At 45.2% G+C, this 57,671-nt stretch carries 55 protein-coding genes and 1 tRNA gene (2 of these 56 cut by a window edge); 42 read left to right on the top strand and 14 right to left on the bottom strand.

The genetic code is table 11. The annotated features are described in order from the left end of the window. The 3 genes from VX941_05130 to acs all read left to right on the top strand — a co-directional run. On the top strand, positions 1-606 hold the 3' portion of the coding sequence (locus VX941_05130; GenBank protein MEE2932791.1) for a YciI family protein. Its footprint begins 9 nt before the window's first position; only the last 606 of its 615 coding nucleotides appear in the window; its start codon lies beyond the left edge, outside the window; the stop codon is at positions 604-606. 350 nt (positions 607-956) lie between these two features. After that, entirely contained in the window at positions 957-1,301 is a 345-nt protein-coding gene (locus VX941_05125) for a Rieske 2Fe-2S domain-containing protein (protein ID MEE2932790.1), read from the top strand. A 70-nt stretch (positions 1,302-1,371) separates the two neighbouring features. Beyond that, positions 1,372-3,309 carry an acetate--CoA ligase gene (acs, locus tag VX941_05120; protein ID MEE2932789.1) on the top strand — a complete coding sequence of 646 codons (1,938 nt, stop codon included), beginning with the start codon at positions 1,372-1,374 and terminating at the stop codon, positions 3,307-3,309. Between the two features lie 55 nt (positions 3,310-3,364). On the opposite strand, the gene VX941_05115 is transcribed toward acs, so the two are convergent. Next, entirely contained in the window at positions 3,365-3,643 is a 279-nt protein-coding gene (locus VX941_05115; GenBank protein MEE2932788.1) for a DUF1674 domain-containing protein, read from the bottom strand. 99 nt (positions 3,644-3,742) lie between these two features. On the opposite strand from VX941_05115, the gene VX941_05110 reads away from it, so the two are divergent. From VX941_05110 to VX941_05075, 8 genes are all read left to right on the top strand, one after another. Continuing rightward, positions 3,743-5,065 carry an RsmB/NOP family class I SAM-dependent RNA methyltransferase gene (locus tag VX941_05110; protein MEE2932787.1) on the top strand — a complete coding sequence of 441 codons (1,323 nt, stop codon included), beginning with the start codon at positions 3,743-3,745 and terminating at the stop codon, positions 5,063-5,065. An 18-nt stretch (positions 5,066-5,083) separates the two neighbouring features. Next, complete coding sequence (locus VX941_05105) at positions 5,084-5,515, top strand: SxtJ family membrane protein (protein MEE2932786.1); 432 nt, start codon at positions 5,084-5,086, stop codon at positions 5,513-5,515. 10 nt (positions 5,516-5,525) lie between these two features. Beyond that, positions 5,526-5,675 carry a DUF5989 family protein gene (locus VX941_05100; protein ID MEE2932785.1) on the top strand — a complete coding sequence of 50 codons (150 nt, stop codon included), beginning with the start codon at positions 5,526-5,528 and terminating at the stop codon, positions 5,673-5,675. 7 nt (positions 5,676-5,682) lie between these two features. Then, positions 5,683-7,518, top strand: coding sequence for a carbamoyltransferase (locus tag VX941_05095; GenBank protein ID MEE2932784.1), 1,836 nt, complete (start codon positions 5,683-5,685; stop codon positions 7,516-7,518). Positions 7,519-7,562: 44 nt separating this feature from the next. Beyond that, positions 7,563-8,219, top strand: a complete 657-nt coding sequence (gene rpe / locus VX941_05090) for a ribulose-phosphate 3-epimerase (GenBank protein MEE2932783.1) — start codon at positions 7,563-7,565, stop codon at positions 8,217-8,219. A 145-nt stretch (positions 8,220-8,364) separates the two neighbouring features. After that, entirely contained in the window at positions 8,365-9,864 is a 1,500-nt protein-coding gene (locus VX941_05085) for a DASS family sodium-coupled anion symporter (GenBank protein MEE2932782.1), read from the top strand. Between the two features lie 21 nt (positions 9,865-9,885). Continuing rightward, positions 9,886-10,860 (top strand): universal stress protein, encoded by a 975-nt coding sequence (locus VX941_05080; GenBank protein MEE2932781.1) that lies wholly within the window; start codon positions 9,886-9,888, stop codon positions 10,858-10,860. 124 nt (positions 10,861-10,984) lie between these two features. Continuing rightward, positions 10,985-12,574, top strand: a complete 1,590-nt coding sequence (locus VX941_05075) for a heparinase II/III family protein (protein MEE2932780.1) — start codon at positions 10,985-10,987, stop codon at positions 12,572-12,574. A 3-nt stretch (positions 12,575-12,577) separates the two neighbouring features. Here VX941_05075 and VX941_05070 read toward each other — a convergent pair whose 3' ends face one another. Then, the gene (locus VX941_05070) at positions 12,578-13,852 is read right to left on the bottom strand and encodes a nucleotide sugar dehydrogenase (GenBank protein MEE2932779.1); all 1,275 of its coding nucleotides are present in this window, start codon (positions 13,850-13,852) and stop codon (positions 12,578-12,580) included. 197 nt (positions 13,853-14,049) lie between these two features. Here VX941_05070 and VX941_05065 point away from each other — a divergent pair, with 197 nt between their 5' ends. From VX941_05065 to purH, 6 genes are all read left to right on the top strand, one after another. Then, positions 14,050-14,715 carry a winged helix-turn-helix transcriptional regulator gene (locus VX941_05065; GenBank protein ID MEE2932778.1) on the top strand — a complete coding sequence of 222 codons (666 nt, stop codon included), beginning with the start codon at positions 14,050-14,052 and terminating at the stop codon, positions 14,713-14,715. After that, positions 14,712-15,215: a transcriptional activator RfaH gene (locus VX941_05060; GenBank protein ID MEE2932777.1), complete on the top strand. Its 504-nt coding sequence runs from the start codon at positions 14,712-14,714 to the stop codon at positions 15,213-15,215. Before VX941_05065 ends, VX941_05060 begins: the two co-directional genes overlap by 4 nt. Positions 15,216-15,267: 52 nt before the next feature. Beyond that, positions 15,268-16,233, top strand: a complete 966-nt coding sequence (locus tag VX941_05055) for a glycosyltransferase family 4 protein (GenBank protein ID MEE2932776.1) — start codon at positions 15,268-15,270, stop codon at positions 16,231-16,233. After that, positions 16,233-17,141 carry an NAD-dependent epimerase/dehydratase family protein gene (locus VX941_05050; protein MEE2932775.1) on the top strand — a complete coding sequence of 303 codons (909 nt, stop codon included), beginning with the start codon at positions 16,233-16,235 and terminating at the stop codon, positions 17,139-17,141. The genes VX941_05055 and VX941_05050 overlap by 1 nt, the downstream gene beginning before the upstream one ends. Positions 17,142-17,237: 96 nt before the next feature. Beyond that, positions 17,238-19,073: a nucleoside-diphosphate sugar epimerase/dehydratase gene (locus VX941_05045; protein ID MEE2932774.1), complete on the top strand. Its 1,836-nt coding sequence runs from the start codon at positions 17,238-17,240 to the stop codon at positions 19,071-19,073. Between the two features lie 21 nt (positions 19,074-19,094). Continuing rightward, positions 19,095-20,672 (top strand): bifunctional phosphoribosylaminoimidazolecarboxamide formyltransferase/IMP cyclohydrolase, encoded by a 1,578-nt coding sequence (gene purH, locus VX941_05040; protein ID MEE2932773.1) that lies wholly within the window; start codon positions 19,095-19,097, stop codon positions 20,670-20,672. Here purH and VX941_05035 read toward each other — a convergent pair. From VX941_05035 to VX941_05020, 4 genes are all read right to left on the bottom strand, one after another. Next, a complete protein-coding gene (locus tag VX941_05035; GenBank protein ID MEE2932772.1) occupies positions 20,644-21,927 on the bottom strand; it encodes an MFS transporter in 1,284 nt (427 codons plus the stop codon). The genes purH and VX941_05035 overlap by 29 nt on opposite strands. A 91-nt stretch (positions 21,928-22,018) precedes the next feature. Further along, positions 22,019-22,702: a 3-oxoacid CoA-transferase subunit B gene (locus VX941_05030; protein MEE2932771.1), complete on the bottom strand. Its 684-nt coding sequence runs from the start codon at positions 22,700-22,702 to the stop codon at positions 22,019-22,021. Continuing rightward, a complete protein-coding gene (locus VX941_05025) occupies positions 22,699-23,376 on the bottom strand; it encodes a 3-oxoacid CoA-transferase subunit A (protein MEE2932770.1) in 678 nt (225 codons plus the stop codon). Before VX941_05025 ends, VX941_05030 begins: the two co-directional genes overlap by 4 nt. Before the next feature lie 115 nt (positions 23,377-23,491). After that, positions 23,492-23,566: transfer RNA gene (locus VX941_05020), tRNA-Gly, on the bottom strand. A gap of 36 nt (positions 23,567-23,602) precedes the next feature. Between VX941_05020 and VX941_05015 the strand changes: the two genes are divergently transcribed. The 5 genes from VX941_05015 to VX941_04995 all read left to right on the top strand — a co-directional run bounded on the left by VX941_05015 (position 23,603) and on the right by VX941_04995 (position 26,539). Beyond that, the gene (locus VX941_05015) at positions 23,603-24,190 is read left to right on the top strand and encodes a prolyl-tRNA synthetase associated domain-containing protein (protein ID MEE2932769.1); all 588 of its coding nucleotides are present in this window, start codon (positions 23,603-23,605) and stop codon (positions 24,188-24,190) included. 73 nt (positions 24,191-24,263) lie between these two features. Further along, complete coding sequence (trxA, locus tag VX941_05010; GenBank protein ID MEE2932768.1) at positions 24,264-25,202, top strand: thioredoxin; 939 nt, start codon at positions 24,264-24,266, stop codon at positions 25,200-25,202. Next, on the top strand, positions 25,199-25,855 hold the full coding sequence (locus tag VX941_05005; protein MEE2932767.1) for an LON peptidase substrate-binding domain-containing protein: 657 nt from the start codon (positions 25,199-25,201) through the stop codon (positions 25,853-25,855). The genes trxA and VX941_05005 overlap by 4 nt, the downstream gene beginning before the upstream one ends. Positions 25,856-25,943: 88 nt before the next feature. Next, positions 25,944-26,132, top strand: coding sequence for a Trm112 family protein (locus VX941_05000; protein MEE2932766.1), 189 nt, complete (start codon positions 25,944-25,946; stop codon positions 26,130-26,132). Next, positions 26,132-26,539, top strand: a complete 408-nt coding sequence (locus VX941_04995; protein ID MEE2932765.1) for a DUF971 domain-containing protein — start codon at positions 26,132-26,134, stop codon at positions 26,537-26,539. Before VX941_05000 ends, VX941_04995 begins: the two co-directional genes overlap by 1 nt. Before the next feature lie 34 nt (positions 26,540-26,573). Here VX941_04995 and VX941_04990 read toward each other — a convergent pair whose 3' ends face one another. After that, the gene (locus tag VX941_04990; GenBank protein ID MEE2932764.1) at positions 26,574-27,812 is read right to left on the bottom strand and encodes a UbiH/UbiF/VisC/COQ6 family ubiquinone biosynthesis hydroxylase; all 1,239 of its coding nucleotides are present in this window, start codon (positions 27,810-27,812) and stop codon (positions 26,574-26,576) included. Between the two features lie 292 nt (positions 27,813-28,104). Here VX941_04990 and VX941_04985 point away from each other — a divergent pair, with 292 nt between their 5' ends. The 7 genes from VX941_04985 (at position 28,105) to VX941_04955 (ending at position 35,681) form a co-directional block, all read left to right on the top strand. Further along, positions 28,105-28,443 (top strand): P-II family nitrogen regulator, encoded by a 339-nt coding sequence (locus VX941_04985; protein MEE2932763.1) that lies wholly within the window; start codon positions 28,105-28,107, stop codon positions 28,441-28,443. Between the two features lie 13 nt (positions 28,444-28,456). Continuing rightward, positions 28,457-29,809, top strand: a complete 1,353-nt coding sequence (amt, locus tag VX941_04980; protein ID MEE2932762.1) for an ammonium transporter — start codon at positions 28,457-28,459, stop codon at positions 29,807-29,809. A 181-nt stretch (positions 29,810-29,990) separates the two neighbouring features. Next, on the top strand, positions 29,991-31,199 hold the full coding sequence (locus VX941_04975) for an aminotransferase class I/II-fold pyridoxal phosphate-dependent enzyme (GenBank protein ID MEE2932761.1): 1,209 nt from the start codon (positions 29,991-29,993) through the stop codon (positions 31,197-31,199). A 6-nt stretch (positions 31,200-31,205) separates the two neighbouring features. Beyond that, the gene (locus tag VX941_04970; GenBank protein ID MEE2932760.1) at positions 31,206-33,503 is read left to right on the top strand and encodes a DNA translocase FtsK 4TM domain-containing protein; all 2,298 of its coding nucleotides are present in this window, start codon (positions 31,206-31,208) and stop codon (positions 33,501-33,503) included. Beyond that, positions 33,445-34,134 (top strand): outer membrane lipoprotein carrier protein LolA, encoded by a 690-nt coding sequence (locus VX941_04965; GenBank protein ID MEE2932759.1) that lies wholly within the window; start codon positions 33,445-33,447, stop codon positions 34,132-34,134. The genes VX941_04970 and VX941_04965 overlap by 59 nt, the downstream gene beginning before the upstream one ends. A gap of 45 nt (positions 34,135-34,179) precedes the next feature. Next, positions 34,180-34,968 carry a gamma-glutamyl-gamma-aminobutyrate hydrolase family protein gene (locus tag VX941_04960; protein MEE2932758.1) on the top strand — a complete coding sequence of 263 codons (789 nt, stop codon included), beginning with the start codon at positions 34,180-34,182 and terminating at the stop codon, positions 34,966-34,968. Positions 34,969-34,997: 29 nt separating this feature from the next. Continuing rightward, positions 34,998-35,681: a fumarylacetoacetate hydrolase family protein gene (locus VX941_04955; protein MEE2932757.1), complete on the top strand. Its 684-nt coding sequence runs from the start codon at positions 34,998-35,000 to the stop codon at positions 35,679-35,681. Between the two features lie 68 nt (positions 35,682-35,749). On the opposite strand, the gene VX941_04950 is transcribed toward VX941_04955, so the two are convergent. The 3 genes from VX941_04950 to VX941_04940 form a co-directional block, all read right to left on the bottom strand. Continuing rightward, positions 35,750-36,385 carry a TIGR02466 family protein gene (locus VX941_04950; GenBank protein MEE2932756.1) on the bottom strand — a complete coding sequence of 212 codons (636 nt, stop codon included), beginning with the start codon at positions 36,383-36,385 and terminating at the stop codon, positions 35,750-35,752. A 254-nt stretch (positions 36,386-36,639) separates the two neighbouring features. Further along, positions 36,640-37,104 carry a cyclic nucleotide-binding domain-containing protein gene (locus tag VX941_04945; GenBank protein MEE2932755.1) on the bottom strand — a complete coding sequence of 155 codons (465 nt, stop codon included), beginning with the start codon at positions 37,102-37,104 and terminating at the stop codon, positions 36,640-36,642. A gap of 8 nt (positions 37,105-37,112) precedes the next feature. Beyond that, positions 37,113-39,683, bottom strand: coding sequence for an ABC transporter ATP-binding protein/permease (locus VX941_04940; GenBank protein ID MEE2932754.1), 2,571 nt, complete (start codon positions 39,681-39,683; stop codon positions 37,113-37,115). 265 nt (positions 39,684-39,948) lie between these two features. On the opposite strand from VX941_04940, the gene VX941_04935 reads away from it, so the two are divergent. The 11 genes from VX941_04935 (at position 39,949) to VX941_04885 (ending at position 52,678) form a co-directional block, all read left to right on the top strand. Continuing rightward, the gene (locus tag VX941_04935; GenBank protein MEE2932753.1) at positions 39,949-41,184 is read left to right on the top strand and encodes a glycosyltransferase; all 1,236 of its coding nucleotides are present in this window, start codon (positions 39,949-39,951) and stop codon (positions 41,182-41,184) included. A gap of 9 nt (positions 41,185-41,193) precedes the next feature. Then, positions 41,194-42,438 (top strand): glycosyltransferase family 4 protein, encoded by a 1,245-nt coding sequence (locus VX941_04930; GenBank protein MEE2932752.1) that lies wholly within the window; start codon positions 41,194-41,196, stop codon positions 42,436-42,438. 26 nt (positions 42,439-42,464) lie between these two features. Beyond that, positions 42,465-43,559: a glycosyltransferase family 4 protein gene (locus VX941_04925; GenBank protein MEE2932751.1), complete on the top strand. Its 1,095-nt coding sequence runs from the start codon at positions 42,465-42,467 to the stop codon at positions 43,557-43,559. Between the two features lie 2 nt (positions 43,560-43,561). After that, positions 43,562-44,155 (top strand): histidine phosphatase family protein, encoded by a 594-nt coding sequence (locus tag VX941_04920; protein ID MEE2932750.1) that lies wholly within the window; start codon positions 43,562-43,564, stop codon positions 44,153-44,155. A 30-nt stretch (positions 44,156-44,185) separates the two neighbouring features. Continuing rightward, positions 44,186-45,316 carry a glycosyltransferase gene (locus tag VX941_04915; protein MEE2932749.1) on the top strand — a complete coding sequence of 377 codons (1,131 nt, stop codon included), beginning with the start codon at positions 44,186-44,188 and terminating at the stop codon, positions 45,314-45,316. Continuing rightward, positions 45,313-46,071 carry a polysaccharide deacetylase family protein gene (locus tag VX941_04910; protein MEE2932748.1) on the top strand — a complete coding sequence of 253 codons (759 nt, stop codon included), beginning with the start codon at positions 45,313-45,315 and terminating at the stop codon, positions 46,069-46,071. The genes VX941_04915 and VX941_04910 overlap by 4 nt, the downstream gene beginning before the upstream one ends. Positions 46,072-46,132: 61 nt before the next feature. Then, on the top strand, positions 46,133-46,669 hold the full coding sequence (locus VX941_04905; GenBank protein MEE2932747.1) for a hypothetical protein: 537 nt from the start codon (positions 46,133-46,135) through the stop codon (positions 46,667-46,669). Next, on the top strand, positions 46,669-48,567 hold the full coding sequence (locus tag VX941_04900; protein ID MEE2932746.1) for an ABC transporter ATP-binding protein: 1,899 nt from the start codon (positions 46,669-46,671) through the stop codon (positions 48,565-48,567). Before VX941_04905 ends, VX941_04900 begins: the two co-directional genes overlap by 1 nt. Then, on the top strand, positions 48,564-50,495 hold the full coding sequence (locus tag VX941_04895; protein ID MEE2932745.1) for an ABC transporter substrate-binding protein: 1,932 nt from the start codon (positions 48,564-48,566) through the stop codon (positions 50,493-50,495). Before VX941_04900 ends, VX941_04895 begins: the two co-directional genes overlap by 4 nt. 9 nt (positions 50,496-50,504) lie before the next feature. Beyond that, the gene (locus VX941_04890; GenBank protein ID MEE2932744.1) at positions 50,505-51,503 is read left to right on the top strand and encodes an ABC transporter permease; all 999 of its coding nucleotides are present in this window, start codon (positions 50,505-50,507) and stop codon (positions 51,501-51,503) included. Next, a complete protein-coding gene (locus VX941_04885) occupies positions 51,500-52,678 on the top strand; it encodes an ABC transporter permease (protein MEE2932743.1) in 1,179 nt (392 codons plus the stop codon). The genes VX941_04890 and VX941_04885 overlap by 4 nt, the downstream gene beginning before the upstream one ends. A 136-nt stretch (positions 52,679-52,814) precedes the next feature. Here the strand turns inward: VX941_04885 and VX941_04880 are convergent, their stop codons facing one another. From VX941_04880 to VX941_04870, 3 genes are all read right to left on the bottom strand, one after another. Beyond that, the gene (locus tag VX941_04880; protein ID MEE2932742.1) at positions 52,815-53,669 is read right to left on the bottom strand and encodes a class I SAM-dependent methyltransferase; all 855 of its coding nucleotides are present in this window, start codon (positions 53,667-53,669) and stop codon (positions 52,815-52,817) included. 23 nt (positions 53,670-53,692) lie between these two features. Then, on the bottom strand, positions 53,693-54,538 hold the full coding sequence (locus VX941_04875) for an MBL fold metallo-hydrolase (protein MEE2932741.1): 846 nt from the start codon (positions 54,536-54,538) through the stop codon (positions 53,693-53,695). Positions 54,539-54,641: 103 nt separating this feature from the next. Continuing rightward, positions 54,642-55,322, bottom strand: a complete 681-nt coding sequence (locus tag VX941_04870; protein MEE2932740.1) for a response regulator transcription factor — start codon at positions 55,320-55,322, stop codon at positions 54,642-54,644. Positions 55,323-55,562: 240 nt separating this feature from the next. On the opposite strand from VX941_04870, the gene VX941_04865 reads away from it, so the two are divergent. Both VX941_04865 and VX941_04860 read left to right on the top strand, forming a co-directional pair. Beyond that, on the top strand, positions 55,563-56,771 hold the full coding sequence (locus VX941_04865; GenBank protein MEE2932739.1) for a hypothetical protein: 1,209 nt from the start codon (positions 55,563-55,565) through the stop codon (positions 56,769-56,771). 56 nt (positions 56,772-56,827) lie between these two features. Further along, on the top strand, positions 56,828-57,325 hold the full coding sequence (locus VX941_04860; protein MEE2932738.1) for a L,D-transpeptidase family protein: 498 nt from the start codon (positions 56,828-56,830) through the stop codon (positions 57,323-57,325). A 13-nt stretch (positions 57,326-57,338) separates the two neighbouring features. Here the strand turns inward: VX941_04860 and VX941_04855 are convergent, their stop codons facing one another. Next, positions 57,339-57,671, bottom strand: the end of a protein-coding gene (locus VX941_04855; GenBank protein MEE2932737.1) for a YggS family pyridoxal phosphate-dependent enzyme. 342 nt of this gene lie beyond the right edge of the window; 333 of the gene's 675 nt are visible here — the last part of the coding sequence; its start codon lies off the right edge, out of view; its stop codon occupies positions 57,339-57,341.

Below are 57,671 nucleotides of genomic sequence, written 5' to 3'. Positions count from 1 at the left end.
GTGTGCTTCCTAATCGACAACCCAAATAGGGCTAATGTACGCAGGGAGTATTTGAAGGTTCATCGGAGTTATTTGAAAAGTCATAAGGATATAATTTATTTTGCGGGACCCCTTGAGAATGAGGAGCAAACAGAAAATGTGGGTTCGCTTTATGTAGTTGAACAGCCTACTCGCGCAGCGGCTGATGCATGGCTGGCTAATGAACCGTTTGCTAAAAACGATTTATTTAGCACAAAACATATTTTCGGTTGGCACCACTTGAAAGGTGACCGTAAATTATACCGGAGACTGTACCTGTACTTTCAGCTCGATGGAAAACAGTCGCATAACAAACGATCTCGATTTCGTGACGAGCATGTAGATTATCTTTTGGCTCATGAAAATCATTTGTTTGCTGCAGGCCCCCTATTCAACGACAGTGACAAGATCAACTTTGAAGACCGCATAGGGTCGCTCTTCGTTGTAGATTTTTCCACTCGGACTCTTGCCGATCATTGGCGCGAGCGGGAGCCTTACACGAAAAATAATGTCTACAACCAGACTTGGGGGTATGCCTTTAAAAATCTTTGGCTTGGTGCAGAAAAATCTGTGCAGAGGTCACTCTGACATCGCTATCTTTGAACTTTTTGCATCTTATAACATCAGAAGAGGTCATTTGTTGGTCAAGGTTTGCCCTAGTTACCAGTCATAATAAGGTCTGGGCTGAGGGAACAGCATTTTTCAGGGTGAAACCTCATATTGTTCAGAAATGACCATATAAGTACAATTTGAGACAACAAAATAAATGGTTAGATTAACTGGTTAAGCAATCAGCCATATCTCGCTTTTGCTGAGAAGCAATAACTGTACAAGTATCTTAGCCCACAAAATGATAGACCATATGGAAAAATATTTTAAACTCCCAACAACAACGAGCGTGAGATCGCTTTTAATATGAGCAAAAAAAGCTACTGGTCATGACTGAAGAAACTGTTCTAGGATTGCTCGCTGATATTCCCGACGGAGAAGGTAAAGAATACACCATCAAAAATGATGACGAGGAAGTTGGACTTTTTGTTGTACGCCAAGGAAACGCATTCTACGGCTACGTCAATTATTGCCCTCATGCGGGCACCCCTTTAAATTGGGAAGGTGACAGATTCATGACGCTCGACAGAAAACATATTTTGTGTGCCACTCACGGCGCGACATTCAATATTCATGATGGTGTCTGTGTTTCTGGGCCCTGCGTCGGAGATTGGCTAGCACCCCTAAATCTAAGACTTGACGATGGAGTGCTTGTATTGGTCCACCCTGAGTGAAGACACCAAGGGTTTAAAATTTCAATGGCGGTCAGGGTCGTTTAAAATTGTTAATGTAAGGGTGCTAATTATGCCAGATGAAATCTTCCCAGTTTCAATTGAAACAGCAAAGCAGGCGTTAGTAAATAAAGATAAATATGTCAAAATGTATGAGGAATCCATTTCAGACCCCGATGTATTTTGGAAGGAACATGGAAAACGGATTGATTGGATAAAACCATATACCAAAGTCAAAGATGTTTCATACTCTAGTGATGATGTACATGTAAGATGGTTTTATGACGGCACACTGAATGCCTCTGCTAATTGCATTGACCGACATTTGAAAACACGAGGCGATGAAACTGCAATTATTTGGGAATCTGATGATCCAGATGTTGATCTATACATCACCTACAATGAATTGCATGACAACGTTTGCAAATTTGCGAATGGACTGAAATCATTAGGCGCGAAAAAGGGTGACCGAATATGTATCTATATGCCTATGATACCAGAGGCTGCATATGCAATGCTCGCATGCGCGCGAATTGGTGCTGTTCATTCGGTTGTTTTCGGGGGTTTCTCACCTGACGCCTTGGCCGGTCGCATACAAGACTGTGGATGCAAAATAATAATAACAGCTGACGAAGGTGTCCGAGGGGCTCGCACCATACCTCTCAAAAAAAATATCGATGCAGCGCTGATTAACTGCCCGACGATTGAAAAATGTGTGGTGGTGAGACGAACAGGTAACGATATCATCTGGAAGAGAGATTGCGATATTTGGTATCATGAACTTGTAGCCGGGCAACCAAGCGTTTGCCCACCGGAAGAGATGAATGCTGAGGATCCACTCTTCATTCTTTACACGTCAGGCTCTACAGGAAAACCAAAAGGAGTCCTGCATACAACAGGTGGCTATATGGTTTATTCCTCAATGACCCATCAATACGTCTTTGACTATCAGCAGGGCCAAATCTATTGGTGTACGGCTGATGTCGGCTGGGTCACTGGACATAGCTACATACTTTACGGCCCCTTAGCCAATGGCGCTACTACAATAATGTTTGAAGGTGTACCCAATTATCCTGACACTAGTCGTTTCTGGGAGATATGTGACAAGCACAATGTAGAGATTTTTTACACTGCACCCACTGCCATCCGCGCTTTGATGAGGGATGGCGACGCGCCAGTAAAAAAAACGAGAAGAAACTCGCTCAAACTTCTCGGGACGGTTGGGGAGCCTATCAATCCTGAGGCTTGGCTGTGGTACCACAAAGTTGTTGGTAATGGCCGATGCCCGATAGTGGACACGTGGTGGCAAACTGAAACAGGAGGTATATTAATCACACCTCTTCCTGGCGCCACTGACTTAAAGCCCGGGTCGGCCACACTACCATTTTTTGGGATCGAGCCAGAACTAATGGATGCAGATGGTAACATGCTTGAGGGAGCCGCCTCAGGAAATCTTTGCATAAAGAATTCTTGGCCCGGACAAATGAGGACAATATATGGCGATCATGACCGATTTGTGAGTACATATTTCAGCACTTTTGAGGGGAAATACTTTACGGGTGACGGATGTCGTAGAGATGAGGATGGTTACTACTGGATAACCGGTAGGGTGGATGACGTGATCAACGTGTCAGGCCACAGAATGGGCACGGCTGAAGTCGAATCTGCTTTGGTTGCGCACCCGACCGTTGCGGAGGCAGCTGTCGTAGGCGCGCCTCATGATATCAAAGGCCAGGGCATTTACGCTTACGTTACACTTAATGCTGATACTGAACCATCCGATAAATTGAGAAAAGATCTTACTGATTGGGTCCGAAAGGAAATAGGTCCGATAGCAACACCTGACTGGCTGCAATGGGCGGCAGGCCTTCCTAAAACGCGTTCAGGGAAAATAATGCGCCGAATTTTACGAAAGATAGCGGAAGATGACTTCGGTGATTTGGGAGACACATCCACTCTTGCAGAGCCGGGCGTAGTGGCCGATCTTGTCGATAATAGAATGAACCGATGAAGAACAAAGGAGTGTTCATATGCAGCCGATTTGTCGTTGCATAAGTATCTAGTAATTAAAAATCCACACAACGACCGGCCTTTTCCCAATCACCATATCTTGTTGGCTCAAGCCCCTTGGGGCCGCCGATTTCTTTCGGCACAACGCCTTCTGCTTCCGCTTTCTCGCGCCATTTACGACCAGCCTCTTCTGCTTTACGCTCAGCCATACGCCTAGCATCACTGCCGGGCTCCTGCACGGCCTGAGTGCCGGTATCGGGGTTACTTTTCTTGCCCGGGGCGCGTTCTTCCGATTTTATATTGGTCGATTTCAATATATCAAAAATGTTTGCCATATGTGTAATATGGGTAATTCCCTTTGAAATGCCAAGGGGATAAAAAAATGAAGGGATATAAATGCTTCTCATAGAAGTTTAAACTTGAGGCTTTTTCTGTTGACAAAATCACCTATCAAGTTTGCCTCTCAAGATTCTGAGGGATTAAGGTCCCGCTGGGCGGCACTAGAAGCACTCGAGGGCGTGCTTGAAAGCCGCCGCACAATCAATGTTGCGCTAGACAATGCAACGGGATGGAAAAAATTAAAGTCTGAGGATCGTGCCTTTACTAAATTTCTAATTCTGGAAACAGTTCGGCATTTGCCGGAAATAGACCAGATTTATTCGCATTTTCTCAGCCGTCCACTACCACGACGCACACACCGTTTAAAACATCTATTGCGGCTTGGTACCGCGCAACTAGTTTTTTTAAAAACGCGACCTCACGCCGCAGTTAATACAACCGTCGCCCTTGCAGAACAATTGTTGAGTCAGAAATTCAAGGGGCTCGTAAATGCCCTTTTGCGCAAAATAGCGCGCTCTGACTCGAGGCTCAGTCCAGACGAATCAGCTCGAATAAATACACCTGACTGGCTCTGGAAAAGCTGGCGCAAGGAATATGGGGAAGAGAATACTTTGAAGATTGCCCAGCAACATCTGGAATTAGCGCCAACGGATTTGACAGTGGCGAAAGCATGTCCAGAACTTACTTCATATCTTAACGCGGAAACCTTGGAAAGTGGCAGTTTGCGCTGCAGAAACTTTGGCAATCCAGCCGATTGGTGGGGATACGCAGATGGTAAGTGGTGGGTGCAAGATGCAGCGGCTGCTCTGCCAATAAAACTCATTGGTGACGTTAGAGGATTAAATGTAATTGACCTTTGTGCGGCACCGGGAGGCAAGACGGCGCAACTAGCAATGGGTGGGGCTAACGTAGTGTCGCTGGACAGTTCACATTTACGCTCGGAGACCTTGAAGGCCAATATGAAAAGACTGGGTTTGGAATCTAATACCATCGTTTCCGACCTTCGGGATTGGGAGCCATCAATAACAGCTGATTTGGTGGTTTTAGATGCACCTTGCACTGCGACCGGAACGTGCCGCCGGCACCCAGAGATTTTAAGGCTTAGATGCGCCGAAGACGTCCATAAAATGGTGAGGATACAGAAAAATTTACTGGATTCCGGCGCTGCAATGGTTCCCAATGGCGGTACTTTGCTATACATAACGTGCTCGCTACAACCTGAAGAAGGACCAGACCAAGTTACGGATTTCCTCAACCGCTGGACAAATTTTGCCAGAAGCCCCTTCAAACCTCTAACTTGGAAAGGACTTGAAGGCGTTATTGATATGAACGGAGCACTTCGCACCCTGCCATTCCACTGGTCATCCCGAGGCGGAATGGATGGTTTTTTTGCTGCGGCGCTCAAACGCATTTCTTAATCTCCAGAAAGTATGAAAATGGAATACGCAAATCATGAACGCTTAAATGATCAATCTGGCATTAATTCAGCATCAGATCGATCATTCGGTGTGGTTTTTTCGGCGGTTTTCCTTCTCATCGGCGTCTGGCCCTTATTTTGGGGAGAGGATGCGCGGATTTGGTGCCTTTGTATAGCATTTAGTTTCTTTGCAGTGACGCTGGTAAAGCCTCAATTTCTAAGCCCTCTCAATAGAATCTGGGCAGCGTTTGGAGCGCTTTTGCATAAACTTGTTAACCCAATAATCATGGGGTTTCTTTTTTACCTTATAGTTACACCCACGAGCCTTTTAATGCGTTTAATGGGGAAAAGACCTTTGGACCTTCAGTTTGAACATAAGAGAAAAAGTTACTGGATCGAAAGTCCACCACCCAGCGAGCCATCGGTCAAAAGTATGAGAGACCAGTTCTAGGGGATTAACTATGTCTTTAATAAAAGAATTATGGCGTTTTATCCGTGTGAGGAAAAAATTCTGGCTTTTACCAATTATCATAATGATGTTTTTGTTCGGTGGGCTAATCGTTGTAACTCAAGGCAGCGCGGTCGCGCCTTTCATTTACACAGTGTTTTAAATTAAACATGAAAATACTTGGAATTTCGGCCTTTTATCATGACAGCGCTTCGGCTCTTATCGAAGACGGGAAGATTATTGCGGCCGCCCAAGAAGAGCGCTTCAGCCGTAAAAAACATGACAGCGACTTCCCTGCTCAGGCCATCGCTTTTTGTCTCAAAGAGGCAAAGACGAAGCCTGAAGATTTAGATCATGTTACTTTCTATGACAAACCATTTTTAAAGTTCGAGCGTCTTCTTGAAACATATTTAGCTTTTGCTCCTAGGGGTTTTTCAAGCTTTGCTATGTCTGTCCCAATCTGGCTTAAAGAAAAATTATTTCAGAAGAGCCTTTTGCAAAAAAAACTCGCAGCACTAGCACCAGATGTCGATTGGGAGTCAAAGTTACTATTCGCAGAGCACCACCAAAGTCACGCGGCAAGTGCATTTTTTCCATCTCCATTCGACGAGGCTGCTATATTAACTATGGATGGCGTGGGGGAATGGGCAACCACCTCAGTCTTCGAAGGAGAGGGAAATAATCTAGCTGTTTCTCGAGAAATTCATTTTCCCCATTCCCTTGGTCTACTCTATTCAGCATTCACCTACTATACAGGTTTCAAAGTGAATTCTGGAGAATACAAGGTTATGGGCCTGGCACCATATGGTACAGCTACTTACAAAGACAAGATTCTCAAAAACTTAATAGATCTGAAATCGGACGGAACATTCCGCCTAAATATGGAGTATTTTGATTATTGTACAGGATTGTGCATGACTAATGATAAATTTAATCAATTGTTTGGTGCGCCCCCTCGTTTACCAGAGTCAGCCATTACGCAGCGCGAGATGGATTTAGCCGCATCAATCCAAGCCGTCATCGAAGAAGTGGTGTTGCGCCTTACAAGATCACTCGGCAAACAGTTGCAAACAAAAAATCTCTGCCTTGCAGGAGGAGTTGCGCTTAATTGCGTTGCCAATGGCAAGGTTCTAAAAGACGCGATCTTTGAAAACGTATGGATACAGCCCGCTGCCGGAGATGCTGGTGGTGCTATTGGTGCAGCCTTGGCAGCTTATCACATTTATCTTGGCGGGGAGCGCCACGTTTACACTGATTTGGATGGTATGTCTGGTGCCTTCTTAGGACCCACTTTTGAACAATTTGAAATTGAAACTCGATTGAAAAACGTAGGAGCCGCCTTCGATGTTTTAAATGAGGATCAATTAATCTCCAAAACTGCAGACAAGCTCACCAGTGGAGAAGCAGTGGGCTGGTTCCAAGGCAGAATGGAGTTTGGACCAAGAGCACTTGGTGGGCGTTCAATTTTAGGTGACCCGCGCTGTCCAAAGATGCAGCAAACATTGAATCTCAAAGTTAAATATCGAGAGAGCTTCCGCCCATTCGCGCCGTCGGTACTAATAGAGGATGTGGCAGATTGGTTTGAAATTGATAAACCGAGCCCATACATGCTCTTTGTTTCCGAAATAAAAAAAAGCCGGCAAAAAAAAATGACTGCAGCTCAACAGGAATTATTTGGACTTGAAAAACTTAACATAGCGCGCTCTGATATTCCTGCTGTAACCCATGTAGATTATTCAGCAAGAGTTCAGACGGTACATAGTGAGACCAACCCTCGCTACCACAAATTGCTCCGGGCTTTTAAAAATAGAACAAAATGCCCGGCGCTTATCAATACTAGCTTTAACATTAGAGGTGAACCGATTGTCTGTACGCCAGAGGATGCCTTTCGGTGTTTCATGGGTAGCGAGATTGATGTTTTGGCGATAGGGAATTGTTTTCTTGAAAAGGAAAAGCAGAAGCATTCTCTTAGAATAGAGTACAAGGATGCATTGGAGCTTGATTAATGGTAGGAATTTTCCAACATCTATACTGTCGCGGGAAATAATGTATGTCTCAGGCAATTAAGATCGCGCCCTCAATTCTGGCAGCTGATTTTTCACAGCTTGGAGCCGAAATCCGAAAGCTTGACGAGAGTGGTGCAGATTACATCCATATTGACGTTATGGATGGTCATTTCGTCCCAAATATTACAATGGGGCCTGTGGTTGTTGAGGCGCTTCGCCCTCATTCCAAACAACCCTTTGACGTTCATTTAATGATCGAACCAGCAGATCCGTTCCTAACCGCATTTGCCGCAGCAGGCGCCGACATAATAACAATCCATGTAGAGGCTGGTCCGCATTTAGACCGCAGTCTACAGCATATTCGTGAGCTTGGAAAACGGGCGGGGGTATCTTTAAATCCTAGCACACCAGCTTCCGCTATCGAATTTGTTTTAGACGCCGTCGATCTAATATTAGTTATGACGGTAAATCCCGGCTTTGGTGGACAAAAATTTCTCCCGTCGCAACTCTCGAAAATTACTCAAATTCGCGAAATGATAGGGTCGCGGGCAATCGAATTGGAGGTTGATGGAGGCATTAACCCCAGCACTGCCAAACAAGTTATCGAAGCGGGGGCAAACGTTTTAGTAGCAGGCAGTTCAATTTTTAACGGCCCCAATTACGGCGATCGTATAACAGAATTGCGCCAATCAGCTTCATAGCTCTTCAATTTTGACATTAATTCCACTATCACTTTACTACCCCGATTGCAGAAATGCTCTTTCTGTGGTTCATAAGGTCTAGTTGTATTTATAAAATTTTTGTTTGTATCTTTTTAACATTCGTAGCCAATGGCAGGAAAAGGTCATACTTAGCCCAAACTTTAAATCCATAGGCCCTAAAAAGAATTTTAATCGCCTAGAACAGCTTAGCTCAGCACTACACCTCCATTATTTTTGGGAAAAAAGGTGGTTTTTAATCGCGCTGGCAATCGGTACGGGCGTTTTATTGTTGCCGACCCCAGATGGTCTCACTCCTCAAGGACACGCCGTTTTGACAATGGCGATAGTCGCAACAATTTTATTTATCACGGAACCCATTCCATTGCCGAGTGTTGCTCTTCTCATCATAGTCGCTCAAGTGATTCTCCTAGGTATCGACTCAACTACGGTAGCAAAAAGCCTTATGAATGACTCTGTTTTATTCATTATGGGCTCTTTGATGTTAGCCGTCTGTGTCGTTAAACAAAAACTCGACAAACGCATAGCTTGGTACATTGTTCGAATGACTGGAACAAAGACTGTTAATGTCTGCTTCGGAATCTCTGCGGTCTCTGGAGTATTAGCATCGTTCATCGGAGAACATACAGTCGCTGCCATGATGCTTCCGGTCGGTATTACCCTTATCTCTCTAACATCGGACGACCCCAAACGCGTTCGTAATTTAGCGGTTGTCCTGCTGTTTTCTATCTCCTACGGCTGCTCTGTTGCCGGCATTGCGACTCCATCTGGGGGAGCGCGAAACGCAATTATGATTGGCTATTGGAAAGAATTTTTTTTCGACCCAACAAATCCTGAAACGCAAAAATACTTGATTAGCTACCTTAAGTGGATGATCTACGCTTATCCGATGTTTCTTATACAGTTACCTCTTGTGACTCTTGTTTTAGTGCTATCGTTTCGACCTGAATTCAGAGACCTTAGTCGTGCTGTCGTCAAGTTAAGATCGCAGATCGAACAAGAAGGCGCCATGAGCGGCGGTGACTGGCTATCGATAATTGTATTCTTCCTAATTCTTATGGGCTGGATATGTTTTTCGGATCAGCTTGGCATGGGAACAATTGCCGTTCTTGGTGCAGTTTGTTTTCTTGTCCTTGGCATGGTGAATTGGCAAGACGTGAACAACGGTGTGAATTGGGGTGTGGTGCTTCTCTATGCTGCCGCAATATCTATGGGATTACAGATGAAAGATACTGGCGCAGCAATCTGGGTGGCCGAAAGTTTCTTGGAAACCTTAAAGCCACTCGGGGCCGATGAGGGGGTTGGCTTATGGGCTGCAGTTTCTGTTTTAACAACGGGGGTTACCAATACAATGTCAAACGGTGCCGCCGTTGCGGTTCTAGGTCCAATAGTACTCAATATGGCAACAGCTGCAGGCGAGAGCCCAATTTTATTGGGTTTCGTAACTACAATTTCATCAGCCTTTGCTTACTTGACAGTTGTTGGAACCCCCGCCTGCACTATTGTTTACTCATCAGGTTATCTCAAAACCACGGATTTCCTCAGTGTCGGCTGGAAAATGGCATTATTGTCAACCATTGTGATGCTTATAGCGGCTTGGTTTTACTGGCCAGCTGTTGGTGTATAGGAAAGCTAGGATTAAGCGATTATGGAATTAACTGACAAAGAGCTTGAAGAACGGCGAGAGGGGGTACAAGCTTTTCGGGTTCTTTTTTGTATAGACGGGTCCGAAGAATCGTATCAAGCTCTTCAATATTCAGCCACTATGGTGCATCCACTTGAAGCCGACATAGTCCTTTTATACGTGCGCCCTATCGACCATGGCCTTCGAACTGGGGGCTTACAAATCAGCGTTGCCCGACAAAAAATGCTCGATTGGGGCCTCGAGCTACCCGGGATACGTTACCTCAAAAAAGCGCGTGATAAGTTGATAGAGTGGGGTGAAATGGCTGACGATTGGGATTACCACCAGGCACATGCTGATGTTGCTGGCGATCCTTTGGGAAATAACTCTGTCGAGTACATCACTAAAAGCGGTCGCGAGGTTGTGCTTGAATTGAAAGTATCCGCCGGGATCGCGCTGGGTATTCTTGAAAAAGCTGAAGAGTCCCAATTTGATTTGATAGTTCTCGGTGCATCTGAACGCTGGCAAAGCGCCAACTTCAATCCTTTTCGAGACCCCGCTGTGGCGGAAAAAGTTGCTGTTCACTCTCCTTGCTCTGTTTTGATAGCTCGTGCGCTACGCCGGACTGGCCATGGCCACCTAGTTTGTACAGACGGATCAGAACGTTCAGAAATCTTGGTTAACAAAGAAGCCTTACTTGCAAAAAAGTCGAATTTTCCTCTATCCATCATATCCGTGGCGCGAGATGAGGATGAGGTTATTGTTGCGAAAGAATCAGTCTCAAGGGCTGAAGCTATTATTAGAGATTTAGGCGTAAAGATAGAAAATACTTACACTCCAGTTGGTGATCCCGTGCGCGAAATTATAGAGGTAGGAAAAAATTATTCATTAATCGCATTAGCTGATACTGGTAAGACCGGGCTCAGAAAATTTTTCATGGGTAGTGTTGCTTTTCAAGTAATGGAGCACGCAGAAAATTCGGTTTTGGTCGTGCGCTAACTTAAACTTTTAGCGCAACCAATCTTGTGGTGGGATATTTAAAATCGTACCTGTAACTTATTAAATAGAAGTGCTCGGCCACTAGGAAAACATGACACTGCGCCACAAACTCCTTCGAAACCTGATGAGAACGCCCGCATATAATGCAATACTGGGGTCTGGAGGGCAGAAAAAAGTAAGAGCCCCAAACACAATAAATTTTCCCCGGCCTCAGGATCTTTCAGTTGCTAACGCCATAATGCATGGTCATTTCACACTGGCTGGGGGCACCTGTGCAATAGACGATAATATATGGAAAACCAGTGGCCCAACCGAGACCTGGTTTGGGGCAGTCCACGGGTTCTTGTGGTTAAACGATTTAATTTCGCTTAAACATCCTGACACAAGCAAGAAAGCCGCCTTTCTAATCGATAAGTGGATAGATCAGCATTTTAATTATTCTATGAAAGTTTGGCGGTCCGACTTCACGGGGCGTAGGGTAATCAATTGGGCATGTTTTGCAAAACAGCTTTTTGAAGTAAGCGGTCCTAGTTTCCAGGATCGGTTTTGTCAGAGTATATCAAGGCAAATTAGACACCTCAGAAAAGCCGCGCAATTTGATTGCGATGGAGCAGCACGTATTGCCGCCCTTGTCGGATTAATTGCAGGCGAGACTATTCTTAGCAACCAAGGAGAAGTTTCCGGGCGTTCTGCCAAGGCTCTCAAAATCGAGTTGAAGCGCCAGGTCCTAGCTGACGGAGTTCACGGATCACGTTCACCAGAAGCTCATCTCGACGTACTGTGTGATTTAATATTACTCCGGGAGCTTTTAATGAACACTGGGGTTACGGTACCAGAGTCACTTTTCAACGCAATTGATAGAATGACACCGATATTGAGGTTCTTTCGCCATGGTGACGGTGCTCTTTCTCAGTTTAATGGGGGTGGAGAGACTTCGAGGGGCTTGATTGATCATGTCCTCAAGGTAGCTGCATCGAATGGCAAGGCACCAATGAGAGCCCCCCACGCAGGTTTTGAGCGCTTAGCAGCTGGCGATATGACAGTGATCTTAGATACCGGCACACCAAATCTTTTCCCTTCGCTCAACCCCTTGGGACATGCTAGTTCGCTTAGCATGGAACTGAGCGTTGGCACGGAGCGGCTTATAGTTAATTGTGGCTGCCGCTTAAACCTCAATTCAGATTGGCGGTGGGCTTGTCGTTTTACGGCCGCACACTCAACGTTGGTGGTAGCCGAAACTAATTCCTGCGAACTTATAAAGACAGGAGGTGCAAGAAAAACTCCTGTGATTGTTGACTCCGATCGAGGTGATGCTGATGGTAATTGTTGGCTAAGCGCTAGCCATAATGGATATGTATCACGATTTGGGCTCACCCATCGCCGCCGTCTTTACATTGGAAAATCGGGTTTGGACCTAAGAGGTGAGGATACACTCACTGGCGACAAAAACTCACCCTTTAAAATACATTTTCACCTCCACCCGGATATTGATGTATTACTCCGGCAAAACCGTACATCGGCCCTAATTCGAACAAAGTCAGGTTCTGCTTGGCATTTTCGGATTTCTGGTGGAGCGTTAAACCTTGAGGACAGTGTTTACCTCGGTGACAGAGCGTTTGCAAAACGGTCAAGACAGATTGTGGTCAGTGGCGAAACATTTGATGCAGCCACTACTATAAAATGGGCACTACAACCTGAAACTTTAGCCTTCTAGGAATTAAAGGGACCAATAACGCACTTTCTCCGGAAGCGGCACACCTCGCCAAATACCCTTTATGTCAGCTAACAATCCATTCGAGTGCAAGAGGCGTTCGGGATCAATATCACGGAATTCAGAGTGAGGGACTGCGCCGACGATAGCGCCATAAGTCCCTGTGACCTGATCCAAAAGCGAAATACCATACACCTCTTTTGTTTCTAAAGCATTTGCCAATGGGTCGTAAACATCAACTTCAAATCCGAGCTTCTCAAGCTCCTTAACAAGGTCTGCAACCTTGGAATTTCGGATATCTGGAACGTCTTCCTTAAATGTTATACCAAGAACAAGTATGCGGGTCTTGGCTGGACAAAAGCCAGCTATCCTTTTGGCTAATGCACAACTCATTCTATCATTTATTCGTCGACCCGCGAGCAAGATCTCTGGGGTTATTCCAGCGTTTTCAGCAACGTGCGCAAGGTAGTATGGGTCAACGCCGATACAATGTCCCCCAACGAGGCCAGGCCTAAAATCTAAGAAATTCCATTTGGTGCCAGCCGCGTCAAGAACATCTTGTGTGGATATACCGAGACGATCAAAAATCAGTGATATTTCGTTTACAAAAGCTATGTTTATATCACGCTGCGCATTCTCTATTACCTTGGCCGCCTCAGCGGTACGAATATCAGCAGCGACAAAGATATTGTCACCGTTTACAGATCCATAAATTGCTTTCAAAGTATTAGTGACGGAATCATTTTGCCCAGACACTATTTTTGTAATTTGATCTATCGTGTGGGTTTGATCGCCTGGGTTTATTCGTTCGGGTGAATAGCCCAAGAAGAAATCCTCACCCGACACAAGACCTGAAACACTGGACAAAATATTACCACAGATATCTTCTGTTACTCCGGGATATACTGTACTTTCGAATACAATTATTGATCCCCGATTCATAACCCTCCCAACTATCTTTGATGCACTTATGAGGAAACCTAGATCGGGTTTTGCATCCTTATCAATAGGGGTCGGAACTGCTATAATAAAAACTTCACTGTTGGACATATCACTAGGGTCACAGGTAAACCTAAGCCGTGCCCTCCCTAATTGAGTTCGGGATATTTCGCCAGTGTTGTCAAAGCCTGCCTTAATTTCTCCTATCCGCACTTCATCTTTATCAAACCCTATCACTTTGTAATTAGATGCTAACGCTACTGCTAATGGCAATCCCACATAACCTAAACCGATAACGGCTATAGATGGCTTTTTTAAGTCTGAAATTTTAGAATCACCCATTAAACCTTGCCTTTCAAACAAAACCGATAGCGGCTATACATCAAAACTTCCACCTACTCGGTTGATCGTTACCTGTCAAATATAAAGGGGTACCCGCACTTGACGTTCAGGCCCTGAACGGTCTATGTTCAGGGTCTGAACACGTTTGCTATATCAAAATTTTTTTGCCGCTACCTTTTGTGCTAGGGAGAGGGGTGATGAACAGCAGCAAGACTTCAAACGAAGCATCAAATAATGAGTCCCAAATTACACTTGGTCTCCTCAATGCGGTCCATGAAAATAGTTCCATCACACAACGATTAGTTGCTCGTGACCTTGGAATTGCTCTCGGCCTAGCTAATGCATATTTGAAGCGATGCATACGGAAAGGTTATATAAAGGTAAAGCAAATTCCATCAAATCGTTATGCCTATTACTTAACCCCTCAGGGATTTACTGAAAAAACTCGGTTAACTGCAAACTACCTAACATATTCATTTACTTTTTTCCGTCGTGCCAGAAAACAATGTTTGGCCGCTCTGCAAGAATGCGAACACCGTAATTGGAAGCGTGTTGTTCTGGCCGGAACAAGTGAACTCTCAGAAATACTTACACTCACAGCGGGAGATACCAATATTACAATAGCTGGGATTGTGGACAAAGGGTTCAAACATAAAAAATTCGCAGGCCTCGAGGTGTTTTCTTGTCTTAATGAAATCGGCCAGATAGACGCTGTAGTGATTACCGATGTCAATAATCCTCAAGACTGTTTTGACCGACTGCTGAACCAATGGCCGCGGGACCGAGTCATTGCGCCGCCCATTTTAGGGATTGTGGATAAAAAAAATATTTCGCCGGATGACCCGACAGGAATTTCAGTATGATAAACTGGTACGTAGTTTACACGCGGCATGGTGCAGAAAAACTTGCTGAAGGGCATCTAATCCGACAGGGCTTCCAAACATACCTCCCGTTATGTCGCAAAACCACAAGGCACGCTCGCCGAGTCGCGCATGTGTCCAAGCCTCTGTTTCCTCGTTATCTTTTTGTTGCAATCGATGTATCGGAACAAAGGTGGCAATCTATTAATGGTACTTTTGGCGTAAGTTGTTTGGTCTCAATGGGTGATCAACCGCAGGCGCTCCCCATTGGCGTGATCGATGAGCTGAGAGCGCGCGAAACGGGCCGGGGTTTGATCGAAATTTTGCCAGAAATCCCATTCAAGGCAGGCGAAACAGTACGGCTAACAGGTGGGGCACTCATAGATCAAGTGGGCCTCTTCCAAAAGCTCGGAGAGAAAGACCGGGTAAGTGTCATGCTCGATATGTTGGGGCGTAAATTAGAAGTCCAGGTGCCGCTTCAGACTGTCTGCGCTTACACTTAATACCAATTACCATTCAGTTGGCCCGCAGCCAACATGAGGTTATAAGGAAGTTATGGAATGGCTTTTCCCCGCCTTCATATCGTCGATAGCGGCTAGCATCGCTATCACCAAATTGGTGCTGAATGAACTCAAGCGCCGTTCGATCTTAGACTTGCCCAATCGAAGAAGTAGCCATCAGCAACCCACTCCTAGAGGCGGGGGTATCGCGGTAATGGCAGTTATAGCGATATGCTGGTCAGTACCAGCCTTGAATTCACCCATCGCTGCAGCGCTCTTGGTTGGAGCCTTATTGCTAGCTATCGTATCGTGGATCGACGATTTGAAGACTGTGAAGATTATAGTTCGTTTATCGGCTCAGTTTGCTGCCGTAATACTGGGACTCTTCTTCCTCGACAATGAAGGATACCTATTACAAGGCTTAGCCCCAAAATGGCTAGATCGCGTATTGGCAGCTTTTGTCTGGGTCTGGTTTATTAACCTCTTCAATTTTATGGACGGTATAGATGGGATTGCCTCAATCGAGACAATGATCATTTCCTTCGGGCTCACGATTTTGAGTGTTACCTCCCCCTCAATTGCACCAGAGCCTTGGTTATCACTCAGTATTCTCGGTGTAGCAACTGGTTTCCTGAAGTCGAATTGGCCACCGGCAAAGTTGTTCCTTGGCGATGTTGGCAGCATTCCTCTGGGTTATATACTAGGGGGGCTTCTCTTGTTGGTTGCGATGAGAGGGGCGTGGCAGGTAGCGCTAATCCTTCCACTTTATTTTCTCCTGGATTCAACAATCACGCTTTGCCGCCGATTATTAAGGCTCGAGCCAATCTGGCATGCTCACAAAGAGCATTTTTATCAACAAGCAGTAAGTACCGGGAAATCGCACGCAGAAGTTACGACTGCTGTAGCTATTTTGGGGCTTATCCTTGTTGGGCTTGCTCATCTCTCTTTTGGACAGCCATTTTTATCAATTACAGCTGCAATAACTCTAACCGTCAGTTTAATGATGTGGATGGTTAAGTGATGAGGAATGTTTTAGTAACTGGGGCCGGCGGTTTCGTTGGTCGGCATTTGACACCGGTCCTTGAAAATGCAGGTTGGAATGTGAAAGGTGTGGGCCGCCGTGAAATTGGTGATCTCGAACTGGACCTAGACTGGCGCCAACACTTAAACGGTATCGACGCAGTTGTGCACCTTGCAGCTAGAGTACACAGGTTGGGTGAAAAGGGTGATGACCCTAACGTAACCGAATCCCACTTCCGAGCTAACTACAATGCAACAATAAATTTGGCGCAGCAAGCCGATTTAATAGGAGTAAAAAAATTTATTTTCATAAGCACAGTTAAAGTGCTTGGCGATAAGAACGATCGCCCATTCGACGGCGAAGCAATGTTCAACCCAAGCGATCCCTATAGCCGCTCAAAAGCCGCTGCTGAACAGTTTCTTCTCCAAAAGATCAAAAACATGTGTACCACGATCATTCGCCCTCCTTTGGTATACGGTCCATATGTGCGAGGAAATTTTCAAAAATTGATACGGATTGTGGAGGCTGGCCTTCCTCTCCCGCTTGCAAATATTAATAATGCTAGGAGTTTATTATATGTTGGTAATCTCGCGGACGCTATCCGCGTCGCCCTTGATGCGCCTCCAGGCATTTATCTGCCGAGTGACAAGGAAGCCGTCTCAACTGAGACCCTGATTAGAACACTCGCTGCCGCTCTGGGTCGTCCAGCTAGATTATTCGCAGCCCCAATTGTATTGCTAAGGATCGCAGGATATATAACAGGGAAGGCAGAGCTAACCCATCGTCTAATTGAATCTCTTACTGTTGACGGCAAAATCCCAGACTGGCATCCACCGTATAGCTTTAAAGAAGGAATAGCCGAAACTGTGGCGTGGTGGCGGAAAAATAAGGAGAGCGAAAATCAGTAGCCTTGTAACAAACCGCTACCATCGCTATTAAGATTCTCTATGATTTTATTTCCACGATTTAACCGTTCTCGCATCGCTCTTGTGCACGACACCGCCATGGCAACAATATCCTTTCCATTGGCACTTTATTTGCGCCTTGGTGATGAGTTCCCGCTGATCATGAATTCAGAAATTGCTGTTGCTAATGCTGGCTTCTCAATCACCGCTGTAAGTGCTTTTATTTTTTCTAAAATGTATCGGGGAATTTGGCGTTACGCCTCAATCAATGACCTCTTAACAATCACTAAAGCCGTGACTTTCGCTATACTGATCTTCTTCTCCATTCTATTTGTTTTGACACGCCTGGAGGGAATACCGCGCTCGGCCCCGCTGATACAATGGTTTATACTCATGGCGTTGCTTGGGGGACCCCGGTTTTGTTATCGATCGATAAAAGACCGCCACTTGGGCAATATAGTAGGTAAAATTTCCCACCGCCGAGTTTCGGTTCTATTGATTGGTGCCGGTGATAATGCCGAGACTTTTATTCGTGAACAAGCGCGTGACCCAAACTCTGTATATCACATAATTGGTGTGATTGACCAAGACAATGGTAGAGTTGGCCGGGAAATACATGGGGTGCCTATAATAGCTGAACTCACTGGATTGGATAAAGTATTAAGAGAATATTCAAATGTCGGTCTGCAACGCATCATCCTGACAAATCGTGATCTAGCCGGTGAAACCGTGCGCGAAATGTTAGGGATCGCCGAACAACATGGGATTACGATGGCGCGGCTGCCTCTCCTCACCGAACTTAAAACGGACCTTGAAAATACTGCCGAGACAAGGCCAATTGATATTACAGACCTCCTAGGACGACCACAAGCTGTCTTGGACAGAGATGCAATTAAGAAACTTGTGGCAGGTAAAAAAATTTTGATCACCGGTGCAGGTGGCACAATTGGTAAAGAGCTTGTGCGCCAGATCTCAGATCACAATCCTGCACATATTACACTCCTAGATAATGCGGAGTATAATCTTTACCAAATCGACATGGAACTTAGCAATCGCCATAAAGAGCTGTCCCGAAAAGCCGTTCTGGGAAGTGTACGTGATCGAAAAAGGATGGAAAATCTTATCTCTCAGCTCAAACCGGAACTGGTGTTTCATGCCGCAGCGCTAAAGCATGTGCCAATGGTTGAAGCAAACCCGTTAGAAGGAATTTTGACCAATACAATCGGTAGTCAGATCGTGGCTGATGCCTGTCAACAAGCAAAAGTTGCCGTTATGGTGCAAATCTCCACTGACAAAGCAGTTAATCCTACCAACGTTATGGGGGCCACAAAACGCCTTGCAGAGTGCTATTGCCAGTCACTTGATGTTGCCGAACGACCAAGCGATGGAACCCGCTACGTCACAGTCCGATTTGGAAATGTGTTGGGTTCCACTGGTTCGGTTGTGCCTCTCTTTCAAAATCAACTAGCGAAAGGTGGCCCTCTTACCGTCACTCACAAAGATATCACAAGGTACTTTATGACCAAAGGGGAAGCTGTGGAGCTTGTTTTACAGGCATCCGCAAAGGGATCGGAGGACTCAGAAGCCGGTGGTAAAATCTTCGTCCTAGATATGGGTGCACCTGTAAAAATTTATGATTTGGCGGAACAAATAATACGTCTTTCTGGCCAAAAACCCGGTAAAGATGTGAAAATCGATATCATCGGTCTTCGCCCAGGGGAAAAATTGCATGAGGAACTACTTCATGTCTCCGAAGATCTAGTTCCTACTCAGAGCCCGGGACTATTTCTCGCTGCGCCAAAAGTCCGAGATTTGAACTACCTCAAAGAAAACTTCATGATAATGATAACATCTGCTCAAGCCGGCAATTTATCTGTCACTTTACGGCATCTCGCTGAGCTAGTGCCAGAATACAAACCCTTCGCTAAAAAATGAACCGTTTATGAGGACAAATGAATGAATGAAATGCCGGTTTCTCGCGCATTAATCTCTGTCTCTGATAAGACAGAATTAATTAAATTTGCGCGCTATTTAGAAAGTGCTGGTGTTGAGGTTTTATCAACCGGCGGATCAGCTGTCATTATGGCTAAAGCCGGCATCAAGGTTACAGAGGTAGCCCAACATACGGGTTTTCCGGAAATTCTTGATGGTCGCGTCAAAACATTACACCCAAAGATTCATGGTGGTATTCTGGGACGCCGCGATCTTGATGACCACCAGTCTCAGATGAAAAAGCATGAAATCACACCAATAGACCTGGTAGTAGTGAACCTTTACCCCTTTGAGGCAACAGTCGCCAAGGGTTCACCGTTCGAGGAATGCATTGAAAACATTGATATTGGTGGCCCAACACTTATACGGGCAGCCGCCAAGAACCACGCCTCAGTGACTGTAGTCACCGACCCTTGCCAATACGCCAAAGTTCAAGAGGTTCTTAGTAATAATCAAGGGGCAACTACGCTAGAATTGCGCCGCGAGCTAGCTGCAGCGGCGTATGCACACACTGCTTCCTATGACAGCATGATTGCAGGTTGGTTTTCAAATACTCAGGGTGAAATTTTTCCTAAACAGCTTTTCAACATAGGAAAGCTTCAGAAGAAGCTGCGTTATGGGGAAAACCCTCATCAGGAGGCAGCCCTATACGCAGGCGGAGTACCGAGACCTGGGGCAGCCACAGCCCAGCAAATTCAAGGTAAAGAACTTAGCTACAATAACCTCAATGATACAAACGCCGCATTTGAATTAGTTTCAGAGTTTGTAAAGCCTGCGTGTGCAATAATTAAACATGCCAATCCATGCGGCGTTGCTATTGGAGACAACCTAAGTGAAGCATATTTAAAAGCTTTAACATGCGATCCAGTCAGTGCTTTTGGAGGGATCATAGCACTAAACGATATTATTTTAGAAAATACTGCCGACCAAATTGCAAAGCTGTTTGCTGAAGTCGTAATAGCACCGGAAGCAGATGCCAAAGCCCTGAAAATTCTATCAAACAAAAAAAATTTACGAGTCTTGATAACAGGCGGTATGGCTGATCCCGCAGCTCCGGGGCAGGAATTAAAAAGCATTGCTGGTGGTTATCTTGCGATGTCGCGCGACAACGTCCGAGTGAACAGATCTGACTTGAAAGTCGTGACGCAAAACCAGCCAAGTTCCCAACAATTAGAAGACCTTCAATTTGCCTTCACAGTCTGTAAGCATGTCAAATCAAACGCGATCATTTATGCTAAAAATGGCGCAACTGTGGGAATGGGTGTGGGACAGATGAGCCGGGTCGATTCATCCCGCATTGCAGCACTTAAGTCAAAAGAGGCCGCAGAAAAGGCCCAGGAAGAGCAACCGCGCACAAAAGGCTCTGTTGTAGCATCGGACGCTTTCTTTCCTTTTGCAGATGGCTTAATTGCAGCAATCAACGCGGGCGCTACCGCAGTGATACAGCCAGGCGGCTCAATACGTGACCAAGAAGTTATCGATGCCGCGGACAAAGCCGGCATTGCAATGGTATTCACCGGGATACGACATTTCCGCCATTGATGGTTTTGGGCCGCACACAAGCTAAGATCAAGCCCCCTAATGCCCATGCTAGCAAAATGGTCACAAGCCCCGCACGTTGGCTTTCGAATGCATCCGTAGACGCGGCGTAGAAGAAGGGTCCTAAGAAAGCTACCGATTTTCCACTTAACGCGTAAAATCCGAACATTTCGGCTTCTTTGTCTTTCTCCGAGAGCTTGGCAGCGAGCGACCTGCTGGCTGCCTGTACTGGTCCCACAAATATTCCGAGACCGATGGAAAAGGCAATAAACATGGCCTTACTGTCCATTAATAAAATGGCGATACCGAAAACCAACAATCCAGCAAGACCAATTAGCACCGTTTTCTGAGGTCCAACATAATCATCGACCCATGAGAAAACAAAAGCTCCGGCCCCGGCTGAAAAATTGAGCGCGATCGCAAATAGCATTATTTGATCAATGGTCATTCCATGTACATCAGAAGCGTAAAGACCGCCAATCGCAAATAACGTAGCTAAGCCATCCCGATAGATTGCACTTGCCACAAGGAACAAAACCATTGGGCGGTTTGATTTCATTCTACGAGCAGCGCTGCTTAATTGCCGCAAACCAGCCCCAACCGCTTTTGCTAATCCAGCGCCATCGTTTTTATTTACAGGCATATAGATAAAAAATGGGATAGCAAACAAACCAACCCATAACGCAACCAATAAGCCAATTGCCCGAATATTTTCAGCGTTCTGTTTAGAAAACCCGAACCAAGGAAAATCCGGTTTTATTAACGTAGCTAAAGCAACAAAAAGACATATAAGCCCGCCAAAATACCCCAGTGACCAACCCCATCCTGAGATCCTTCCTAGCTGGCCTTTGGGGGCTACTAGATGCAGGGTAGAATTATAAAAAATCGTTCCAAATTCAAAACCTACTGTAGCTATAACAACCAATATCAACGAGAATATGACGAATCGTTCGTCGGGTTCGGCAAAGAATAATAAAGCTGAAGCAAAAACGGTCATAGCGGTCGCTAAACCTACCCATCTTTTATGGTAACCTCCATGATCAGCAATAGCACCAGCAAATGGCGCGAATAATGCAACTACTAGACCCGCACCTCCAATAGTATAACCCCACACAACGCTCCCACCAGTGGGATCGCCATAAATTTCATGTGCAAAATAGACACTAAAAACGAACGTCCCGATAACTGTGCTATATGCGGAGTTCGCCCAGTCGTAAAGACACCAAGACAAAATGAGTTTTCGGTTCACCATACTCATTCACATTCTTAATCTCATGCCTTCTAGTGCTGTACTCACATATTTCCTACAGCCTCAAAAGTACGAGCATCGCTTACTCAAGAGCATTGGTCTAGGCGGCTATATCACGTAAATTTGAAGCTACCTTCAATTTGGCATTGGTGTGAAACTGAACTTCTTCAGCACTTATGCCGGGCGCTGTTTCTTCAAGAAGATATCCATCTTTTGTCACTGATATTACAGCCATATCGGTAAATACACGAGTGACGCAAGAGAGCGCGGTCGCTGGATAGGTTAACGTTTCTGTCAATTTTGACTCCCCATTTTTGTTAACGTGAGTCATCATTGCAAAAACTTCCTTTGCTCCAGAAGCAATATCCATGGCACCCCCGATATTACCAGTTGGATCGCCCGGCAAGCGCCAATTTGCAAGGTCTCCATTTGCTGAAACCTGAAAAGCTCCAAGTATCGCACAGTCAAGTCGCCCACCGCGGGCAAGAGAGAACGAGTCCGCATGGTGCACCAATGCTGCACCAGGAATGAGCGTACAAAAATTCTTTCCCGCGTCGCGAAGGTCATCGTCTTGGCTTTCGACTGGCGGCGGCGGACCCATACCAATAATTCCGTTTTCGCTATGAAATACAATGTCTTGTTCTGCTTTCACATATTTCGTAGTGAGTGTGGGCATACCAATTCCGAGGTTCACAACCCAATCTGGCTGCAGATCAACTGCCACCCGCTTTGCAATAGAATCTCTGCTCAACAAACGTTCTGTTGGTAAGGGAATATTTTTCATTCGCCATATTCTCCGTCATCAATCACATAAGAGTCTACATAAATGCCGGGAGTGTGAACAATTTCTGGATTTATTTCACCTAGCGGCACCTCAGCGCTCACTTGCGCTATTGTATGCTCTGCTGCCATAGCCATCACTGGATTAAAATTGCGCGCAGCCAACCGATAAGTGAGATTCCCCCTAGGATCCACATTATGAGCCTTTATTAAAGCTATGTCGGCACGAAGTGCCTTTTCCAAGACATAAGTTTTTCCATCTACGTCTATATGGGGCTTACCTTCGGCTATTTCAGTCCCAAGTCCCGTTGGGGTTAAAAACCCGCCCAACCCGGACCCCGCCGCCCGCATTCTTTCAGCGAGTGTTCCCTGCGGGACAAGCTCTAGTTCAATCTTCCCTGAATGGTACAAATCATTAAAAATCACAGACCCTCGAGAGTAAGGGAATGTACAAATTACTTTTTTAACCGAGCCACTTTCGAGTAATGTAGCAATAGTATTGTGACCGGCACCAGCATTATTGGACACAATGGTCAGATTTGAGAGCTTTTTATCCGTCAACCCCCTTATTAAAGCAATGGGCACCCCCCCTGTGCCGAAACCACCGAAAAATATGGTGTCCCCATCACGCACAGGCTCTAATGCAGCGGGTATATTGTCTCTTTTTTTATTCTTCATACCCGCATGTTCTTTTTACTTCATCGATAATTGTTGTCTGCTGCTGAAAACGACCCGCAGAACTCGAAACCTATCCCTACATGCACCACGAGCCCGGAAATACTTCCCAAGGTATTGGAGCGGGCGATGAGATTCGAACTCACGACTTCAACCTTGGCAAGGTTGCGCTCTACCCCTGAGCTACGCCCGCAATTATATACTGTGATAATACGTGAGGTGACGCGGTTTGCAAGACCTAGCTCGCAGGGATCCACAAACTGCAATGTTAGATTTTATGGTTAATATGACGTTTTGCACTTCAATTCAGTTATACAACTGCTTTAAAAGGCTTCAGATAAACTACAAAAGCTTTGAGCACCCAGCTGTTTATACCGTAGAACAATCAAAGAAGAGGACGGGTTTCCTGCCGGGCGCACACACAAAAAACCTTTTCCTGAGGGACAAAAAAAGAAACCTATGGCTTGTTTCTGCACTTGATAATCAAATAATAGAACTTAAATCGCTCCGCCGATTTTTAGGTGCAACTGGCAGCCTTTCATTTGGAGACGCTGCAACGCTCAAAGAAAACCTGGGTGTTGAACCAGGTTCGGTTACTCCTTTTGCAATAATCAATGACAAAAGAAGAGCCGTAAAAGTAGTGCTCGATAAAAACTTGTTAGACTACTGCAAGATTAATGCTCATCCGCTTCGAAACAACATGACTGTCGCCATTGCTTCAAAAGATTTACTCCGATTTTTAAAAGCTTATAATCATTCGCCAATAGTCCTTGATTTCACACAATTGACTTGTGCGGATAGCCGTCCTAACTGTTGAATTGTTGGTTTTGTGACCGTGAGTGTCCTGAAAAACGTTTTTGGTTATCTCAGAGCAAAGGATGATAGTGCATATGGAAGATGTTACACCGGAGAATCAGTCCTTGATCGGTAATCTTGCCGGCGATCCGAGTGTTATAAAAGAAAGTTCTTCTGCTGAGTTTGCGGAAGACGTCATGGCGGCAAGCCGCGACGCGCCAGTAATAGTAGATTTTTGGGCTGAATGGTGTGGTCCCTGCAAACAACTGGGACCAATCATAGAAAAAATTGTTCTTGAAAAAAATGGAGCTGTAAAACTCGTTAAGATTGACATTGAGAAGTGCCCGGAGATAGCGCAACAGATGCAAGTGCAATCAATACCTGCAGTATTTGCGTTCGTGAACGGGCAGCCTGTCGATGGTTTTGTAGGGGCGCAGCCTGAGAGCCAGATACGAAGTTTTATTGATCGGGTAATCCAACGTATGGGTATTGCCGCCGAACCATCACCATTGGAACAAGCGCTGAGCCATGCAGCAGAACTCTTCGCTGGAGGTGACACACAAAACGCGGGCGCGCTTTACGACCAAATTCTAAAACAACAATCAGATAATACAACGGCGGTAGCAGGCCTTGCAAAATGTTTGTTGGCTGAAGGAAAGGTTGATGCTGTAAAGAAATTAATTGCTGATGTACCTGCAGACAAACAAGGGGATGCTGATATAAAATCAGTACGGGCTAGTTTGGAGCTCGCAGGAGCTGGCGCTGAGGCGGCTAACCAGTCAGAAAACTTAGAAAAGGCAATTTATGAAGACCCGGGAAATCACAAAGCACGGTTTGAATTAGCCCTAGCTCTTTTCGCGCAGGGAGACAAAGAGGGAGCTATAAATCACTTACTGTATATAATAAAACGAGACAGAGGTTGGAATGATGACTCCGCTAGGAAACAACTTTTAAAGATGTTCGATGCCTTGGGTAATGATGATCCAGCGACGTTAGATGGTCGCCAACAACTATCTTTGATACTTTTCTCATGAGCGTTTTTGACCCCGGGTTTGAAGATCTCGGCGACACAATACCTATTTTTCCACTACCTGGCGTATTACTTTTACCTGGTGGCTTTTTGCCTCTTAATATCTTCGAACCGCGCTATTTAAATATGACATCAGATGCAATGGGTGGAGATCGGATGATAGGCATGATCCAACCGCGCCCATGTGAAAATGTTGTCGGTGATCACCCGGTTTATAATACTGGCTGCGCCGGTCGCATTGTAGCCTTTGAGGAAACAGAAGACGGAAGGTACCTAATAACGTTAAAGGGAATTGCGCGATTTAATATAAAGCAGGAATTAGCCCCAAAAAACGGCTGTCGTTTGGTAGAGCCCGACTGGAGTCCTTACTCCCACGATCTAGACGACAACAATAATGACATACCCGACAGGGAGGGTTTTTTAAAATCATTAAAAAAATATTTCGCTATCAACAAAATCGATGCAAATTGGGATGCTATTGAGGAAGCACCTTGTGAGCGTCTTGTAACTTCCGTAGCGATGATTTGTCCTTTTGAACCACCTGAAAAGCAAGCCTTACTTGAAGCAATTACTGTTCCCGAAAGAATTAAGGTATTAACAACGCTGGTCAGTATGGCCGTTATGAGCGTAGGAGGTGAGAATTTTGACAGGCAATAGCAATACTTGAATAACAATATGCGTTTTGAGCGGAAACTATCAAACTAATCGATAATTTCTAGGGTTCTTTTATATTTGGAGTATCACGATGGCAGACGAGCATAAAACTTCCGTAGACCCAAAATTACTAGAAATATTGGTTTGTCCCGTCACTAAATGTTCCTTACGCTATGATCATGAGGCACAAGAATTGGTGAGTGAACAAGCCAAGTTGGCCTATCCAATTCGAGACGGAATACCAATTATGTTGGCTGATGAAGCTCGGTCTCTTGATTAATGCCGTTCAATGAAAACACATCGAACTTCGTAATGCAATCAGACACTAACAGCAAACATTGGCCCGTTGAAATTCGTCTCAACAAAAACAAGCGGCAAATGGATATTGAATTCGAGGATGGCAATAAATTTAGCCTTTCTGCCGAGTTACTCCGGGTTGAGAGCCCGTCCGCAGAAGTTCGTGGCCATAACCCTAGTGAGAAAAAGATTGTGGCAGGTCGAAAACATGTGACTGTGATGAATATTGAAAAAGTGGGTCGTTATGCGATACGGATCCATTTTGACGATCTTCACAACACAGGGATTTATACTTGGGAAAACCTTTATCGCTTAGGTCGTGATCAAGCTGCCATTTGGCAGGATTATTTGCAGTCAATTAAAGAAAATGGTCTTAGCCGATCACCATAAATGTTTGAGACGCCCTAGAGCCAACGTGCCTGTTTTAGAGTGTGTCCCCGCGCACCAACCTCGGTAACTTGCCAACTTGCCCCATTGCATGGCGCATGAGGAATTTCTTTACCAGAGGCAGCTTATCCACGAGAGCAAGCCCCATATCCCTAGAGAGACGCAGGGCTTCTATGTTATTTGAAAAAAGGCGATTAAGACCATCAGTTACAGTTATTAGAACAAAATTATCGAAGCGACGCCACCGTTCATACCGACCTAAGACGTTGTTAGAGCCAACATCACCGCCAATACGAGATGTGTCCACAATAAGTTCGGCTAATGCGGCAACATCACGAAGCCCTAAGTTCAGTCCTTGCCCGGCTATAGGGTGTATTGCGTGTGCAGCATCACCCACCAGCGCTAACCTTTGGCCAGTGTATCGTTCGGCATGCAACATCCCAAGCGGATACACATGACGTGGGCTGACCAAATCAATCTTACCTAACCAGCCTCCGAAACGTTGGCTAAGTTCTTTCAAAAATCTATCTTCCGGGAGTGTAATATAATGATCTACAAGATCTATCCGCTCAGTCCAGACGACATTACACCGATTCTCGGTCATTGGGAGCATCGCGAACGGTCCTCCAGGAAGAAATAATTCAACAGCAGTGCCGGCATGACCTCGCTCATGATGCACATTGCAGACAATGGATTTTTGGTCATACATTTTTATGCGAGTCTTAATCCCCGCTTCATTACGGATCTGCGATCCGCGTCCATCAGCAGCAATGAGTAAAGAAGCATTTAATCGGATCCCCGACTGGGTCTCAGCAAATACACCAAATGGTCCTCGCTGCACGGATACTACATTTGCCGACTCGAGCAGCTTCAGGGTTTTGCAATCCGATGCAACAAGTCTCAGTGCTTCTCGGATCGAGGAATTTTCAATAATATACCCGAAAGGATACTCTCCAACATCCGAGTGGTCGTAGTGTAGGAACAAGGGAGAGATGCCGCGTAAGGGATGCCCATCAGCCACCCTAATATCCCAGATGGGAGACGCATTGGCCTCGAGATGTGGCCAAACCCCAATCCCCTTTAAAATGTTCACGGAGCCATTTGCAATCGCAGATGCTCTGCCGTCATAACTTTTTGCCGCGATAGCTTCAGCTGCCAAACGGTCTGCTAAAACTACTTTAAGCCCGGCCTTGCTCAGCGTGATGCCAAGGGTTGCACCAACCATTCCCCCCCCAACAATGAGGATATCTGCTGAAATGTCTCCGCTATTACTCATGTTAATGAAAATACTTTTTTATTGCTCACTGTCCAGCATCACACCGAGATTTTTTTGCCTAATTTTTAATCATGTTTGCCCATACTGATTACTATTTATTCAATAAAGTTTTGCGCCTGTTTTAGAGTAGGAAAGAAAACTGCTCAACCAAATGTTTTCATTGATGTTTTTTAAAATATGCAGAACGGCATGATTTTTGATTAAAATTTTTCGGATATAAGCAATTTGGAAGGATAATTCTTAAACTCTCAACAGTTAGGTATCAATTATGGCCAAAAGCAGTACAAGCCACATGAAATTAGTGATGATAATCATTAAGCCGTTCAAATTAGATGAAGTGCGGGAAGCATTAACCGGCTTGGGGATAGAAGGGATGACCGTAAGCGAAGTTAAGGGTTTCGGTCGACAAAAAGGGCAAACAGAGGTTTACCGAGGAGCAGAATACGCCGTCAACTTTTTGCCAAAAATAAAGATTGAAGTGGCATGCGAAGAAGGCAAAGTCGAGTCAGTCGTAGAGGCTGCACAAGCCGCTGCTAGCACGGGAAAAATTGGTGATGGAAAGATATTTGTTTCCGACCTTATCAAAACAGTACGTATTAGAACCGGCGAAACTGACGCCGACGCACTCTAAGGGAGATGAGAAAATGAAAAAATTTGCAACACTAACGCGTTCAGTGGGCTTAGCTTCACTAATCACGGCAGGGCTTTCTATGCCCGCGCATGCAGCTGTTTCAGAAGAAACGGCTTTCGTCTTAAACACCTTTTCTTTTCTTGTTCACGGCTTTCTTGTAATGCTCATGGCAGCCGGGTTTGCGATGTTGGAGTCAGGGCTTGTAAGAACGAAGAATACTGCTGCCATTTGCTTAAAGAACATGGCCCTATACTCGGTAGCGGGCCTAATGTTCTACATAATCGGTTACAATTTAATGTATACTGATGTTGCGGAAGGCGGTTACATTGGTAGCTTTAGCTTTCTATACAACACCTCACCAGCCGAGGCTGCGTATTTAGCAGCCGAGACAAAAACCGACGCACTATTGAAAGAAGTCGGTGGTTACTCAGTTATGTCTGACTGGTTTTTCCAAATGGTTTTCGTTGCAACCGCGGCCTCCATAGTCTCAGGTACAGTCGCTGAGCGCATAAAAGTGTGGCCATTTTTAATATTTGTCGTTGTCCTAGCTGGTTTTATTTACCCGATACAAGCTTCTTGGCATTGGGGCGGCGGATGGCTGGCCACAATGGGCTTCTACGATTTTGCAGGGTCAACTCTTGTTCACTCTACAGGGGGGTGGGCCGCTTTAACTGGGGCTATAATTTTGGGCGCTAGAAAAGGAAAATATACTAAAGACGGTTCAGTTCAGCCTATTCCCGGAGCTAACTTACCATTAGCAACGTTAGGTGCATTCATTTTGTGGTTTGGATGGTTTGGTTTTAACGGAGGTTCTCAACTCGCATTGGGTAGTGCTGCCGATGCAGCGGCCATTGCCATTATTTACGTTAACACCAATCTTGCAGCTGCAGCTGGTGTCTTAGCTGCTATGATCACCGCTCAAATTCTATATAAGAAAATAGATCTTACGTTTGCGTTGAACGGGGCTATAGCGGGCTTAGTCTCAATTACTGCCGGCCCTGAATACCAAAACCACCTTATTGCCTGTTTAATTGGTGCTGTTGGCGGCGTAATTGTAACTATCTCTGTACCGTTGTTAGATAAACTGAAGATAGATGACGTCGTGGGAGCAATATCAGCGCACCTTGTAGCTGGCATCTGGGGTACCCTTGCCGTGGGTATTTTCTACGCTGATAAATCATTAGGCACTCAAATCATCGGCATTGTGTCAATCGGTGCGTTTGTTGTCATTACAAGCGCAATTGCTTGGTATATCCTGAAATTTACAGTTGGCATCAGAGTTGATGAAGAGGCTGAAATGATTGGATTAGACAAAGACGAGCTCGGAATGGAAGCATATCCTGAGTTTGGACAAAGTTCGAAATAAATCCCTAACTACCTACAAAACCTTTGGGGGAAGCCTGAGTCTTCCCCCATTTTTTTGCACCTGGAATGTGGCTGTTTTGATTTTGTATTGCTTAGAGAAATTGGAAATAATTTTTATTTACCTATTACTCAAATAAGGGGTATCATTACTTAAATTATATTAATTTAACCTTTGTGGCGCGATGCATAATCCGGCATTCGATCAACTTGCAACTTATCCATTTTGGCGTCTTAATAACCTCCTGGAAAAGGTGCCTAAACCCCATGGCTTTACAGAGCTTGCATTGCAAATTGGCGAGCCAAAAATACCACCGCCAGATTTCCTAGCAGAGATTATTGGGGAAAATTCAAGCAAGTGGGCTAATTACCCGCCCCATCCCGGCACTGAAAGCTATCGAGCGGCGTGCGCTTCGTGGCTTACAAAACGCTACACGTTGCCCGAAGAAATGATTGATGAAACAGCTAACATTCTTCCATGCGCTGGCACAAAGGAAGCACTCTTCCATATGGCGTTGCTTGCAGTCCCACGTAACCCACTCAAGGGCAGCACTGAACCATATGCCGTTCTTGTCCCTAATCCAGTCTATCAAGTATACTATGGTGCAGCAGTGTTCTCTGGAGGTAAGCCCTACCCGATTTCCGCGCCTGCAGAAAATAATTTCATGCCAGATTATGCAGGCGTCAGTCCGGATATACTTGAACGAACTGCTTTGGTCTATCTTTGCAATCCATCAAACCCCCAAGGTGCTAGCGCATCAATGACCTACCTAACCGAATTGATTGCCCTAGCCCGTAGACATGATTTCGTATTGGTAGTTGATGAATGCTATTCAGAAATTTATAGGGGAACACCCCCAATCGGAGGGCTACAGGCTTGCGCTCAACTCGATGGGAATATGGATAATGTCCTCGTATTGCATTCACTCTCAAAACGTTCGTCTGCACCCGGGCTTCGCTGTGGATTCGTTGCTGGCGACCCCAGATTAATTGACTTGTATAGAACAATCAGGAGCTATGCCGCGGTCGCAGTTCCACTTCCTATATTGGCCGCAGGAGAAGCTTTGTGGAGAGATGAAGCGCATGTTGATATCAATCGTGCTCATTATAAGAGCCTTTTCACAGCAGCCGAGGAGATTCTCGGCCACATTAATGGATTTTCAAACCCCCCCGGCGGATTTTACCTTTGGCTTGATGTGGGTGACGGCGAAGCAACAGCTCTAAAACTCTGGAGTGAAGCTGGGGTCAAGTGCATGCCTGGAGGCTACATGGCTCAGAATGATCCCTTCACCGGGGTTAATCCAGTCTCCCAATATTTACGCGTGTGCCTAGTCCATGACAAGGTAACGGCAGTGGAAGCACTTGAGAGAATTTCTGTAGTGTTGCAGGGTTAGCATCCAATGGCTATTGCCTCGAAAAAAACACCATTCCTTCCAACTCAGCTCAGAGAACAAATTGCGCGTACTCGACGAGCAACAGTTGGGGTAGGCCTCGTAACACTATCATTATTTCTTGCCGTGGCGTTGCTAAGTCATCAAAGTAGCGATCCCTCGCTTAATACCGCGACAGGTATTAAAGCTCAGAATTTTATGGGCAGCAGCGGCGCTTTGATAAGCGATTTTTTTCTTCAGACCTTTGGCTATGCAACATACATAGCAATTCCCATACTTGCATCGTGGGGTGTTCAAACAACCATATCAAAACAAATTTCAAAGTTCTGGCTGCGCGTATGTTTTTTTCCGTTACTTTTAGTGCATTCCGCTGCGACCATAGCTCTCATTACTAACGCAGAGCAAAGCTCCGAAGTTATCAGCCCTGGAGGCATTACTGGTCATATACTGGCAATAAATATTATCTCACCTTGGGCATTGGGTAATGATGTGGATAAAATATTGATCTGGTTGCCATCGGTTTTGCTTGCTAGCACATTATTCCTTTATCTCCTTGCTTTTACAAAGTCTGAATGGGTAATCGGAGTTAAGGCTGTTTGGAGGCATGCTCATCGTATCAGAATTGTAATCCAGCCGTATTTAAGCCGACTAATGACACAACACGCTGGGAAAAATAGCCTCGAAAACAAACCCCTTTTAAATCCAACTAAAAAATCAGCCAAATTTATTGAAACTAGGAGAGAGCACCAAAACCCTAAAAAATCACCTGCTCCTCCACGTCAATCAAGCCTAGACCTTAAACCAAAAGACAGTGACTTCTCACTTCCGTCCCTTAGTCTTTTGCATGCGGCAGACCTTTCACCAGAAAAAAATCACCCTGATACCAAGCAGGGGCTGAAACAAAATGCGCATCTACTCGAGGGCGTACTTCAAGATTTTGGAGTGCGCGGGGAGATTGTGAAAGTTCGCCCTGGTCCGGTGGTCACCCTTTATGAACTTGCGCCGGCGCCCGGAACAAAAACTAGCCGTGTTATCAGCTTATCGGATGATATAGCGCGTTCCATGAGTGCGATATCTGTTCGAATAGCAACAGTGCCAGGCCGCAATGTTATAGGCATTGAGCTACCGAACAGCGATCGCGAGACGGTTTTTTTAAGCGAGCAGCTCTCTGTAAAGCTTTTTGAAAAAAATAACGGTAAACTCCCATTGGTATTGGGCAAAGATATTGGCGGCATGCCAGTCATTGCAGACCTGTCTAAAATGCCGCACCTTTTAATTGCGGGGACTACAGGCTCGGGGAAATCAGTAGGATTGAATGCCATGATTCTGTCGCTTTTATTCAAGCTGCAGCCCGAGGATTGCCGCTTTATTATGATCGATCCAAAAATGTTGGAGCTCTCTGCATATCACGATATTCCTCACCTACTGGCGCCCGTAGTCACAGACGCAAAAAAGGCCGTCGTGGCTCTGAAATGGACCGTCCGAGAGATGGAAGACAGATACCAGGCAATGTCCAAGCTGGGTGTTAGAAATATCGAGGGCTATAACAAACGCGTTGGGGAAGCTGCGAAAAAAGCGGAAGTGCTAACCCGAAACATACAAACCGGTTTTGACACAGAGACCGGCAAGGCTATTTTTGAGGAACAAGAATTGGATCTCAAACCTATTCCATTCATAGTCGTTGTGGTTGATGAAATAGCTGATTTAATGCTCGTCGCTGGCAAAGATATAGAGGCTTCTATTCAAAGACTGGCACAGATGGCGCGAGCCGCCGGGATCCATCTCATTATGGCGACACAGCGTCCATCGGTTGATGTGATTACGGGTACGATAAAAGCAAACTTCCCTACTCGCATAAGCTTTCAGGTCACATCTAAGGTTGATAGTCGTACAATATTGGGTGAACAAGGTGCCGAACAGTTGTTAGGTCACGGTGACATGCTATATACCGCCCCGGGCGGGCAATTGAATCGTGTGCATGGGCCTTTTGTTTCGGATGAAGAAGTCGAGGCTGTTGCTGATTACCTACGTTCCCAGGGCCTGCCTCAGTACGATGAAACAGTGACCGAAGAGAAAGATAATGAAAATAGTGGGTTTGGAAACGTCAAAGAAGAAACAGATGCCTTGTACGACAGGGCAGTTGCACTGGTTTGCCAGGAGCAAAAAGCATCAACCAGCTTTATTCAGCGCCATCTGCAAATTGGCTACAACCGCGCTGCGCGTATCATGGAGCAAATGGAGAAACAGGGTGTTGTCAGTACGGCCAATAAGGTTGGGAAAAGAGAGATACTCGCGAGTTCTCACTGATTTATTTTGTTTAATATTCGCACTGGCAAGCTTGCATGCCTTCACAATAAAACTCTCTCTCGCTGAGCCAAGCGGCCGGCCGCTTACCATAAGTCAAAAAGCTCACGTGAGCCGAGTACTTTCGTATTTGAACCGAATTACAACCCTGCAGGCACAGTTTTCTCAAACCAACCCAGACGGAAGAGTCTGGCGTGGAACAGTCTCAATTCAGCGTCCAGGAAATTTTCGATTTGATTACGATCCGCCAGTTCCGCACACACTGATTTCAAATGGTTCATGGTTCATTCATTTAGACCGAGAGCTCAATGAGAGCAATTTCCTTCCTCTAGACCGCACACCTGCGAGATTTCTTCTTCGCAAAAGAGTAACTTTTGATGATGATGTTGAGCTTGTCGGATTTCGGCGTTCTGATGGTCTTATCCATCTGCAAATTCTTAATAAAGAGCACCGGGATATGGGTTCAGTAACGCTCACGTTTAACGAACAACCTCTTGCCTTGAAACAGTGGTTTGTACGTGATGAGCACGACAATAAAACCCTTGTGTCTTTAGAAGGTACGCGTCTCGGGCTAAAGTTGGAACCTAGTTTGTTTGAATTTGTCGAACCAGAACAGGAAGATCAAGACCAATAATGCTTAAGAAATCCACTCATTTAAAAGGTTGAAAAGATTACGCTCATGACAAAGCAACCCATTGTCGGGATTACCGCCTGCAGAATAGAAATAAGCGGCAAACCGGCTCATCGTGTTTCGGAAAAATATGTCGACGCTCTCAAACGTGTGACTGACTGTATACCACTACTAATACCAGCATTCGGAGAGGTAAATTTTTCGCCGCAAATAATAGAACGATTAGACGGTTTATTGCTTACCGGAAGTGCCTCGAATGTGGAGCCAATTCGTTATAATGGATCACCAAGTAGGGCCGGCACCGCACATGATGTATATCGCGACGGCACATCGCTTCCATTAATACGAAGTGCCGTCAAATCAAAACTTCCTATCTTTGCCGTTTGTCGGGGAATACAAGAATTAAATGTGGCGCTTGGCGGAAGCCTACATCAAAATATTCATGAAGTGGCTGGTAGAAATGAGCATAGGATGAATCGCGCAGCCAATAACGAAGAGCGTTTTTCGGTTCGTCATCCGATTGCGATTAAACCGAACGGTCTATTAAGCAAATTAGTAAACGGCTCAGAAAGGGAAATGGTAAACTCCTTGCACGCTCAGGCAATAGATGAGCTTTCGGACCAACTAATTGTAGAAGCCACTAGTGATGATGGCGTTATTGAAGCTGTTAGTCTTAAAAGTGGCAGCAGTTTCGTACTGGGGGTACAGTGGCACCCTGAGTACCCTCTTGACAAGGACTGTGAAATGGCAGTCGATCTTTTCAAAGCATTTGATAGAGCGGCAAAAGAGCACCTAAGTGCCCGCAAAGACAGGACTAAAGATGTTGACGCCATCTAGTATTGAATGAATTGGATTTGGAGAGTTTTATGAATTATTCAATCCCTTTGCCGCGACCGGCATGTCTGAACATATCTCGCAGCCCAGACCTATTCCCAGTCAGCCGGATCTTTTGTGTGGGACGTAATTACGCTGATCATGCCCGTGAAATGGGTCATGATCCAAATCGTGAGCCGCCGTTCTTTTTCACAAAGTTCGCTGATGCAGTTTTCACAGGAGATGAATATCCTTACCCAGTTGCAACAAATGACGTTCATCCAGAATGCGAGATGATAGTTGCTTTATCTTCAGGAGGCACAAATATTCCTGACAATGAAGCACTCAATTGTGTATTCGGTTACGGAGTTGGGTTCGACATTACTCGCCGAGATATGCAACAAGAGGCCAAAAACCTCTCGCGCCCCTGGGCACTCTCGAAAGGGCCGGATTTCGCCGCCCCCTGCAGTATCCTACATCCAGTTTCTGAGGTGGGGCATATCGAGAAGGGCAAACTTCAATTCACAGTTAATGGTGAGACACGCCAAGAAGGAAACATAGATCAGATGATATGGTCGACCGCTGAAATGATAGCTTTTTTGTCAACGATGATCACCCTTAAGCCAGGCGATTTGATCATGACCGGAACACCAGCGGGCGTATCAGCTGTCATCAAGGGAGATCACCTAGTGGGTCATGTTGACGGCCTCTCGGACCTTGAACTAACTATTACTTGACCCTCTGACCCTACGGAGCGGACTGTCCTACCATCAGATTTTGGGGCGAATTAATTTGTTGCAACCACTTACCCACCATTCAAATCCATGTCTGGCATTAATAATGCGTTTGCAGATAGTGAAATTCGGACGCCATCCCCTGCAAAAGGGTGAACCTCGTGAAGCAAATATCCGGGGAAAACAATAAGCATCCCATCCTCTGGTTGTATATCCATTCGATAGTTAAATGGTGGCTGCATATTCGGCGCTGTACGCATTCCGGACCTAGGGTCTACAAATGACAATGCTCCACTTAATGGCCGCTCAGTAGGGGGGGGTGGAACAGCGACATAATAAATGGCAGACCATAAACTTCCATCGTGGCTGTGTGCTCTCGTATAAGACCCGTTCCGCGCAATATTCGCCCATCCAGTAACGATGATGTCCATATCGGGCGGAAAACCATCGACCGTTTCGCTCGTCATTTCCTGAAATGCTTGGGCCAAATGTTGCTGAAAAATTTGCATTTCTTCCTCTGGCCATTCCATCAAATCATGGTCTGATTGCCAGCCTCCGATGTTACTTCCAACATCACGCGGCCGAACTGTTTCGTGCGCCAACACTATCTCTTGCAATCGGGAATTTATCGCTTGGAGCGCAGCCACCTTACGAATGAGTAAAGGCGTAGCGAATACTGAGTGAATTTGTTTTTGAATATTTTCCATTTTTATCTGACTTTATTTTCTAATTAACGTTCAAGAAGTAACGCTTTTTGCAGTTAAACTGTCAGGGTTGATGATCTGTATGTGTAGTCTAATAGTGAAATATTTACGCATTTTCCGGTTGTGACTTTTATGTGCATTCAGGTGTTATCAATTCAAACATGGCGTCATCGCTTGCGAATCCCACTTTCCTTAACATTGAGCTAAAACTCCGAAAAACTATTTTCCGAAATTGAATCCTAAGCCATGGTAAAAAGTTAACCGTCTAGCCTTCTTGCTTTAATAGACTGCAATTGCAAATTTGACGACTGTAGTCTTCGCGCCAGTTCACGAATAACTTGAATCGCTACCTTGGGAAACTCTTCTATAAGGCTAAGAAAGAAGTCTTTACTGATTCTAAGTGTGTTTAATTCAGTCTCCGCAATAATCGTAGCTATGCGCGGTGCATCACACAGTATCGCAATTTCTCCCACAATCTCCTGCTCTCGCACTCTAGCGAGTTCCAGTTCACCGCTCGGCCCTTCAACAGTAACGCGGGCTTCACCATTGAGAATTAAGTAAGCGGCATCGCCAAGCTCGCCCTGTTTGAATACAACCTGCCCTGGCTGGAAAATCAATCTTTCACTAGTAAAAGCAAGAAGTTTAAGTTTAGCCAATTCAACATTCTCGAATAGCGGTATCTTTCTGAGTAGAGAAACCTCTTCATTAATATCCGTATCCATGTATTGCTCTACGAACCCTCCGCGTTGACATGCTTAGCCATAGAATCGGGTGATCCTTGCCTTACGATACTGCCATTTTTCATCAAGACCACATGATCAAAAAGGTCGAGCCGATGCGGTGTGTTCATTACCCAGATAATACCGCGTCCAGTCCTGCTGAGAAGAATTTTCTCTATTATCTCTTCCTGTGATTTCTTTTCTAGGGTGTCAATAGCTCCATCAAGTATCAATAAGTCTGGATTCTTAATTATACAGCGACCAATGCTGATTTTCTGGCGTTGGGCGCCGGACAGTAAAGCCCCCCCAACCCCAACTTGCGAACCCAACCCCACCGATATGACGGCTCCACGCAGATCAAGCTCATCAATAATCTCTGTGATTGCATTTCCAATCTGTTCTTCCCCTGCAGCAAAACCGTGGACTAATTTGCCGAACAATATATTTTCCTGTATTGAAACTTCGGGATTAAATCGTTCTTCTTCAAAAAATGAGACGCCCTCTGCCAACTCCGCCGGCATATCATTTAAAAGTGCATGCCGTGCGCTTAAGATTTTAGCCTGAAGCTCTTTCGTTATCAGCCCCAAGCGATGTCTGGCTGGAGCTAACTGAAACGGTAGAGACAAAAGCTTAACTCTGTCCTTTTCCTCAATTATGTTTCCCCCAGCAATTCGGGCTACTAGCTGTTGAAAGTTTGGCAATTGCTCTGAAGAAATAAAGCTATAAGTTTGAAAAAATTCGTGCTCCGGTGGCAAATCGGAAAAAAGCTCGATCATTGTTTCGGCAATTTTTTTCCCTATCTCGAGAAAAGCGTCGGTAAGACCGTGATCATCCAAAACTGCCCTAATACATTCCTGCTCAGCGGCTCCCTCAGCCTTGAATTGGTGGTTCAATGGCGTGCCAAAAAGTAAGTTCTCTCCCACGGTTGCGTTTAAATTGTAAAGGTCCTTATCAAAAAGTTCGACAAATTTTGCAAGGTTCGCGTTCGAACTCAGCCGCTCCTGCAAGACTTTGCGAGCAATGATCATCTTGTCAGAAATGTCAGACTGATGAATTGGATTTATCTTTTCGTGTAAACCGATTTTATAAATTTCACGGTCCAGTTGAACTTCCTTCAAAACCTCCAAAATGCGCGCATGTAACTCCTCCCGCCCTGCAACTCCCGCGGCTGAGTAATCAATCCAATCGGATTCACATAAGCAGTCTGGACTGCCCAAACTATGCGTTTTGACATCTGCAGAAGAGTTTAATGTTTTGTGCAGATCTAAAACCGGCGTTCCCTTGGTGATATGGTTTAACCCATAAACTAAGTTTTCATGGATAGAGCAGCTATTCAGATGTCCATTAGGACCGGCGTAAGCAATGCGTCTGCCTGTTATTGCTTCGGGCATAAGCGCAGTATCCTGACCACCTATAGTGATTTTCCCATGACTTGGTTTGATAAGTCGTGCCAACAACATAGCCAGTTCCGACTTTCCACTCTCCACGTTGCCGAGAACGGCGACGTGTTGATTGAGCGGTATACTCAAGCTTGTATCTTTCAAATTAAAGACACCGTTCTCATCGAACAAGCTTACATTAGCTACAATATCCCCCTGCAAGTGCGGGATCTTCGGCGGCGCTTCTAGGATCAATTCTGGTTTGGTAATATTCGGCGGATCGAATTGCTCGACAATTTGTTGGTATTTTATGCGTATATCCTCTTTTTGTTGGTACCAAGAGAGTAGTTCCTTCCATGGGGCCGCCAATTCTCTATAAGCTGCGAGTACTGCGACCAAGGCGCCAAATGTCAGTTCACCTTGAATTACAAGATACCCGCCAATAGAAAAGAAAAAGAATGGTGTTAACTTATCAATAAAATTATTGAGAAACTTTATAAAAAATTTCCGTCGGAAAAGCTCGTGGCGAATGTCATAAATACGAGCTAGGCGACTGGCAAATTTTGCCAACTCATACTGACTTGCATTATGGGAGTGCACCTCGATAATTCCGGACACCGACTCGCTGATATGGTCTGACAGCCGCCGAACGTTGAGCACTCTGGCCTTAGCTAACGCATTAACTTTACGCTGTAGTCTCGGAATGAGATAAACCTGAGCTGGGTAAAGTGAGATAGCCGCAACTCCTAGAACCGGGTCTTGGAAAACTATAAAGGTAATAATAATCACTAATTGACCGCCAAAAAATAGGGGATCTGCAAAGGCAGTTCCTATGAAGCCGCCTAGCGGTTCAACTTCTGCGGTAATTATTGGAATTAACTCCCCCTGACTGACCTTTCGGAACTGCGGAAGGGGAAACCGTAATATTCGATTATATAATTGATATCGCAGGAGCCGAAGCAATCGTTCTCCCATTCGACCTTTATATACGTTAATGTAATATTTGAACCCACCATTGATAAAAACAGCACCGAGGTACAGTACGCTAAGCACTACAAGGAATGTTATCTGCTCGAGCCCGGATTGGATGTCAAAACCAAAAATATAAAAATCAAAAGGCGGGCCACCGTCATCGTTCTCAATTGCCTTGTTGACAATTAGTTTTGGCAATTCAAGAGATATGTAGAGAAAGGGGTAGTACAATATTATCACCAGCACCAAAAACAATTGTTGCTTGGAGCTGTAACGAAAAACGTATTTAAAAATTGAAGGTTCCATATACTATTTCAGCCTAACCGAAAGGTTCTTTTCCCCAACAATCATTGCGAGACATGATATTAGGCACGCAAAGAGTAAGTGGATGCAACGTAAAATTTCGTTTTGCAGATCACGTGATTATAAACATAATCAATGTAGCTACCCGCTATTACTCCTGTAACACAATTAGAACGCTACGCAGGGATCATCGGTGCAACATTCTTCAAACCGAGTATTAATATACAGTCACGACACGTTCGGTCTTGGACATCTGCGCCGCAGTGCTGCAATAGCCAAAGCCCTTGTTACCAATCATAAGGATTTATCAGTTTTAATAATATCTGGATCGCCAGTTTTGGCACAATTCAGTTTCGACCAACAAATAAAGGTTGTTTCAATACCGTGCATAAAAAAACTTTCCTCCGGGCGATACACATCTCATGATAAAAGAGCCTCTTTAGATGCAACTTTAAAGCGCCGAACTGAAATTATCTATCAAACTGCGTGTGCGTTTAAGCCAAACTTATTCATCGTTGATAAAGAACCCTTGGGGCTAGGAGGTGAGATTAAAAGCACCCTTAGACGACTTAACTCTGTAAATATCCCCTGCGTACTTGGTTTACGCGATGTTCTTGACGATCCTGAAAAACTTAAATGGGAATGGCAGCAAAAGAATGCTGCAATAGCTCTTGAACATCTCTATTCAGAAATATGGATTTACGGAATTCCAGAAATCTATGAGCCGTTATCAAGGCTCGATCTGCCAAAAACAATACACAAAAAAATCGTTTATACGGGCTATCTTCGCCGAACCGCCTCGGCAACGGCGGAATGTATGCCCAGCTTAAATAAAATTAAAAAGTCTATAGGCAAAAACTTTATTCTGGTGACACCTGGCGGTGGTGGTGACGGAGCTAATTTTGTTGATACCATTATGGGAGCGTACGAAATAGATGACTCTATACCATACCCAGCTTTAGTCATTTTGGGCCCGTTAATGCCACGGAAGCAACAACGTGCTTTTGCGCGTAGATCTCAAAATATCGCCCGTGTTACCACTTTAACGTTCGATAAGCGGATGGAAAATATTATGAGCGAAGCCGTGGCAGTCGTAGCAATGGGTGGTTACAATACTTTCTGCGAAATTCTCTCCTTTGACAAACCGGCCTTGGTTTTGCCGCGCACCGCACCGCGCCGAGAACAATTGATTAGAGCTGAGCGTGCTCATCAACTTGGACTCATTTCGATGGTTGACATTCAAACCACCTCTCAACCGGACTCCATGGCCACAGCATTGAAGCACCTGCCACGGCAACCAGTCCCTAGTACGCAAATTATTCCAGGAATTCTAGACGGATTCACCAAATTAAATCACCATGCCGAAAAACTTTTGGAACCAACTTGGCCGGCTAGGAACAGTTCCAGTTTAATTAATGCTTCAGGTTAAGCTGGCGAGATGACTAGGAAAACTGTTCTAATTGTAGTGAAAGGTTATCCACGCCTTACAGAGACTTTTATATCGCAAGAAATTAGGGGCCTAGAGCGCCGCGGATTACAAATTGAGCTGGTTTCTCTCCGACGACCAACAGAATCAATTACGCACCCCATCCATGCTGAGATCAAGGCTCCAATAAGATACTTACCCGAATACATCCATACCGAGCTGAGCCGCGCCTTTTTTGGTTGGTTTAAAGCACGTAAACTAGGCGGCTATAGAGCGGCGATCCGGGTATTCCTGCAGGATTTCGCCCGTGATAGGACGCGGAATCGAATTCGCCGTTTTCTACAAGCTTGTATTGTAGCCAACGAAGTGGGGCCAAATATCAGCAAAATTTACGCTCATTTTCTACATACGCCAGCTTCAGTCGCGCGGTACGCATCAGTTATGCGAGGATTACCACTCTCCCTTTCAGCTCACGCTGTTGATATATGGACATGCCCTGACTGGGAATTGGCCGAAAAAATTAATAGCGCTGAATGGACGACCGTTTGCTCCAAGGTAGGAGCAGCTAAGTTGCGATCGCTCGCAAAAGATCCGTCAAAAGTATTCATGTTTTATCACGGACTTGACCTTGAGAAATTTAGACCCCGTAAATTGCATGTATCAAAAAATGATGGAACCCCATCAAATCCTCCAGCAAGATTAATCTCAGTTGGCCGCACCGTCCCAAAAAAGGGGTTTGATGTTCTTTTGGAAGCATTAGCGTTAATGCCAGATAATCTTTGTTGGGAATGGACACATATTGGCGACGGACCTTACACCAAAACATTGAAGAACCATGCAAAATTGCTTGGTATATCAGATCATATACATTGGCGCGGGGTACAAAACTCTGACAAGGTAATTAAAGCACTCCGACAGGCAGACATTTTTGTTCTTCCTTGTCGACGCGATAATGACGGTAATCAAGACGGACTGCCAAACGTTCTAATGGAGGCTCAGAGCCAGGGCCTAGCAGTTGTTTCAACAAACATTTCGGCTATTCCGGAATTTATTATTCACTCGGAAACGGGTATATTAGTCCCGCCAAACGATCCGTTAGCACTCCAAGAAGGTTTAGTTAGCCTCATAACCTCGCCCGACCTACGTTTCAAATTTGGCAAAGCAGGCGAAGAGCGAGTTAGAATGCGTTTTGATACAGAACAGAACCTCGATAAGCTAGCACGACTTTTATCCGGCAGTTCAACTGAAAAAATTTAAATATGCAAATAGCGTTTTATGCGCCCATGAAATCACCCAATCACCCAAACCCTTCGGGTGATCGAAGTTTTGCTCGCCTCATCGTGCGTGCACTGAAAAATTCCGGTCATCAAGTAACGCTGGCCTCGCACTTCAGAAGCTATGACCGTTATGGGCATCGGTGGTTGGAAATCGCAGCAAAAGCCGAATATGCCCGGGAACGCGCGATCTGCAAGTTAACGAAAACACCCCCGGATGTTTGGTTTACTTATCACCTTTACCACAAAGCCCCTGATCTGATCGGGCCAGCTTTGTCAGATTATTTTGGCATACCTTACGTGGTGGCCGACGCAAGTTATGCTGCAAAACAAACCAGTGGCCCATGGGCGCCGGGCTTTGCCGAAGCCAAGAACGCAATCCTGCGTGCAAATAAGCTTATATGCTTCGATCCGCTAGATGTTGATAGCCTGCGGCATGACCTAATGTGTGGTCACAAACTTTTTATGATGCCACCATTCGTACGCCAGCGCAAAATAACTCCACCAATGCGCGAAAGAGCAAGACGGCGCCTCTCAACAGCTCTAAAGCTACCTACACATATTCCATGGGTCGTTACAGTCGCTATGATGCGTGAGGACATAAAGGCCGAATCTTATAAATTGCTGGCGCAATGTGCACTGAAACTCCGCGATCGAAAATGGGCCCTACTGATCGCCGGTGACGGGACAGTCCGGGCCAAAGTAGGGGGTTGGTTCGAGGGATTTGATAATATAAGGTTTCTCGGAACTCTATTTGGTTCTTCTCTTTCTGAACTTTACGCGGCGGGAGACTTCACGGCTTGGCCCGCCCTTAAGGAAGGCTGTTCCATGGCACTTTTAGAAGCGGCGGCGTCGGGCTTACCTGTTCTTGCCAGCAAAAGACCCGGCTTAGAGCAATTTATCAAAAATGGTGCGAATGGTTATTTGTGCCAAGAGGGGAACCCGACAGATTTCGAATACTATTTTCGATTATTACTCAACGACCCGCACCATTGCAAAGAACTCGGTGCAGAATCCATACACCGGATTTCAAAGCATCATAACCTTGATACGGCTGCCACAAAATTAAATTGGATTCTTAGCCAACGTCAAGTAGGGCGGTAAACATGACAATTCTAGCTTTAGTGCGGCACGGCTTAACGAGTTGGAACGAGAACAAATTAGTACAAGGCCGCAGCGATATCCCGTTGAGCAAAAAAGGCAGAATGCAAGTAGGTAATTGGCGTGTGCCTGACGAAGTTAAGGATTTTTTTATAGTATCAAGCCCGCTTATCCGGGCAAAAGAAACGGCAAGGGCTCTTTTTGGGAAGAGCATACCCACAGACGATCGGTTAGTCGAAATGAACTGGTCCGAGTGGGAAGGCAGATCGTTAAATGAGCTTCGCTCTGAGCTTGGAAACCTAATGGAAGCATGGGAGGCAAAAGGATTAGATTTCAGAGCGCCTGGTGGAGAGAGCCCCCGGGAAGTGCAACAACGATTAAAACCATTCATGCGTGAGAGAGCTAAAACAAAGAAAAACACGCTCGCAGTCTGTCACAAAGGGGTAATCCGCGCCGTCTACGCTCTTTCAATAAACTGGGACATGACAAGTAAACCTCCCCAGAAGTTGAAAGACGACTGTGTCCATCTCTTTGAGCTTGCGAAAGATGGTACACCAAGCGTCCAACAGTTAGATCTGCCCATGATTCAAGACCTCTAGCACTTTGTTTATGGTAGTTTTTTGGCTTCAATGAGAAAAAAAAAGGTCTTTTTCTACGTTCAACACCTTCTCGGCATTGGGCATTCAATGCGAGCTGCGTTGATAGCAAAAGAAATGACCAAATCAGGCCTCGATGTTACTTTAGTCAATGGAGGTGCTCCGAATGCACTGTTTGATCCCGGCACAACAAACATCCTCCAACTTCCTGCAGCTCTCTCAGCAGATGCCTCTTTCTCGAGAGTAGTCGATGAAACTGGAGCGGAGGTAGATGAGGCTTGGAGAAATAATAGACGGAAGGTGATTCTTGACGCTTATGAGAAAATTAGACCAGACTTAACGCTTATTGAGAGTTTTCCGTTTGGTCGATGGTCATTTCGTTCTGAAATTTCCCCACTTCTTGAGCGCGCTAAACGAGTTGGGCCGATATTTTGCTCGGTTCGCGATATTTTGGTTCCTAAGAAAAGTACAGCGCGAAATAAAAAAATCGTTGAAATAATTAACAGCTATTTCACTGGAGTGCTTGTGCATGGAGACGCAGACTTCATCAAGCTAGATCATACATTTTCACATGCTTCTAAAATTATGGAAAAGCTTCACTACACGGGCTACGTAGCAGCGCCAGCCAAGACAGTTAAAAGTACGTCGAACGGGGAAATTGTCGTTTCTGTTGGGGGGGGTGGTACTGGTTTTCTATTAATTTCGACAGCCTTATCGCTAGCCCAGAGTAGCGTTGGTAAAAACTGGCGTTGGAGAATATTAACGGGACCGAATTTCCCGCAAACACACAAAGAAAGCTTCCGACCTGCCCCACACATAAAGATAGAAAGTCTGAGGCACGATTTTCGTGCACTACTTGCAAAAGCCACACTTTCAATTAGCCAAGCCGGCTACAACACAGTAATGGACATAATGGTCTCGGGTGTTCGAAATGTTCTAGTTCCGTTTGGTAGATATGGTCAGACAGAACAGCCATTGAGAGCTAAAGTACTAGCCGATAGAAAAATGTCAGTAATAGTTGATGAGAAAATATTGAACACTGAAACCTTATGTGCAGCCGTGAGAAGAGCACTGGCATTAGAACCGCCGATGATAAGCAGTTTAAATGTCCGCGGCGCGATTAATACTGCGCGCAAAATTAAAGACTGCTTAGAAACACCATGAAGTCAGATTGGTTAAGCCTTGAAAGGGAATTGGACAAGTGGGGTCAAGCTGGCAACCAAGCCTGTTTCTGGTGGCGCGATGACGACCTTGAAACTCCTGGCCCCAAGTTTGAGCGCCTCTTGGAACTGCGACGTGATGCACCTCTCTCTCTTGCTGTTATTCCCAAAATGGCAAAACCTCAAATTGCTAAAAGCATTGGGGCCTACACAGAGGTGGATATTATTCAACACGGATTTGCTCACAAAAATTATGAGACTGCTCCGTCTAAAAGGAGCGAATTTGGTATCAATCGAACACGCACTCAAGTTTATAGAGATTTGTCTCTCGGCAAAGAGATCCTATCGGACATGTTCGGCACACAATTCCTTCCCGTTCTTGCTCCCCCATGGAACAGGGTTGCAATGATACATAGCCACTGCTTGGTTGATGTAGGTTTTCATGCGATTTCTGGGTTCGGCAAGCAAGAGTTAAGTTGCCTTCAAAACATAAACACCCACATCGATCCTATATCATGGAAAAAAAATCGTACGTTCACAGGCGCTAGAATTATCTTACAAAATACCGTAAGGACATTAAGAAGCAAAAGAAAGAATGCTGAATATTCTTTACCAACTGGCCTACTTACCCATCATAAACAGATGGATGAAGACAATTGGAATTTTGTTGATCGATTTATTAAGACTTTACAATCGAATCCTCATGTTACCTTAAAAAGCATCCGTGAAATAATGAGACTGAGTCCCCAAAATGGTTGAAACGCATCCTCCAGAATCAATCACTGTTTCTAAAAAATACAGGTATTCAAGGCGCAGCCTAGTGGCTGATTTCGTTCGTGCTTCGGTTGGGCTGCTGTTCTTCGGTTTGCCTATGATTTTCGCAGATTTGGGACCAGTAATGTTTGGGGTTTTTGGGCTCTTTACTTTATTCTTTTTTGCGTACGGCATCCACGTGATTAAGGAAAAATGGGCTACTTTTGAGTTCGATAAAAAAGGAGTGACTAGACGGGGTATATTTAAAAAACGACTAACATGGGACCGTTTAGGATCTGTAAAATTATATTATTTTACAACCTCCAAAGATCGGCCTCAAGCAGGCACTGTATTAAATAAAGCAAGTTGGATGGAGTTAACCATCGAAGCTGATAGCCAGAAACTGAAATTTGACTCGGCACTTGAGGGTTTTATACAGATTGCTAATGAAATTGAGACAAAAGCCAATATGATGCACGTGCCAATAGACCCTTCAACGTCGGCAAATTTTCGAGCCCTTCGGGGAGGCTTCGGTACCATCCATGAGGACGACCCGCACTCAAAGACGCCTTATGCAGATAAATACCGAGATCTTGGGCTCTAATGACGGAACTGCTGCGAATTAATGACCTCAGTATTAACCTAAATATTCCGGCGGGCAAGATTAATGCCGTTAGTGAAGCAAATTTTCGGGTAGAAGCCGGGTCTTGCGTTGCGCTTGTCGGTGAGTCTGGCGCCGGCAAGTCTGTCACCGCAGAAGCTATCATGGGTATTCTTCCTAAGAATGCAGATATTAAAAGTGGTCAAATCCTATTTTCTGACCCTGCAGCAAACGGCACAACAGTTGATATCGCAAAATTGGAATCAAACTCTAAAGTAATGCGTCGTATCCGCGGCGCTCGTATTTCGATGATTTTCCAAGAACCAATGACGTCCCTTTCTCCACTTCACACAATCGGTGATCAAATCATAGAGGCTCTGCAAATACATCAGAATTGTAACAATCGTGAAGCCATCGGTAGAACACGTGATATGTTAAAGCGAGTGGGCTTCCCTAATCCGATGGATGCTGTCGACTGTTATCCTTTTGAACTTTCGGGCGGGCTTCGACAAAGGGCTATGATTGCTATGGCGCTCGTCTGTCAACCTGCCTTGCTTATCGCCGACGAACCAACTACTGCATTAGATGTTACTATTCAGGCACAGATCCTGAAGTTGCTTAGAGACCTAAGGTCTGACTTGGGCATGGCGGTTTTAATAATTACCCATGATTTGGGTGTGGTTGCAAATATGGCCGATGAGGTGATAGTGCTTCATGATGGAAAGATTGTTGAATCTGGCACCCGCAATGATCTTTTTCGCAATCCCCAACATGAATATGTGAAAGCACTGTTTAAGGCAGTGCCGCGCATAGGTTTAAGTCAGAATGAACGCTTGAAGCCCATCCATGGCATTGAGAGAAACCATGAAGTTTATTTTCCTCCTAGTGCAGCGAATACCCGCACTCGGTCACCAATAGGCACAGAAGAACCTCTTTTAAAAGTGCGTAATCTCCATAAGATTTTTCATTTTAAAAGAAGCAAATGGTTACGGAAAAGCCTTGACCATTCAGTAACGGCTGTAAATGAAGTAAGCTTTGATATTAACCGCGGGGAATGTCTGGCACTAATTGGAGAAAGTGGTTCCGGCAAAACAACTCTGGCAAAGTTGATTGTACGCGCACTAACACCAAACAAAGGATCCCTTACTTTCTTGGATAATAGCCACGAAATCGATGTGTTAGCCATTGCTGGCTCTGAATTGTCCCAATTCAGAAAAAAAATACAATATATTTTTCAGGATCCATTTAGTTCGCTTGACCCTAGAATGACGGTCCTAGACATCATCGTTGAGCCTTTGGTCATTCATAGGGTAGGGAGCAGATCAAGTCGACGCGAGATAGCTTTAGAGCTCATGCGGCTGGTTGGGCTCGAAAAGGAAGCACTAGGCCGGTATCCACACAGCTTCTCTGGAGGTCAACGTCAGCGTATCGGCATAGCAAGAGCTCTTGCACTTAAACCCGAGCTTCTAATCTGCGACGAACCTGTGTCTGCCCTTGACGTCGGAATACAGGCGCAAATACTCAATTTGCTTGGAGACTTGCAACGCGAATTACACCTTACGTATCTATTCGTCTCCCACAACCTTGCCGTTGTAAAATATATTGCTGATCGAATCGCGGTGATGTGCCGCGGTCGCTTGGTTGAGATTGCCTCAAAGGAAGACCTATTCAAACGTCCTGCCCACCCTTACACCCAAAAATTAATTTCAGCTGTGCCGGATATTAATCTAGAAAACCCTCTTGATTTTGATGAATTATTGGGTGAGCGTGCGTCTGAACCTGCAGCCTGGCCTGGCCCGTTTCGCGATGACGGTCTCAGCGAGTTAACGCTTCGCCAAATAGGCGCGGGACATTTTGTTAGAGCTGCCGACACTGATCAAAGGGGCCAAAAGCTAATATGAAAAACTTGCTATCTCTAGGGATCATTTTTTTTTCTGTTTTGCCTATTGGCCAGTCCAAAGGCAATAATTTTGAGCGCCCCCTAACCCTGGTTGAAACACCCTCGCTCGAGAAGTTCGTTACAAGCGGGACCCTTCCTAAAGTTTCTGATCGAATTCCGCATAGCCCCCACATAACTACATTTAGGAGCGGAGAGCAAAGTCCAGGATACCATGGAGGCACCCTTAAATTACTCATGGCAAGGCCGAGAGATATACGGCTAATTGTGGTTTATGGTTACGCAAGGTTGATGAAATACAATAAGAAATTCGATCTTGTACCCGATATTTTGAGGCGTGTCGCAGTTCGCAATGGCAGGGTTTACACACTCCACCTACGCCCCGGTCACAAATGGTCTGATGGACATTCTTTCACCTCAGAAGACTTCCGTTACTATTGGCAAGACGTCGCGAATAACCCTATGTTATCACCCTCTGGCCCCCCGGAGGTAATGCGTGCCAATGGTAAACTCCCGGATTTCAAGGTGATTGACAAATATACCGTGCGTTTTTCTTGGTCTAAACCTAACCCTGACTTCTTGCACTCTTTAGCACGCGCCCGCCCGCCTTTCATTTTTCGCCCCGCCCATTATTTGAAAAAATTCCACGCACGCTATACGCCAGAAGAAACCTTGGCAGAATATGCTCTCAAAAAGGGAGCGAGAAATTGGGCTGCTTTGCATAACAAATTGGACAACCCCTACAAGAACAACAATATCAAGCTTCCAACCCTTCAACCGTGGGTCAACATTACCAATGGACCGTCAGAGAGATTTATTTTTAAAAGAAATCCCTACTTCCATAAAATAGATGAGGCGGGGCGCCAACTCCCCTACATTGATCAAATTGTAATGAATATTGTAGACAAAAGTATTATTCCGGCGCAGGCGGGAACCGGGCGCGCTGATTTGCAGGCACGCTATCTAAGGTTCGATGATTACACGTTTCTTAAAAATAATGAAAAAAAAGCCGGCTACAATGTTCACCTTTGGCGAAACGCTAAGGGAGCACATATGGCGTTATATCCCAACCTCAACGTTAAAGACGCTGTTTGGCGCCAGCTGATCCGGGACGTAAGGTTCAGACGCGCCTTATCGCTAGGTGTGCATAGACGGGAACTCAACCGGGTTCTGTACTTCGGACAGGCATTAGAGGGCCAGAATACTGTGTTACCAGCCAGCAGGCTCTATAAGAAAAAATACCGAGAGGCCTATGCTCAATATGACTTAGATCTTGCAAACCAATTATTAGATGAAATTGGCCTTACACGATATAACACTCAGAATATACGGCTTCTCCCTGACGGTAGACCTCTGGAAATTATTGTAGAGACTGCTGGCGAAAACACCGAAGAGCCCGACGTTTTAGAGCTTGTGCACGACAGCTGGCAAAAAATCGGCATCAAACTACTAATCAAACCATCGCATAGAAACGTGATCCGCCGCCGAATTTATTCAGGTGACACGGTAATGTCTCTTTTCTCCGGACTAGAAAATGGGCTACCAACGGTTACTTCGAGTCCTGCCGAATTAGCTCCAACTCGTCAGACCCAGTATCAATGGCCACTCTGGGGTCAGTATCGAGAGACGAATGGTCAGGCCGGTGTTGCGCCAGATATGCCGGCCGCAAAAAAATTGCTGTCGCTTCTTCAGGAATGGAGGAAATCGACAACGCTGGAGAAGCGTGAACAAGTTTGGCATCAAATGCTGGAGATTCATGCGAGACAGGTATTTACAATTGGACTTGTCTCTGGAACTTTGCAGCCGGTAGTTGTGAGTAAAAAACTCCAAAACGTTCCAATACAAGGTATCTACAATTGGGATCCAGGCTCACACTTTGGCATTTACGAACCCGATACTTTTTGGTTAAAACCCAAAAGCGAGAAGAAATAACTCAATCCCATGCTGAGCTACATCGTACGGCGACTCTTTTTGATGATACCCACGATACTGGCTATTAGTGCCATCGTATTCGTAATTATACAACTTCCACCAGGGGACTATTTCACTAGTGTTGTTAACGAAATTCAAAGCCGGGGCGAATCAGCAGATAAAGCAAAGCTTGAGTTTTTGAAATCTCAGTATGGCTTCGACAAGCCGCTCCACATTCAATATTTCCATTGGGTTGGCGGCATGTTGGAGGGGGATTTTGGGTATTCGTTTGAGCATGACAAGCCTGTTACTGATGTAGTAGGAGACCGCCTTCTACTGACATTCATTGTTTCATTAACGACCATTATTTTTACCTGGGCCATCGCTTTTCCCATCGGGGTGTATTCCGCCGTGAAACAGTACTCCGTGGGTGATTATACCCTAACATTTATCGGTTTCATTGGACTAGCAACACCAAATTTCTTGTTAGCTCTTATTTTGCAATATTTTGCTCATATTTGGTTTGACATTTCAATTGGCGGGCTTATGGACCCCATCTACGTTGATCAACCATGGACATGGGAGAAGTCCCTCTCCGTCATGCAACACATCTGGATTCCAGTGCTCGTAATAGGCACCGCCGGAACCGCGAGCATGATACGTCGCTTGAGAGCCAATTTGCTAGATGAGTTGTCAAAACAATATTTCATAACTGCACGCGCAAAGGGGCTTCCGCCGCTACGGGCATTGCTTAAATATCCCCTCCGAAGCGCTCTCAACCCATTCGTCGCAGACATCGGAAATATGCTGCCACAAATAGTATCTGGTGCGGCAATCGTCTCAGTTGTTCTTTCCCTTCCAACAACCGGCCCAATGTTGCTCAGTGCTTTACAAAGCCAGGATATGTATTTAGCAGGATCATTTCTAATGTTTCTTGCCGCTCTTACCGTAATAGGTACACTAATATCGGACCTTGCACTTGCGGCCCTCGACCCACGAATTAGGCTTGATAAAGGCCTCCAACGATGAATATTCCGCCCGCTCGCTTGCCGCACTATGTGAGCAAAGAACCATTTATAAAAGGTAAAAAAACACCGATCAGCGTTGAAAAAAAACGTTTTTACATGTCCTCACAATGGCAACTAATGTGGTGGAAATTTCGCCGCCACAAGTTAGCGGTGATAGCGGGGACATTTTTATTACTTGTCTACGTGAGTGTTTTGTTCTCAGAGACAATCGCCCCATACAATTTGCACACGCGTCATACTGAATTTCTATACGCTCCGCCACAAAAAATACGAATATTCCATGAAGACAAGTTAACGGCTCCTTTCGTCTACGGCTTAAAAGTGCACTTGGACTTAACTACGCTACGCTGGATTTATAGCGAAGACAAAAATAATAGATATGCCTTGCGGTTTTTATGTTCTGCGCCAGATTACCCCGGGTCGTCTTACAAATTTTGGGGCGTGTTCGATGGTTCTTTCCATCTAATTTGTCCATCTCAAAAGGGTCAATTATTTTTGCTCGGAACCGACAGGTTGGGGCGGGATATGCTTTCACGGATAATCTATGGTGCCCGTATCTCGCTGACTGTAGGTTTAATTGGTATCATTGTCAGCATAATGCTCGGAATGATAATAGGGGGTCTTGCCGGTTATTATGGTGGCCTTGTCGATAGTGTAATTCAAAGATCAATTGAAATAATTCGCTCTTTTCCAGAACTGCCGCTTTGGATGGCCCTGTCAGCATCTTTGCCTGTTAATTGGAGCCCAATATCAGTTTTCATCGGAATTACTATCATTCTTGGCTTGCTCGATTGGCCAGGGTTAGCGCGAGCGGTTCGTTCAAAATTGCTTGCTCTGCGCGAGGAAGACTTCTGCGTTGCAGCTCAACTCATGGGGGCAAAACCAAAACGAATAATTGTGCGGCATTTGCTTCCAAGCTTTTTGAGCCATCTCATTGCATCTGCCACCCTCTCTATTCCGAGTATGATCCTTGCAGAAACAGCTCTCAGTTTTCTCGGGCTCGGCCTGCGTGCACCCATTACCAGCTGGGGTGTAATTCTGAATGAGGCGCAAAATATAAATGTCGTTGCACTATACCCTTGGCTGATACTACCGGTAATACCCGTAATATTAGTAGTCCTTGCTTTCCAATTTTTAGGAGACGGATTGCGAGACGCGGCTGACCCTTACAAGTAATTGAGGCATGCCTCCTTATAAAAACTGATGCACAAGGAACATAAAAAAGATGAGAAATCAGACAGCTGTGTCATTAACATAGCACCTAAGAGGCCCAAAGTTTTTTCAGTTTAAGGTGGTAAAGAAGTAATTGAATTTATTCATGTGACGTAATTCGGAACCATATAGACGACTCTCGAGCTCCTGGCTGAAGCGGTAGTTTAGCAACTTCAGTCGACAAAAAGATGGTTTTCAGATAATGCGAAACAAAGTGACTTGAAAACATTAATTCTGCATTCGAGGCGGCTAAAAAAGAGGCAACGGCACATTGTTCGTTGTAACCACGCCAATGCCAATCCGACGGATAATCATCCGGCAAGAAAATGTCATGTACATGGACAATTACACCATTAGCTAAAAATGGCACAATTTCATTGAACAGAAAATCCACATCACTGCCAGGCATCAATATGTGACTGGAGTCTATGCTCACAATGTCACGAGACCCAACTTTTCCCCAAATTTCATTCCCTGCCAACTGCACCGGCTTTGAGATCAAGCACAAGTTTGCACTTTGGGGGACATCCTTGCGAGGTTCTGGGTCAATGGCTATGTGGACAGCCTCTATGCCCTCATCACAAATCGCCCGAGCCACGAACCTCGTAGAATGGCCGACACCAATCTCAATAATTCGCTTAGGCTTAAAATGTCTGACCATACAATATAGCATTGCTGCATCAAGACGTGGAAACCAATCCTGAGTCCATCTTGCTTTCTCTGTCCCTGTTCCATCAATCTTTCTGAGATCACACTCATAACGATCCGCAAGCCTTAGCCAATGAACTTGAGTCGACGCCGCCTCATTTATCTTTTTCCGCCAATGCTGGTAATTAAGATCTCCCGCGCTACGACTATCGTATACAGAAGCTTTAGAGGGTATGTAATAGCCGTGGGATTGGCTACCAAACAGCGTATTTAAACCAAGCCACCACCGCCGTAACTGCTTTGACATTAGAATCCTAAAAAAGACGGCATTTATGAGCCCGAACTGGCTATCAATGTCATTCCTTCACGAGCAACAACTGTTCCCGGCCGCACATTTTCAGCCTCACGTGCGACCTTATCCATAAACTTGTCATCGTGTTCCGGATCATGGTGAAATATTACAAGCTTTTTAACGTTCGCCAACTCAGCCAATTTTACTCCCTCCTGCCATGTGGAATGACCAAAACCTTTAAAGCGCGTATATTCTTGTTCAGTGTAGGTGGAGTCATAAACGAATAAGTCTGCGCCCTCTATAAACCGAATAAGGTCGGTATCAAGTATCCCTTCTTGGTGTTCAGTATCGGTTACATAACAGACCGTATTACTTTTATAATCGAGGCGATAACCTGTGGCCCCGTTCGGATGATTTAAAGGAACAGTTGACATTTGTATGCCAGGCCATGGCTCATGCGGCTCGCCCGATACAAAGTCTCGGTAACTTACATCGGCTTGAAAAATATCAGTTGAAACTGGGAAGAGCGGCGGTGCCATCATCTGGTTTAAAACCTCTTTCAAAGTATAATCAGGTTTCAAGTTTCCAGCAGACAGTCGAATCTTGTTTTTGCCCTCATACAATGGCTTGAAAAAAGGCAAACCGCATATGTGGTCAAGGTGTGTGTGGCTTAGATAAATATGGGTGTCTACAGGGCCCTCGCACGACAAAGCACTTCCGAGATTAACTATTCCAGTTCCAGCGTCGAATATTATTAGATGGTCCCCACAACGCACCTCAATGCATGGAGTATTACTCCCATATCGAGAGGCCTGATCACGGGAACAAGCGATACTACCGCGTACCCCCCAAAACCGAAGGCGTAAATCAGAGATATCAGACATGTCCTACACGAGAAAAAGTTTCAGGGTTTGCTATGTTCAAAACTCTACCCCAATTCCCTAATATCTGTAAGTTGCAGAACGAAATTTATTCGAAAAAAGTTCCTTAGAATTTTAATCGATAGCCACCACGTTCAGTCACCAGTATTTTCGCACAAGCCGGATTTTCTTCAATCTTTTGTCGAAGTCGGTATACGTGTGTCTCAATAGTATGCGTTGTAACATCAGCACTATAGTCCCAAACCTCACCGAGCAGCGCTTCCCTTAATACTACTTCACCATTACATCTGTGGAGATGCTCAAGAATTGCAGCTTCCTTCTCTGTAAGACGCACCGTCTTTCGATTGTTCTTGTGTGTCAGAATATTTGACCCAACTATAAATTTGTAAGGGCCTATTTCTAGGCTGGAATCAGAAGGTTTATACCTACAACTTGTTCGCAACCTTTCTATCAGAAGATTAAGCTTGAATGGCTTAGTTATGTAGCTTTGTTCGCTACCATTAAATTTTTCAAGCAGCCTAGGTTCAACGGTAGCGTCACACAACATAATGATCGGTAATTTAAAACTATTCTGACGCAAAAATCTAAAGATTTCACCGGCTGTCATCCCTGACAGGCAATCATCACAAACTATTATATCTATTCGGTGTTCTTTTATTAGTTGAATAGAATTTTTAAGGCTATTACTTCCAAGAGCTACAAACTCATCGTGGAGTTGTAATTGTTCTTCCAGAGAGATTCGTAGCGCAGTATCTTCGCCAATAATTAGCACTTTTGTAGTTGTCATTTTATATTGCCTCAGCTCGGCATTGTATCTTGACGATATATAAACCACTAAAATTTTAAAAACCTGATCCTGTAATAATAGTCTGGTTACTTTTTACAGGTTAAGCAATTCAAGGCTTTTCTTAGCGGCATTTCGTTTCGCATAGCCCCATGTGGACATCATACGCCCGCGAAGTCCACGGTATTTTTTCAGAATAGATGGCACCTCTTTTGCATAGGAAATTAGCGAGAGGATAAACTAATGACCACACCTTTGAGCACGGTAGCGAACAATCATTTATTTCCGAATTACTCTGTGAACGATCGCGCATCTGTTCAGGGCAATTCGTCCAGCTCCAGTGAGAAAACCAAAAACACACCTTTGACAAAAATGGAACATGAAGAGGTCGATCATCCTTTCGCCGAATTTGACGATCAATACGCTGGCGAGACCGTCACCCGAGCTGAAGCAGAAAAAATATGGGATGAAGATCAATCCAAAGATCTATTCGGCCAAGACGGGCTCACTTTTGGCGATTTGGTAGATATAATTAACCCCTTGCAACATATACCGGTTATTTCCACCATTTACCGCGCTTTGACCGATGACCAAATAGAACCCGGTTCTCGTTTGGCCGGTGGGGCATTGTTTGGAGGCGGTATAGGCTTTGCAAGCGCACTTTTTAATGCCGTTTTAGAAAATGCTACGGGCCAAGACATTGGCGAGCACGCGCTTGCATTTGTCGGCATTGGAGGCGAATCCGACAGCTCCACAAAACTCGCCTCTCCGGTAGATCCAGATAAGCGGGGAAAACCTTCCGGCATCCCAGTCCAGGCAGCCTCAAGCCCAGAAATCATCTCGTCTAATACAGAAAGACCAAATCGCATCCCAAGTTATGCTGGTGCTCCGATAGTTCCTGTGCAAAGCCAGCGTGGGCGAGCATTCGGAGGTATAATGATACCACCGAATGGGAAAAATCCTGTGGTACCTGGCTTAGACCCTCTCAATTCCAAAGCAGCAGATGCGCTGTTGGCGGCACGGTCGGCTGTGCCGAGTCGAGAAATTCCCGCGCAAAACAAGCCTCATTCTCAAATTTCCCATACAAATAGCGAAAAAACAAACACCGCCAATCTTAGCGCCCAATTGCGAACCGCAATGGCCCGGGAGACTAGAAAATCTCTGCTGGCAACGACGTCCATATCGGAAAGGCTCGTGCAAGAGTATGGGTCAAAGAACAAACGAAAGTCTATGCCTTATACCGAACTCCAAAGTAATAACAGAGATTTAAAACCACCGTTCATAGATAAGGACATTTTTGTCAACGGTCATAAACATAATTTCAAGAAACTTTCATCTCATTTAGCTCGTGGCAATTTTCAAAATGCTGCGACCGAGTTGCCAAATATCATGTTAAATGCCCTGGACAAATATGAAGATATGGTTCGAAGTCAGAAAAAGGAGCGTTCCTGAATGGAACGCCTAGATGTCCAAAAAAGTAAAATAAAATCCATTCCAATTTTTCTGATATGAATGTCTTCGTAAAACCCACAGGTCATCTTATTGCAGATGGAAAACAATTTCGATGCGCTCTTGGCCGGGGAGGAGTTACCACAAACAAAAAAGAAGGTGACGGTGCAACACCGACAGGCAAATTCCCATTTCGCTCTCTACTTTTTCGCTCAGACCGCTACGCCCCCCCAAAAACAAGACTGTCCAAGTCAATTATACTACCGGAGGATGGCTGGTGCGATGAACCCTCTGATCCCAATTATAATAAACCAGTAAGAGTGCCTTACGAAGCGAGTCATGAAAAGCTGTGGCGAGATGACGGCCTTTACGACATTGTGGTTGTGTTGGGTCACAATGATCAGCCGGTAGTGCCCTACCTTGGCAGCGCAATTTTTTTACATTGTGCCAAACCGGATTACAGGCCCACCGAAGGCTGTATTTCAGTGTTACCAAATGATTTATTAAATGTTTTGGAATTAATTGGACCTAATGATAACTTGATCATATCCACTTAAGATCGCCCTCACTTCAGTTGCGCTCACCGAAAATTGCTGAACCAATGCGAACGTGCGTAGCTCCGAACTCTATTGCAGTTTCATAGTCGGAACTCATGCCCATACTTAGGTTTTCAAGGCGGTTTCGCTTAGCTATTTTCTGAAGCAACGCAAAATGTAGGGAAGGTTCCTCATGTGTGGGGGGTATACACATTAAGCCCGACACCGACAATTTCAGTTCATCGCGACACAAACGAATAAACGCATCAGCTTCGTTCGGAGAGATTCCCGACTTCTGTGGCTCGTTTCCGGTGTTCACTTGGATGAAAAAAGTGAGCTTCTTACCAGACAAAGCGATCTCTTTCGC

The organism is Pseudomonadota bacterium, from assembly GCA_036339585.1.
Lineage (GTDB): Bacteria > Pseudomonadota > Alphaproteobacteria > UBA8366 > UBA8366 > UBA8366.
The sequence above is the reverse complement of the archived record's forward strand: the minus strand, read 5'-3'. Positions and strand labels throughout refer to the sequence as shown.

Coding starts and splice junctions, on each gene's coding strand:
- VX941_04860 (MEE2932738.1), top strand. CDS start 56,828: ATGAATGTCTTCGTAAAACCCACAGGTCATCTTATTGCAGATGGAAAA.
- VX941_04880 (MEE2932742.1), bottom strand. CDS start 53,669: ATGTCAAAGCAGTTACGGCGGTGGTGGCTTGGTTTAAATACGCTGTTT.
- VX941_04920 (MEE2932750.1), top strand. CDS start 43,562: ATGACAATTCTAGCTTTAGTGCGGCACGGCTTAACGAGTTGGAACGAG.
- acs (MEE2932789.1), top strand. CDS start 1,372: ATGCCAGATGAAATCTTCCCAGTTTCAATTGAAACAGCAAAGCAGGCG.
- VX941_04985 (MEE2932763.1), top strand. CDS start 28,105: ATGAAATTAGTGATGATAATCATTAAGCCGTTCAAATTAGATGAAGTG.
- VX941_04955 (MEE2932757.1), top strand. CDS start 34,998: ATGAATTATTCAATCCCTTTGCCGCGACCGGCATGTCTGAACATATCT.
- VX941_05125 (MEE2932790.1), top strand. CDS start 957: ATGACTGAAGAAACTGTTCTAGGATTGCTCGCTGATATTCCCGACGGA.
- VX941_04875 (MEE2932741.1), bottom strand. CDS start 54,538: ATGTCTGATATCTCTGATTTACGCCTTCGGTTTTGGGGGGTACGCGGT.
- VX941_05035 (MEE2932772.1), bottom strand. CDS start 21,927: ATGAGTATGGTGAACCGAAAACTCATTTTGTCTTGGTGTCTTTACGAC.
- VX941_04990 (MEE2932764.1), bottom strand. CDS start 27,812: ATGAGTAATAGCGGAGACATTTCAGCAGATATCCTCATTGTTGGGGGG.
- VX941_04945 (MEE2932755.1), bottom strand. CDS start 37,104: ATGGATACGGATATTAATGAAGAGGTTTCTCTACTCAGAAAGATACCG.
- VX941_05070 (MEE2932779.1), bottom strand. CDS start 13,852: ATGGGTGATTCTAAAATTTCAGACTTAAAAAAGCCATCTATAGCCGTT.
- VX941_04930 (MEE2932752.1), top strand. CDS start 41,194: ATGACTAGGAAAACTGTTCTAATTGTAGTGAAAGGTTATCCACGCCTT.
- trxA (MEE2932768.1), top strand. CDS start 24,264: ATGGAAGATGTTACACCGGAGAATCAGTCCTTGATCGGTAATCTTGCC.
- VX941_05060 (MEE2932777.1), top strand. CDS start 14,712: ATGATAAACTGGTACGTAGTTTACACGCGGCATGGTGCAGAAAAACTT.
- VX941_05025 (MEE2932770.1), bottom strand. CDS start 23,376: ATGAAGAATAAAAAAAGAGACAATATACCCGCTGCATTAGAGCCTGTG.
- VX941_05095 (MEE2932784.1), top strand. CDS start 5,683: ATGAAAATACTTGGAATTTCGGCCTTTTATCATGACAGCGCTTCGGCT.
- VX941_05000 (MEE2932766.1), top strand. CDS start 25,944: ATGGCAGACGAGCATAAAACTTCCGTAGACCCAAAATTACTAGAAATA.
- purH (MEE2932773.1), top strand. CDS start 19,095: ATGAATGAAATGCCGGTTTCTCGCGCATTAATCTCTGTCTCTGATAAG.
- VX941_04885 (MEE2932743.1), top strand. CDS start 51,500: ATGAATATTCCGCCCGCTCGCTTGCCGCACTATGTGAGCAAAGAACCA.
- VX941_04890 (MEE2932744.1), top strand. CDS start 50,505: ATGCTGAGCTACATCGTACGGCGACTCTTTTTGATGATACCCACGATA.
- VX941_04900 (MEE2932746.1), top strand. CDS start 46,669: ATGACGGAACTGCTGCGAATTAATGACCTCAGTATTAACCTAAATATT.
- VX941_05080 (MEE2932781.1), top strand. CDS start 9,886: ATGGAATTAACTGACAAAGAGCTTGAAGAACGGCGAGAGGGGGTACAA.
- rpe (MEE2932783.1), top strand. CDS start 7,563: ATGTCTCAGGCAATTAAGATCGCGCCCTCAATTCTGGCAGCTGATTTT.
- amt (MEE2932762.1), top strand. CDS start 28,457: ATGAAAAAATTTGCAACACTAACGCGTTCAGTGGGCTTAGCTTCACTA.
- VX941_04975 (MEE2932761.1), top strand. CDS start 29,991: ATGCATAATCCGGCATTCGATCAACTTGCAACTTATCCATTTTGGCGT.
- VX941_04950 (MEE2932756.1), bottom strand. CDS start 36,385: ATGGAAAATATTCAAAAACAAATTCACTCAGTATTCGCTACGCCTTTA.
- VX941_05030 (MEE2932771.1), bottom strand. CDS start 22,702: ATGAAAAATATTCCCTTACCAACAGAACGTTTGTTGAGCAGAGATTCT.
- VX941_04970 (MEE2932760.1), top strand. CDS start 31,206: ATGGCTATTGCCTCGAAAAAAACACCATTCCTTCCAACTCAGCTCAGA.
- VX941_05100 (MEE2932785.1), top strand. CDS start 5,526: ATGTCTTTAATAAAAGAATTATGGCGTTTTATCCGTGTGAGGAAAAAA.
- VX941_05045 (MEE2932774.1), top strand. CDS start 17,238: ATGGCAACAATATCCTTTCCATTGGCACTTTATTTGCGCCTTGGTGAT.
- VX941_05055 (MEE2932776.1), top strand. CDS start 15,268: ATGGAATGGCTTTTCCCCGCCTTCATATCGTCGATAGCGGCTAGCATC.
- VX941_04910 (MEE2932748.1), top strand. CDS start 45,313: ATGAAGTCAGATTGGTTAAGCCTTGAAAGGGAATTGGACAAGTGGGGT.
- VX941_04925 (MEE2932751.1), top strand. CDS start 42,465: ATGAAATCACCCAATCACCCAAACCCTTCGGGTGATCGAAGTTTTGCT.
- VX941_05075 (MEE2932780.1), top strand. CDS start 10,985: ATGAGAACGCCCGCATATAATGCAATACTGGGGTCTGGAGGGCAGAAA.
- VX941_04865 (MEE2932739.1), top strand. CDS start 55,563: ATGACCACACCTTTGAGCACGGTAGCGAACAATCATTTATTTCCGAAT.
- VX941_05115 (MEE2932788.1), bottom strand. CDS start 3,643: ATGGCAAACATTTTTGATATATTGAAATCGACCAATATAAAATCGGAA.
- VX941_05050 (MEE2932775.1), top strand. CDS start 16,233: ATGAGGAATGTTTTAGTAACTGGGGCCGGCGGTTTCGTTGGTCGGCAT.
- VX941_05105 (MEE2932786.1), top strand. CDS start 5,084: ATGGAATACGCAAATCATGAACGCTTAAATGATCAATCTGGCATTAAT.
- VX941_05005 (MEE2932767.1), top strand. CDS start 25,199: ATGAGCGTTTTTGACCCCGGGTTTGAAGATCTCGGCGACACAATACCT.
- VX941_05065 (MEE2932778.1), top strand. CDS start 14,050: ATGAACAGCAGCAAGACTTCAAACGAAGCATCAAATAATGAGTCCCAA.
- VX941_04915 (MEE2932749.1), top strand. CDS start 44,186: ATGAGAAAAAAAAAGGTCTTTTTCTACGTTCAACACCTTCTCGGCATT.
- VX941_04960 (MEE2932758.1), top strand. CDS start 34,180: ATGACAAAGCAACCCATTGTCGGGATTACCGCCTGCAGAATAGAAATA.
- VX941_04895 (MEE2932745.1), top strand. CDS start 48,564: ATGAAAAACTTGCTATCTCTAGGGATCATTTTTTTTTCTGTTTTGCCT.
- VX941_04870 (MEE2932740.1), bottom strand. CDS start 55,322: ATGACAACTACAAAAGTGCTAATTATTGGCGAAGATACTGCGCTACGA.
- VX941_04995 (MEE2932765.1), top strand. CDS start 26,132: ATGCCGTTCAATGAAAACACATCGAACTTCGTAATGCAATCAGACACT.